The sequence below is a fragment of the Thermosporothrix sp. COM3 genome, from assembly GCF_059696735.1.
The window spans coordinates 4,786,372-4,844,042 of the sequence record NZ_AP019376.1 but is presented as its reverse complement, the minus strand read 5'-3'; the positions used below and the strand labels follow the sequence as shown (position 1 = coordinate 4,844,042).

The 57,671-nt window shown below is 52.7% G+C and carries 42 protein-coding genes, 1 tRNA gene and 2 rRNA genes (2 of these 45 only partly in view); 24 read left to right on the top strand and 21 right to left on the bottom strand.

Translation table 11 applies throughout. The features are described 5' to 3' along the window. From KTH_RS20505 to KTH_RS20495, 3 genes are all read left to right on the top strand, one after another. Positions 1–191, top strand: partial view of a zinc ribbon domain-containing protein gene (locus KTH_RS20505; RefSeq protein WP_111326036.1) — the end only. 463 nt of this gene lie to the left of the window's left edge; the window shows 191 of its 654 coding nt (coding positions 464–654); the start codon falls outside the window, past its left edge; the stop codon is at positions 189–191. Between the two features lie 40 nt (positions 192–231). Next, a complete protein-coding gene (locus KTH_RS20500; protein ID WP_111326037.1) occupies positions 232–1,536 on the top strand; it encodes a thymidine phosphorylase in 1,305 nt (434 codons plus the stop codon). A 256-nt stretch (positions 1,537–1,792) separates the two neighbouring features. Beyond that, entirely contained in the window at positions 1,793–3,169 is a 1,377-nt protein-coding gene (locus KTH_RS20495; protein WP_497620796.1) for a serine/threonine protein kinase, read from the top strand. A 56-nt stretch (positions 3,170–3,225) separates the two neighbouring features. On the opposite strand, the gene KTH_RS20490 is transcribed toward KTH_RS20495, so the two are convergent. From KTH_RS20490 to dnaB, 8 genes are all read right to left on the bottom strand, one after another. Next, positions 3,226–3,684 carry a GtrA family protein gene (locus tag KTH_RS20490; RefSeq protein WP_111326039.1) on the bottom strand — a complete coding sequence of 153 codons (459 nt, stop codon included), beginning with the start codon at positions 3,682–3,684 and terminating at the stop codon, positions 3,226–3,228. Between the two features lie 280 nt (positions 3,685–3,964). Next, a complete protein-coding gene (locus KTH_RS20485) occupies positions 3,965–4,795 on the bottom strand; it encodes an alpha/beta fold hydrolase (protein ID WP_497620794.1) in 831 nt (276 codons plus the stop codon). 74 nt (positions 4,796–4,869) lie between these two features. Next, positions 4,870–5,565: a class I SAM-dependent methyltransferase gene (locus tag KTH_RS20480; protein ID WP_497620793.1), complete on the bottom strand. Its 696-nt coding sequence runs from the start codon at positions 5,563–5,565 to the stop codon at positions 4,870–4,872. A gap of 2 nt (positions 5,566–5,567) precedes the next feature. After that, the gene (locus KTH_RS20475; RefSeq protein WP_497620791.1) at positions 5,568–6,449 is read right to left on the bottom strand and encodes an HAD family hydrolase; all 882 of its coding nucleotides are present in this window, start codon (positions 6,447–6,449) and stop codon (positions 5,568–5,570) included. 90 nt (positions 6,450–6,539) lie between these two features. Continuing rightward, positions 6,540–7,205: an ATP-dependent Clp endopeptidase proteolytic subunit ClpP gene (gene clpP, locus KTH_RS20470; protein WP_111326043.1), complete on the bottom strand. Its 666-nt coding sequence runs from the start codon at positions 7,203–7,205 to the stop codon at positions 6,540–6,542. A 288-nt stretch (positions 7,206–7,493) separates the two neighbouring features. After that, the gene (locus KTH_RS20465; RefSeq protein ID WP_211326387.1) at positions 7,494–9,056 is read right to left on the bottom strand and encodes an ATP-binding protein; all 1,563 of its coding nucleotides are present in this window, start codon (positions 9,054–9,056) and stop codon (positions 7,494–7,496) included. Next, positions 9,057–9,812: a DnaD domain-containing protein gene (locus KTH_RS20460; protein WP_111326044.1), complete on the bottom strand. Its 756-nt coding sequence runs from the start codon at positions 9,810–9,812 to the stop codon at positions 9,057–9,059. Positions 9,813–9,833: 21 nt separating this feature from the next. Continuing rightward, positions 9,834–11,594, bottom strand: coding sequence for a replicative DNA helicase (dnaB, locus tag KTH_RS20455; RefSeq protein WP_111326045.1), 1,761 nt, complete (start codon positions 11,592–11,594; stop codon positions 9,834–9,836). A 1,057-nt stretch (positions 11,595–12,651) separates the two neighbouring features. Between dnaB and KTH_RS20450 the strand changes: the two genes are divergently transcribed. Both KTH_RS20450 and KTH_RS20445 read left to right on the top strand, forming a co-directional pair. Then, positions 12,652–13,653, top strand: a complete 1,002-nt coding sequence (locus tag KTH_RS20450; RefSeq protein ID WP_111326046.1) for a peptidylprolyl isomerase — start codon at positions 12,652–12,654, stop codon at positions 13,651–13,653. A 447-nt stretch (positions 13,654–14,100) separates the two neighbouring features. After that, entirely contained in the window at positions 14,101–14,613 is a 513-nt protein-coding gene (locus KTH_RS20445) for a peptidylprolyl isomerase (protein WP_346268206.1), read from the top strand. A gap of 65 nt (positions 14,614–14,678) precedes the next feature. On the opposite strand, the gene lepB (KTH_RS20440) is transcribed toward KTH_RS20445, so the two are convergent. The 7 genes from lepB (KTH_RS20440) to KTH_RS20410 form a co-directional block, all read right to left on the bottom strand. After that, a complete protein-coding gene (gene lepB, locus KTH_RS20440; RefSeq protein WP_111326047.1) occupies positions 14,679–15,206 on the bottom strand; it encodes a signal peptidase I in 528 nt (175 codons plus the stop codon). A gap of 24 nt (positions 15,207–15,230) precedes the next feature. Further along, the gene (locus KTH_RS20435; protein WP_111326048.1) at positions 15,231–15,806 is read right to left on the bottom strand and encodes a hypothetical protein; all 576 of its coding nucleotides are present in this window, start codon (positions 15,804–15,806) and stop codon (positions 15,231–15,233) included. A 99-nt stretch (positions 15,807–15,905) separates the two neighbouring features. Then, complete coding sequence (lepB, locus tag KTH_RS20430) at positions 15,906–16,454, bottom strand: signal peptidase I (protein ID WP_111326049.1); 549 nt, start codon at positions 16,452–16,454, stop codon at positions 15,906–15,908. Positions 16,455–16,680: 226 nt separating this feature from the next. Further along, positions 16,681–18,330, bottom strand: a complete 1,650-nt coding sequence (locus tag KTH_RS20425; RefSeq protein ID WP_497620786.1) for an ArnT family glycosyltransferase — start codon at positions 18,328–18,330, stop codon at positions 16,681–16,683. A 133-nt stretch (positions 18,331–18,463) separates the two neighbouring features. Then, the gene (locus KTH_RS20420; RefSeq protein ID WP_497620784.1) at positions 18,464–20,590 is read right to left on the bottom strand and encodes a glycosyltransferase family 2 protein; all 2,127 of its coding nucleotides are present in this window, start codon (positions 20,588–20,590) and stop codon (positions 18,464–18,466) included. 15 nt (positions 20,591–20,605) lie between these two features. After that, positions 20,606–22,027 (bottom strand): lipopolysaccharide biosynthesis protein, encoded by a 1,422-nt coding sequence (locus KTH_RS20415; protein WP_497620782.1) that lies wholly within the window; start codon positions 22,025–22,027, stop codon positions 20,606–20,608. A 145-nt stretch (positions 22,028–22,172) separates the two neighbouring features. After that, a tRNA-Gln gene (locus KTH_RS20410) sits at positions 22,173–22,246 on the bottom strand. Positions 22,247–22,636: 390 nt separating this feature from the next. On the opposite strand from KTH_RS20410, the gene KTH_RS20405 reads away from it, so the two are divergent. The 3 genes from KTH_RS20405 to KTH_RS20395 all read left to right on the top strand — a co-directional run bounded on the left by KTH_RS20405 (position 22,637) and on the right by KTH_RS20395 (position 25,925). After that, positions 22,637–22,930: a hypothetical protein gene (locus KTH_RS20405; protein WP_111326053.1), complete on the top strand. Its 294-nt coding sequence runs from the start codon at positions 22,637–22,639 to the stop codon at positions 22,928–22,930. A 229-nt stretch (positions 22,931–23,159) separates the two neighbouring features. Further along, positions 23,160–24,086 carry a malate dehydrogenase gene (gene mdh / locus KTH_RS20400; RefSeq protein ID WP_497620779.1) on the top strand — a complete coding sequence of 309 codons (927 nt, stop codon included), beginning with the start codon at positions 23,160–23,162 and terminating at the stop codon, positions 24,084–24,086. A 228-nt stretch (positions 24,087–24,314) separates the two neighbouring features. Beyond that, a complete protein-coding gene (locus KTH_RS20395; protein ID WP_497620777.1) occupies positions 24,315–25,925 on the top strand; it encodes an FHA domain-containing protein in 1,611 nt (536 codons plus the stop codon). Between the two features lie 14 nt (positions 25,926–25,939). Here the strand turns inward: KTH_RS20395 and rsmI are convergent, their stop codons facing one another. Then, entirely contained in the window at positions 25,940–26,632 is a 693-nt protein-coding gene (gene rsmI, locus KTH_RS20390; RefSeq protein ID WP_497620776.1) for a 16S rRNA (cytidine(1402)-2'-O)-methyltransferase, read from the bottom strand. A 1-nt stretch (position 26,633) separates the two neighbouring features. Then, a complete protein-coding gene (locus tag KTH_RS20385; protein WP_497620774.1) occupies positions 26,634–28,208 on the bottom strand; it encodes an AMP-dependent synthetase/ligase in 1,575 nt (524 codons plus the stop codon). Positions 28,209–28,911: 703 nt separating this feature from the next. Here KTH_RS20385 and KTH_RS20380 point away from each other — a divergent pair. From KTH_RS20380 to KTH_RS20370, 3 genes are all read left to right on the top strand, one after another. Continuing rightward, positions 28,912–30,294: a helix-turn-helix domain-containing protein gene (locus tag KTH_RS20380; protein ID WP_111326058.1), complete on the top strand. Its 1,383-nt coding sequence runs from the start codon at positions 28,912–28,914 to the stop codon at positions 30,292–30,294. A gap of 427 nt (positions 30,295–30,721) precedes the next feature. After that, on the top strand, positions 30,722–31,618 hold the full coding sequence (locus KTH_RS20375; protein WP_497620772.1) for a hypothetical protein: 897 nt from the start codon (positions 30,722–30,724) through the stop codon (positions 31,616–31,618). Positions 31,619–31,689: 71 nt separating this feature from the next. Beyond that, a complete protein-coding gene (locus tag KTH_RS20370) occupies positions 31,690–32,754 on the top strand; it encodes a hypothetical protein (protein ID WP_497620770.1) in 1,065 nt (354 codons plus the stop codon). An 11-nt stretch (positions 32,755–32,765) separates the two neighbouring features. Here KTH_RS20370 and moaC read toward each other — a convergent pair whose 3' ends face one another. Together moaC and KTH_RS20360 are read right to left on the bottom strand one after the other, a co-directional pair. Beyond that, entirely contained in the window at positions 32,766–33,278 is a 513-nt protein-coding gene (gene moaC, locus KTH_RS20365; protein ID WP_137686123.1) for a cyclic pyranopterin monophosphate synthase MoaC, read from the bottom strand. 210 nt (positions 33,279–33,488) lie between these two features. Beyond that, positions 33,489–34,871: a helix-turn-helix domain-containing protein gene (locus KTH_RS20360; protein ID WP_497620768.1), complete on the bottom strand. Its 1,383-nt coding sequence runs from the start codon at positions 34,869–34,871 to the stop codon at positions 33,489–33,491. 671 nt (positions 34,872–35,542) lie between these two features. Here KTH_RS20360 and aroC point away from each other — a divergent pair. From aroC to KTH_RS20305, 11 genes are all read left to right on the top strand, one after another. Next, positions 35,543–36,694 carry a chorismate synthase gene (gene aroC / locus KTH_RS20355; RefSeq protein WP_111326740.1) on the top strand — a complete coding sequence of 384 codons (1,152 nt, stop codon included), beginning with the start codon at positions 35,543–35,545 and terminating at the stop codon, positions 36,692–36,694. Between the two features lie 355 nt (positions 36,695–37,049). Next, complete coding sequence (locus KTH_RS20350; protein WP_111326738.1) at positions 37,050–38,672, top strand: penicillin-binding transpeptidase domain-containing protein; 1,623 nt, start codon at positions 37,050–37,052, stop codon at positions 38,670–38,672. A 223-nt stretch (positions 38,673–38,895) separates the two neighbouring features. Next, positions 38,896–40,500 (top strand): peptidoglycan D,D-transpeptidase FtsI family protein, encoded by a 1,605-nt coding sequence (locus KTH_RS20345; RefSeq protein WP_497620765.1) that lies wholly within the window; start codon positions 38,896–38,898, stop codon positions 40,498–40,500. Positions 40,501–40,608: 108 nt separating this feature from the next. Next, positions 40,609–40,857 carry a hypothetical protein gene (locus KTH_RS20340; protein WP_111326734.1) on the top strand — a complete coding sequence of 83 codons (249 nt, stop codon included), beginning with the start codon at positions 40,609–40,611 and terminating at the stop codon, positions 40,855–40,857. Positions 40,858–40,862: 5 nt separating this feature from the next. After that, the gene (gene fdhD / locus KTH_RS20335) at positions 40,863–41,708 is read left to right on the top strand and encodes a formate dehydrogenase accessory sulfurtransferase FdhD (RefSeq protein ID WP_111326732.1); all 846 of its coding nucleotides are present in this window, start codon (positions 40,863–40,865) and stop codon (positions 41,706–41,708) included. A gap of 133 nt (positions 41,709–41,841) precedes the next feature. Further along, positions 41,842–43,284 carry a tRNA uridine-5-carboxymethylaminomethyl(34) synthesis GTPase MnmE gene (gene mnmE / locus KTH_RS20330; RefSeq protein ID WP_211326437.1) on the top strand — a complete coding sequence of 481 codons (1,443 nt, stop codon included), beginning with the start codon at positions 41,842–41,844 and terminating at the stop codon, positions 43,282–43,284. Positions 43,285–43,407: 123 nt separating this feature from the next. Beyond that, positions 43,408–44,637 (top strand): hypothetical protein, encoded by a 1,230-nt coding sequence (locus KTH_RS20325; RefSeq protein WP_497620763.1) that lies wholly within the window; start codon positions 43,408–43,410, stop codon positions 44,635–44,637. Between the two features lie 397 nt (positions 44,638–45,034). Next, positions 45,035–46,518, top strand: a 16S ribosomal RNA gene (locus tag KTH_RS20320). A gap of 319 nt (positions 46,519–46,837) precedes the next feature. Next, positions 46,838–49,815, top strand: a 23S ribosomal RNA gene (locus KTH_RS20315). The 16S and 23S rRNA genes sit together here, the layout of an rRNA operon. A 223-nt stretch (positions 49,816–50,038) precedes the next feature. Then, positions 50,039–50,878, top strand: coding sequence for an amidohydrolase family protein (locus tag KTH_RS20310; protein ID WP_497620761.1), 840 nt, complete (start codon positions 50,039–50,041; stop codon positions 50,876–50,878). A gap of 11 nt (positions 50,879–50,889) precedes the next feature. Continuing rightward, positions 50,890–51,756, top strand: coding sequence for an MBL fold metallo-hydrolase (locus KTH_RS20305; RefSeq protein WP_497620759.1), 867 nt, complete (start codon positions 50,890–50,892; stop codon positions 51,754–51,756). A gap of 4 nt (positions 51,757–51,760) precedes the next feature. On the opposite strand, the gene KTH_RS20300 is transcribed toward KTH_RS20305, so the two are convergent. Further along, complete coding sequence (locus KTH_RS20300) at positions 51,761–55,750, bottom strand: adenylate/guanylate cyclase domain-containing protein (protein ID WP_497620757.1); 3,990 nt, start codon at positions 55,748–55,750, stop codon at positions 51,761–51,763. A gap of 331 nt (positions 55,751–56,081) precedes the next feature. Here KTH_RS20300 and KTH_RS20295 point away from each other — a divergent pair, with 331 nt between their 5' ends. Together KTH_RS20295 and mce are read left to right on the top strand one after the other, a co-directional pair. Next, on the top strand, positions 56,082–56,639 hold the full coding sequence (locus KTH_RS20295) for a DUF402 domain-containing protein (RefSeq protein WP_497620755.1): 558 nt from the start codon (positions 56,082–56,084) through the stop codon (positions 56,637–56,639). 19 nt (positions 56,640–56,658) lie between these two features. Next, the gene (gene mce, locus KTH_RS20290) at positions 56,659–57,072 is read left to right on the top strand and encodes a methylmalonyl-CoA epimerase (RefSeq protein WP_497620753.1); all 414 of its coding nucleotides are present in this window, start codon (positions 56,659–56,661) and stop codon (positions 57,070–57,072) included. 54 nt (positions 57,073–57,126) lie between these two features. Here the strand turns inward: mce and KTH_RS20285 are convergent, their stop codons facing one another. Beyond that, positions 57,127–57,671 carry the final stretch of an acyl-CoA carboxylase subunit beta gene (locus tag KTH_RS20285; RefSeq protein ID WP_111319475.1) on the bottom strand. 1,039 nt of this gene lie beyond the right edge of the window, so 545 of the gene's 1,584 nt are visible here — the last part of the coding sequence; its start codon lies off the right edge, out of view; it ends in the stop codon at positions 57,127–57,129.

Below are 57,671 nucleotides of genomic sequence, written 5' to 3'. Positions count from 1 at the left end.
CAGATGCCTATGATATTCTGGTGATTCAGGGGGTCCATCCCCAGGAAGACAGAGCCTATACTTATACCAATGGGCAGATAGAATATAATCGTAATGTTCGCCTTGGGAGCGACCTTATCAGTCGCTATGAGATTGAGACTGGAACCGGGTTTGAAAGCGATGCGCTGCGCATTGTGTTGACCGAAAAATAGGGCCTCTCTATTGAAGTAGAACAATGAAGTAGAAAAGAAGATGCAAGCTGTAGATATTATCGCGAAGAAGCGGGATGGGCGGATTCTCTCTGCGGAAGAGATCCGCCACTTTATCGAACATTATACACGAGATCAGATCCCTGATTATCAGGTCGCGGCGTGGTTGATGGCCGTGTACCTTCAAGGCATGAACACAGACGAAGTTCATGCGCTGACCTCCGCTATGGTTGAGTCTGGTGAGCAGTTGCGTATACGCGATACACTTTCACCTGTAGTTGATAAACACAGCACCGGAGGAGTCGGGGATAAAGTGACGCTGGCGGTTGCCCCGTTGGTCGCGGCCTGTGGTGTTGCTGTGGGGAAGATGTCCGGGCGCGGATTGGGTCATACTGGTGGCACGCTCGATAAGTTGGAGTCGGTCCCTGGTTTTCGAGTAGAGCTTTCACAGCAAGAGTTCCTCGATACGCTGCAAAAACATCAGTTAGTTCTGGCTGGGCAGTCACAGGAGTTGGCTCCTGCTGATGGCAAGCTGTACGCCTTGCGTGACGTTACGGGCACTGTTGGGAGCCTGCCACTGATAGCATCCAGTATTATGAGCAAAAAGCTGGCTATTGGCTGCTCTCACCTGCTGCTAGATGTCAAGTTCGGGAGCGGCGCGTTGTTAAAACCGGTCGAACAAGCACGTGAGCTTGCACAGATTATGGTTGCGATCGGAAAACAGGCGGGTATGCATACGGTCGCGACGCTGACATCGATGGCGCAGCCGCTTGGGGCTGCGATCGGGAACGCACTGGAACTGGCTGAGGCTATCGCTATTTTACGCGGAGAAGGGCCTGCCGACGTCCGCGAACTCTGCTATTATGAGGCTTCGGAGTTACTGGTAATGACCGGAAAAGCCCCGAATATGGAGGAAGCGCACCAGCAGGTAATGCAGGTAATCCTGCGAGGCGAGGCTGTCGCGAAGCTTGCCGAGGTCATTGCGGCACAAGGGGGCGATGGCAGCATGATTGAGCGGCCCGAAAAGCTTCCCGCGGCCCCTGCTCGCCTGATAGTGAAAGCGCCCCGTAGTGGCTATATTGCGGCTATCGAGGCTGAACAGATGGGAAGAGCCAGCATGCACCTGGGAGCAGGCCGGGTCAGAAAAGGGGAACCGATTGACCACCGCACCGGCTTTGTGCTTCAGGCAAAGATCGGCGACTATGTGCATGCCGGGGATGCGTTGCTTGAAATTCATGCTCGCACCGTGGCCGAGGCTGAAGCGATCCAGCCCGCTGTACTGGCGTGTTACGCATGGAGCGAGGAGCCCACACAACCATTGCCGCTTATTTTTGAAACTGTCCATTGATGCTCCTTGCTGGCAATGGGGATATTCTCGAAATACAGTCATGTTTTCTGGGTGTGTACAAAAATGTATGCACCCTTTTCTCTTGCTCGCCTTTCTACCGATTATTGCTTGTTCAAAGTGGAACAATCGAGATATTATTGTTTGCTTTTGTGTAGATCTTTTTTATCTCTATTATACTGCTTACTTGTTGCTAAAATGGATGGTTCCTATTACTATAAATAGAGAACCTGTATTGTGGTAGGGAGGAAGAGAGGTAATGTTACAGGGAAAAAGTGTTATCCCACAGCAGGATGCTTTACTCGGGTGTACTTTGCATGATGGCGAATATCTGGTGCGACGGGTCCTTGAGTACGGCAATGAGTGTAAGACCTACATGGGAATACATACCACACTGCATATCCCCTTTGCGCTCAAGCAATCCCGGGCCGATAGTCCTTTGCCGGAGACCGTCATAGCGGAACTTGATGCCGCGTTACGGGAGCGCTCCCCGGCTCAGCAGTGTGAGCGTACCGCGCGCGAACTTTATTTTCCTTCCAGTGGTGGTGAGTTGACGGATCGCTTTCTCCGCGAGGCGTTATTGCTGACTCGCCTGCATCATGCGGCAATTCCTACCCTCTATGACTATTTTTTTGAAGACGGTTACTGGTATCTGGTGACGGATTATATCCCGGGCACGACACTTAGCGCTTATCTCCGCCATCACGCGCCCCTGCCGCCACTGGAAGCGTTGCACTATGCTATGCAGCTCTGCGATGTGCTGGATTATCTGCACAGACAGGAGCCACCTATTATTTTTCGGGATTTGCAGCCCTCCAATATTGTGTTGACGCCTGGCGGCACGCTCATGCTGGTGAATTTCGGCATGGCACGCTACTTCAAGAAGGGGCAGTACAGCGACACGCAAGATCTTCGGGTCCCCGGTTATGTGGCTCCTGAACAGTATCAGGGCGAGGGGCAATCTGACGGGCGCTCGGATCTGTTCAGTCTGGGCGTACTATTGCACGAAATGATCGGCGGTGAACGGCTCTCTCCGGCGTCGTTGTTGCTCGATGCACCGCGTCAGATTCATGCCGATATCTCGGTTGCGCTACAGGCGTTCATCAATCTGGCAACTCGTTCACAACCGATGTATCGCTTTCAGAATGCGCAGACGCTCTACCTTGCGCTGGATCGTATCTCAACGCTGGAAGAGCGCCGTGCCTATCAGCGCTATGTGCAGAAACTCCGGCAGATAGAGCAGAAGGATGCGGAACAGATGGCCTTCCCAATGGCCTCTATTCCGGCTACAGAACAGGGCTGGAAAGAGCCACAGGAAGAGGCTAGCGATGAGGAGCCAGTGCTTCCCGGGCTGGAAGAACGCTATCTCAGGAGGGAATCGCTGTATCTGGCACGGGTGGAACGGAGAGGGCAGCGGAGGGTATCGGCTCAGTTGCCCGCAAATGAGCCAGCACAGAAGCCGGAGACAAAGGAGCCAGAACCGGAGCGGCGTCTGAGCACCGATTCCCTGTTACTCAGAAGAATCGGACATACACAGCATAACATGCGAACTTTGCTCTTGCTCTGCTTTGTTCTGACCATTATGCTGACCTGCATTTTGTTGGTTGTGTTTCTCTCGCTTCAGGGGCAGCCGTGAGCCCGAAATGAAACTGGCTCGCCAACCTTGAGGGAAGCGAGCCAGAGCAATTACTGTTATGAGGCAACTTCTTCAACCTCAAGCTTTTGTTTCGTGGTGCGGAACACGAACTTGTCAGAGACCAGATACTTGTAAATGAAGTTGAGTACAAGGCTGATCGGGTTTGCAATATACTCGTTCAGATGGAGAAGAAGGTGCAGGCCTGAACTGATGATATAGGCCACCAGAAAAGCGGAGAGATTGGCGATCTGTGCTTTGAAGCCTTTGATGATCCAGCCTTTCAAGGTTGTCGGTTTCTGATCGCCGTAGGTAAATAGCTGGTTCAGGACGAAGTTGATAATCGTACCGACCTCAAAGGCTGCCGCGTTCGCTATGAGATATTTCCAGGTGGCATCGTTTCCGAGAAGGTACTGGAAAAGCGCCAGCGCCAGCATATTGACAGGGATACCAATGCCTCCAATAATGGCGAAACGGAGTGCCCGATTCCTATAGAGTTTTAGTATAAGCGTACCCAAAACGATACAAATCCTCTCTCTACTAAAAACACGTTTCTATTTTGATATATATTGTCATCCAGCATTGTATGTAAAAAGGGTAAGATAGCACCGTAATTTTCCGAGAAAAGGACCAGAAGAGGCCCGCAGAGCGCCTTCAGTGCCTATTCTGTCAGCGGGCATTCTGGAATCAAGTACCTGCTTCTTTGAACGTATAAGGCCGTGAATTGGTTGCGAATCGATACTTGATAGTACTTCTACAGTGCCAGAAAATACTTTATCCTCAGCGCCTGGGCGCTATTTATTGAGCAGGTAAAAAAGAGCGTAGCGCCTGCATGAATGCATCAAAGTTATCGCGCCGCAGGTTGTGACCTGCTCCGGGAATGTGGATATGCTGACACTGTGTTGCTCGCTGAACAATTTCGCTGGCTGTCGCAGGGGTGACAAATCCGCCTCGGCTGACCTCACCACTGAGGAGCAGGATCGGGCAGGAAATACGTGTCACCAGCTCGCGCCAGGGTGTTTCTCGCCAGGGAGCCTGAGCAGTATTGGTAAGTACGGTATAGATATCCAGATTGAAGGCTCGTTGTGCCTCAATCCAGGGTTCAATATCGCTGAGCGCCCAGTTGGGATGTTCCAGGCGTGCCTCTTCCAGCGCCTCTTCTTGTGGCACTGTCTTATAGATCTTTGTGGAAGATTTCCAGGCTTCCAGTTCAATACGGTCGCGTTCTGCGTCGGGCACAAAGTTCTCTTCCCAGGCCGGATCTTCCAGAACCACGCTGCCTACCAGCTCGGGACGCATGGACGCAGCCAGGGCCGCGACATGAGCCCCCATCGAATGGCCGACCAACGTGGGGTGTTCCAGATGCAGATAATCGATCAGTGCAAGCACATCGTTAGCAAGGGTTGTATCCTGAACATCACCGCTCCCGGAAGTCAGACCATGATAGCGAGCATCGGGCATCACCATATCATATTCTGATGCCAGGGCCTCAGCGACATGCTGCCAGCAGCGCCCATTATCGTGGTATCCGTGCAGGAAGAGAATCGAGGGCTTGCCGCTGTTCTCAAGCCGGTAGTAGTGAAGCGAGATGTCGTTCAGTTGCACCGTTTGTGAATTCCATTCACCCATACGGTTTTCACTCCTTTGTAAGGCAAAGAAATAATCGAATGCATGGATAGTATACCGGAAAAGGGAGCCACTGGTTAAGCTTTTTCGCCAATTGTAATATAGACCTCCCAACGTGGGCCCCGAACCATTTCGGAGCGGCGGCGGAGATTGGCCTTCTCTAGCGGGATGAGCCGCCCGAAACGAGCATCGGGAACAACAATCGTGGTTGGCCCATTCGGGGTACGTGTTCCCTGTTTGGGGTTGCGGCGCAGCGTTGCCGGACCATAGACCAGCATTTGAAACAGGAGCAGGAGCGGCTGAATATAGCCCACTGGTAGCAGGTTTGCCCCTTCTACAATGATGATGCGACCACCCGGACGCAGTACACGCGCGACCTCAGCTATCGTGTTTGGGTCATAGATATATTCCGAGGGGAAGGTGCTCACAACCGTATCAAAGGAAGCATCACTGAAGGGAAGCGTTTGTGCCGACCCCTGAAGGATCAGACTTGCCGAACCGACGTTACGTTTGCGCAGGGTATCACGGGCCGCTGCTACCATCTGTGGGGAGTGTTCGACAGCCTGACACTGATATCCCTCCGCAAGCATATCGGCCAGCAGATCGCCCAGGCCGCAGCCAAGCTCAAGCACGTCTTTCCCATGCAGGCGCGGCAGGACCTGACGCTGCCACTCGCGCCATTGGCCGGCAAAGGGAACGGTGCTGGCGAAGCGGTACAGATAGCGATTCTTATATAGGGTTTCAAACAACAGTTTACGTAATCTGGGTGTCATGGTCACTCCGTCTCTGGCAAAAGATGCAACAGCTCACTGACTCGCTCGATCATTGCATCTGGTTGCATAAATGGCTTGATCTCATTATATGACGAAAGAGAATACTTCTTCGCCTCATAGCGACCGACAAAATCGGCCAGCGCGTTCAGTTGCAACGGGCGATCTGGATACTGCTGCTGGAACGCTTGCAGCCTTTCAGGGGTTGGCTTCCAGATGGCTTGCAGCTTCAAGCGTTTGGCGCCGGCAACGTCGGCGTAGATGTTATCACCAATCATAATAGTTTCTGCGGGCGAAGCACCCATTTTCTCCAGGAGAGCGCGAAAGATTGCCGGGTGCGGCTTGCGCAGGCCGTAATCGCAGGAAACAATGACATGGTCAGGGTGGATAGCTTCCAGCAGACCAAGCTTGCTGAGATCTTCAAAAAAGAGCCGCCCACCTTCTTGCCGGTTGGTCACAATGCCAATTTGATAGCCGCGTTGTTTCAGTGTATGCAAGGTAGAGAGCGCATCGTCATCGAGTTTCCGGGATTCAGGAAGGCGCATCCGAAGGGCTTCAAAGAGCGCTATTGCCTGTTCATCGGTAGGAAGGGGATAGCCGATTTGCTGGCAGGCGGTACGCATGATGTCAGGTGTGCAGGGACTGATCTCGTTCTGGGCCTGTAGCGCCTGCATAATGGCGTTTCCGCGGGCTTCCCGTAGTTTTTGTCCGCTCTCAGGGTCGCTTGACGGGGTGGGAAAGAATTGGGCCAGCAGCGTGGACGCTCGCTGGTTGCCCGCTGCTTCAAGCGCTTTCCAGTTCCTGGTATTTTTGGTCCAGAGGGTATCACCCAGGTCGAAGAGCAGATAACGAACAGCGCGGCCTTCAGAGGAAGAGCTCTGGAGCATACAAGGTCCTGCTTTCTGATCAGTCACGAGGGGAAAAAGAATGCCGCCCCTTCGAGAAGAGACGGCATATTGTAGAGACACTTTCTGGCTTTACGCTTCTTTTTCCTCGGAACTCGGGTTGAGAATGTCATCAATAAGACCGTATTCGACAGACTGCTGTGCGGTCAGGTAGTAGTTACGGTCAGAATCCTGTTTGATGCGCTCGACGGTCTGGCCGGTATGCTTGGACAAGATTTCATACAGGCTGCTGCGCAGGCGCAGAATCTCGCGGGCAGTGATTTCGATATCGGCTGCCTGACCTTCCGCACCACCGAGAGGCTGGTGAATCAGCATGGTGGAGTTAGGGAGTGCATAGCGCTTACCCTTTGTACCGGCGGCCAGCAGAACAGCGCCCATACTCATCGCCATACCCATACAGAAGGTAGAGACGTCCGGGCGGAGCCACTGCATGGTGTCATAGATGGCAAGACCGGCATAGATGCTTCCACCAGGAGAGTTGATGTAGATCTGAATGTCTTTAGTTGCGTCCTCGCTCTGAAGGTAGAGCAACTGTGCGACGACGCTGTTGGCTACCTGATCATCGATTGGCGAACCAATAAAGATGATGCGTTCTTTTAACAGGCGCGAGTAGAGATCCCAGGCGCGTTCCCCTCGTGGAGTTGTCTCGATCACATGAGGAAGAATACCTCGCGGCTCAAGAAATCCACGGGACTCTTTGATCCATTTTGGATCGCGTGGATTGAATACACTACCCATGTTTGCTCCTTACTATCTATCACGGTGCACTTTCTCTCAATTGAGTGAGAATGCTGTCCGGTTATATAACAACCAAGTGTGCTGAGGAGACCCACGAAAGCGGGGACAGTTGTTAACGTTATGATAGCACTTGAGCGGAGTAAAGGCAAGAAAGCCTTCTTTTGTTACAGCGTATCGACGGAAATAGACATCTTGCCGGTATCTTTCGGCTTTGCAGATGATATACGCAGAAGCAGGGTATTTCCCCACTCCTGCGAAAAAGCAGCCTGGATAGTCAGAGGACAAGCGCTAATGCTTGCGATAGTTGCGCGGGCGAAAATCCTGCGCACCCTGCATCACAACCCGCTCGACAAGGCCAATGTCACCGAGGCGAGAGCGGAGCCGCTCATCAATTGTGTTGAGCCCCTGCGGGTTTGCTGTGATGACGGTTGGCAGGTTGGCATTGTAGCGATAGTTGAGCAACTGGAACAGCTTCTCGTTGGCCCACGGCGAGCTCTGTTGCGCACCCAGATCATCCAGCACCAGAAGGTGGGCCTCTTTCATTTTCGAGAAGCGCTGATCGTATACCTCGGTTGAGTTGGGCGCGAAGGTTGCGCGCAAGTGTGCAAGCAGATCAGGGACCACTGCAAATAGCACAACCGAGCCATCATTGAGCATTTTGTTGGCGACCGCTGCCGCCAGATGGGTTTTGCCACAGCCGTTCGGCCCGACCAGCAGTAGCCAGCCCTGCGGAGCATGCGCGAAGGTATAGGCAGCCTCAAACGCCTCATGCAGACAGGGATGTCCGCCGGGAATATTCGGGTTAAAGCTCTCGAAGGTTTTCTCCCGGAAGGCCCAGAGGTCTGAGAGCTCCAGAAGTTCCTGACGGCGCTTCTCTTCTCGCTCGGCAAGTTTGCAGGCGCAGGGGACAGCTTTCCCGAACGAGGGATGCCCGAAGGGAACATCGACCCGGAGAAACCCGGCACCCCGGCAGCGCGGACAAATCGTTTTCTGGCTGGTTGTGCCGGTAGTGACCGCCGGTGTCACCGCCTTACTGGGAATGAGCGCTTGCTGCGATCGAGGCTGAGGCGCCCGCGAAGTTGGTTTTGGTCGCGTAACTGGAGCTTTGTATTGCTGTCGCTCCTGCCCTTGCGCGTGATTGGTCACAAACTGGTTATTCAAAGGCTGTGTGACACGCTGGCTTTTATACGGTTGCTCTTGTGGCAGCGGTAGTCCGGTGTTACGCGGTGCACGGGATGCAGGGCGGGTATAGGGTTCCTGCTCGACAATGTCGCTCAGATCGCGCGTATTGCGCTGGGCATAGGTATTGTAGTTATTGATATAGGACTGTTTGCCTGGTAGCTCGACAATGGTCTTCTCTTCTGCCTGATACGGCAGATATCCCTGTCCAACCATTTCCCAGTCTCCATGCTGGATTGAGCCGATGGCGTCATCTTCTTCGGGCCATATGTTGCTATACTCATCTACCACATCAGCCTGCAAATGAGGAGTGCTCTCCTCGGGAATATAATCGGGTATCGGGCGGGTCTTCTGGATGGGTTGCGGATAAGAGCGTGTATTGCGATTTTTGGTATAGGAGGGCATCTGAGGAAGATAGTCTTCCTCGTCCTGATACAGCACATCGGCATCCTGCTGATAGGTGTAGTGCGTTTTGGGTGCTATTGGCGGCTGTGCCTTTGGCGGCATTTGCTGCTGTGAGTACTGCTGCGTTGTATGTTGTCCCCGCCGAACGCGCTGCTCTGAAAGGGAATCACGGACAGAGCCCTGCTGTCGGGAGTGCTGCTGGCGGGAGCGATCCATTTGTGTGAAACGCCCCCGTGTTCGTCCAAGAATACTATTCAGGCTTTCCATTTAATGCCTGCCTTCCGTTTCCCAGCGCCGCAAGATGGCGCGAATATAAGACCACTTTCGTTTATTTTGTTCGACAGCCACACGAAACGCCTGCTCAATCCAGCCCGGTGGATAGTGCGTGGCTGCATCTTTGAGTTCATCGGCAACCATAGGTGATAAGAGACCAATATTTTGTTCATATAAGCTGAATATATTCGGTCGTTCTACATGAACTTCAACGTCTGTAAGCGCTTGATTTGATGGAGAAACAAGACCTCTAGATGTAGCATACTCTTCTACTGAAAGAGCAGTTTCTTCTCTCTCGGTATGGACTCGCTGCTCCTGGTCGAGCATGCGAACCGGCACTATCTCACCCCCTTGAAGTTCTTCTACAACTTTCCGACTACGAGCCGTGTTAAAAAAATACCAGTAGATGACTGCCGCCTGATCGCTTCCCTCACTGATCAAGCGGAGATGAGCGCGTAACAGGGTTCCGCGGGCAACGGCAAGCTCTAATCCCTGCTGAAGTCGTTCTTCTGGCGGACGTGGATCGCCACGGCGCCGCAGGCTATGCAGCAGGACCTGATCATGCTGTAGTTCGCGGTCACTGATGCAACGCGGGTTTCCCCGTTTTTGAGCCAGAATCCAGAACAGGTGAAGGGTGACCTTCAGTTCCACCATATCCTCGATTTCTGGCAATACCTGCGTGAAAAAGACTTCAGGTATTGGGATATAGGGATTATTCTTTCCACTTGGAAACCCGACAAATCCAGTCATAAGCTCTACCACCTTTACTTCTTATCCTTCTTCTGTAGGTGGCTGTAGTTCAAGATCAGCAAATCTTGTTTGGCTGGCCTGGAAGAAGAGACTGACATCTCCCACCGGGCCATTTCTATGTTTGGCGACGATAATATCGGCGATATTCCTGCGTTCGGTCTCGGGATTATAGACCTCGTCGCGATAAATGAACATAACAATATCAGCGTCCTGCTCAATGCTGTTATGGACGATGATGTCATTTGCGGTGAAATTGTGCAATCCCTCAACCGTAAGATCATAGACCTTTGTCTGGCCGTTTGGTTCTATGGTAACGACTGTATCCCAGTCGATGCCTGATCCTGGCGCCATTTGAGGAATCGCAATGCGGTCATTGCGGGCAAGCTCATCGAGTCGCCGCCAGCCAGTGGGCGTCAGGAATTTGTGGTTCCCGGTTGCGCGTATGGAGCGTCCGGAGCGTGTCTGTAGACAGAAGACCGGCTTCTCTCCGGTACAGAATGCATTGGTGACTTCCCGTGTCTCTAGCAGCTCTGTTTCTGGATTAAAAGCGAGGACACAGAAGCCTTTTTGCCCGCTCAGTTGCTCAATCGGGCGGGTGATGCCTTCATCAGGGAGATAGACCTGTGTTTCGCCTGCGAGACAGCCCGATTCACGCAGGTCTGAAAGCTGAGGCACCTTGGACTGACGGGTCTCGACGGTACGCGAGAGCTGCGCCAGTGCCAGCACTGGAACATTGAGTTCGCGGGCCAGCCCTTTCAGGTTGCGGCTGATCTCAGAAACTTCCTGCACGCGGTTCTCGTTGCGCTTTCCACCGATATCGGACTGCATAAGCTGTAGATAGTCGACAACAACCAGATCAAGGCCATGCTCAGCCATCAGACGGCGGGCTTTACTGCGCATCTCCATTGTCGAGATGCCAGCGGTATCATCAATAAACACGTTGAGGGAGGCCAGCCTGTTCATGGCCTCAAAAATGCGGTCCCACTCCTCATCCTCAATCCAACCGGTACGCAGGCGCTGCTGATCGATGCCCGCAGCCATTGAAATAAAGCGCTGAACAAGCTGTTCTTTACTCATTTCCAGGCTGAAGATCGCGACGTTTTGTTGATAGCGTGAAGCCGCATTATAGGCCAGACTGAGCGCGAAACTGGTTTTCCCGACTGCTGGACGTGCCGCGAGAATAATCAGGTCCGAGCGCTGAAGGCCGCCGGTCAGCCTATCCAGATCGGTAAAGCCGGTGGGGACGCCGACAATGTTGCCCCGGCGCTCGTGCAGTTGCGTCAGCTTGTCCATATATTCGTCAAGCACTTCGCGGATCGTCGCGAAATTGTTCTGCGTATGCCCCTGGCTGATCTCGAAGATCAATTTCTCAGCCTTATCGAGAGCAATCTCCGCGTCGCTCTCCTCATAGGCGATTGCGGCGATCTGTCCTGCTGCGCTAATCAGGCGGCGTAAAATGGCGGTGCGTTGCACAATGCGAGCGTAATACTCAACATTGGCACTGGTTGGTACCTCATTGACGAGCGCTGTAATGTAGCCGGGGCCGCCAACGGCCTCTAGCTGGTTCTGGCGTTCCAGTTCGTCGCAGATGGTAATAAAGTCTGCCGGTTCCTGCTGCTCGTAAAGCCGCATGATCACGTTATAAATAACCCGGTGTGCATCGCGGTAGAAGTCTTCCGGACGCAGGAAATCGGCTATCTGGACGATGGCATCTGGATCGATAATGATACTTCCAAGAACGCCACATTCAGCCTCGATGTTCTGTGGCAACAGTTTTTCCACGTCTCCACTCCAGCATCTACTGTCAGATTATTGGTACCTTTCAGCGCGAACAGGCGCAAAGAGTCCTGACCGATTCGGTCCGAATCGGCAGAGGGCGCGTGTGAGCTGAAATGGTTTGAGCCTGCTTGCCCTCTGGCTACTGATGAGCGAGGGCGGCGATGGTTGAACTGGTTTTGCCCGGCTACGCAGTAAAGTTCAGATGAAGCGGCTTTTCTCTTTTCTTTATCATATCACATTTTTTCAAATATGTGACGTCTGTTCTATAATTCTTCTGGTTTATCTGGTTGTTTCTGTGAATGCAGACGAGCAAAAAACCTTATGTGCTAAAAAAGTGTACCGAATATTGCCGGTAAAATCAAATAGGTCCTGGCTCTTTGCTGTGTGGATAAGTGACGTGCTGTGAGGGAATTTTGAACAAAAACGGGAGAGAAAAAGAAGTTATCAACCAGTTATCCACCGTAATAGAAGGGTTATCCCCAATTATCCACAGAGTTATCAACAAAGTTATCCACCAAAAATTGGTCTGTTTCTGACAAAATTGGTCTTGTCTCTTGTTTCGAGAGGGGGAATCCTGGGCTATTAGAAATCATGTCTATGTGTCTGGATGACTTTGCTACCCCTGAAAGGGGCTCTCTGGATGTGAATATGCTACACTGTAGGCGATGCCTTTTCGAGAAGATCTGAATAAATGCGAGCTGGCCTGAGGAGCGCTTTCAGATGCTAGAGAAGGAACAGGCCAGGCGGAAGGACTTGACCCGATAAGGGAGGGAAGCTATTATAGCACAAAGAATTAGAGTTTCAGGATATAAGGCTAAATGCACCACATCCCGCTTTCCCCGGCCTGACATCGGGAGTGAGCGTTAAAATAGGCTGGCTCATGAACAGGGAGCAGGAGCGTGAGCCGAGAGCGCCCGGGAGTGTTGCATTCCTTCCTGTATTTCTTTTGCTATGGCCCTTTCTTTTATTTGCCGCTTTGCCTGGCGGTTTTTCCCTCAATCAAGAATGGCAAGCATTCTGAAAAGTCATGAATGAGAATAAGGAGCATCGCTAAGAACTCATGCCTAAGTCAACGAAACGAACATTGTCCAAGCGAGCAGCACGTATTCAACGAGCGCTGCACACTGAGCCGCCAGCGCCAAAGAAAGAAGATATCAAGGCGGCACAGAAGCGCACACCGAACCAGAAGCCTCCCGCTCGTGGGTTGGCACGGTATCCCTGGGCGACGACTATCAGCCTGCTGATTATCCTGGTCGCAGTGGGCACTTTCCTGGCCTATTTTAACCACTGGGGTCCCTTTGCGCAGCCCGCGCCGAAGAAAGATGAGACTGCGGCCAACGCGACCGCAACCGCGACGGCTGATGCCTCGATTCTGGCGAACGCGCAGGCAACTGCGACCGTGACTGTCAAGAATATGCCCGCTGAGCAACAGAAGGCAATGACCGATTCCGTTTGCGTGAAGGATGATATCGTCAAGCAGATTACGAATAGCTCACCTGCCCCTTCCGACGAAGAGTTTGCTAAAATCAAGCATAGTTATGACAAGGCGCCTGCTATGACCATTGATAAGAACAAGACGTATTGTGCAGGCATCAATACCAAGCGTGGCTTGATTGTTGTTGAATTGCGTCCCGACTGGGCTCCTGAGACGGTGAACAACTTTGTCTTCCTGGCCCAGAACAAGTTCTATGATGGTATCAAGTTCCATCGCGTGCTGACGACCGGCACCATGCATATCGCTCAGACTGGCGATCCTAAGGGCGATGGCACTGGTGATCCCGGATATAAGATCCCGGCAGAGACGGTGAAGAGTGAGTATACCGCCGGAACGCTGGCAATGGCAAAGAAGAGCGGCGAGAAAGAGAACAGCGGTAGCCAGTTTTTCATCAATACCAGCGACAACAGTAAGGCCTTGCAGAAGGAATACAACCTCTTCGGGCGCATTGTGAAGGGTATGGACGTTGCCCTTGCCATTCAGGGACCGAATCCTGATGACGAGAATGCTCCGCAGCCTGCGCCAGACCTGATTAACCATGTCGTGGTAGTTCCTGCAAGTAAGTAAGCGGTGTTCATCGACTGGCCCCATCTGGTGATGAGCAGATCCAGGATTTTGAACCTGAGGGGGTCGGTGGTACAATAGAACAAATTTGTGCATGAATGCATTGCTTCTTTCCGGTCTCCTGGTCGGGAGCGTACGGAAGAAGTGAATGCATTCATTCTTTACTTGAAAGCACCAGAAGGCTCCTGGCTCAAGCTATGGGGATGCATGCGCATCTACATCCTCGGGAGGGGAGAACGTGAACATCGCTTGACAGGAGACCTCGCCTGCTGCGATACTCGTTTTCACGAACAGGTACCGGCGGGCAGGCGGGAACCGACGAGGGAAACTCGTCAAACCTTCTGGACAGCGTGCCTCTACGGGTTGTCGCACAGCGGCGGCTTGCAAGCATGCTGGCTGAATGAAGAATCCCACGGCTTGAGCCGTGAGGAGTGTCAAAGGAGGTTCATAGTGGCAAAGCGATACAGCGCTCCACCAGCGATGCAGATTGACCCGAGCAAGAAATACACGGCGATTTTCCATACTGCCAAAGGGGACATCACGGTTGAGTTGTTTGCTGATAAAGCGCCAGTGACCGTCAATAACTTTGTCTTCCTGGCCCGCGAGGGTTTCTATAACGGAACAACGTTCCATCGTGTTATTGGTGGTTTTATGGCTCAGGGCGGCGATCCGACCGGTACCGGTGCAGGTGGCCCGGGATATCAATTTAACGACGAGAAGAGCGCTCTGGAGCTCAAGCATGATAGCGCCGGTATTCTGTCGATGGCAAATGCCGGAGAGAATACCAATGGTAGCCAGTTCTTTATCACCTATGCTCCACAGCCGCACCTGAACGGCAAGCATGCTGTCTTCGGTAAAGTGACCACGGGAATGGATGTGCTGAAGTCTATTCGCGAGCGTGACCCGCGCTTCGACCGCCAGCCCGGTGATGCGATCAACTCGATTGAGATCACTGAGTCATAATAGACCGACGCCAAATAGAGAAAAGCTCTATCGTCTCTTCAAAACGATAGAGCTTCTTTTTTCGTCTAGCGGTAGGTATCCGAGTACGAATTGACAATCTGCCATTGGGAGAAGGGCCAGTAGACTACGACGGCCTTGCCGACGATATAGCCGCTCGGGAGAAAATCCCAGCGACGCGAATCATTGCTGAGCGAACGGTTATCCCCCATGACAAAATACTGATTTGCTGGAACCTTCCAGGTTTTAGCGATTGGGTTCGTTGCATCTTTCACATACGGCTCTTTCAGTTCCTTGCCGTTCACCCAGATTTGCTGGCTATTCACCTTAATGGTATCGCCAGGGAGGCCGATAACGCGAGCGATCAGCTCAATATCAGGGTTGCGCGGGTAGCGAAAGACAACAACGTCACCGCGTTCAGGCCCCCGAAAGACATACGCAACCTTGTTCACCAGAACCGAGGTGTTGGTTGACAGTGCCGGTTCCATCGCGGGCGTGTTGATCTGGTAACTTTGTAAAATAAAGCGAAATCCTACGAAGATCAGCAGACCAAGCGCCACGATTTCGAGAATTTCACGAATGTGTAGTCGCTTCACCCTTTATCAGATCCTCTCTGTGGTTTAGTCCTCCTCCGCCTCCTCTTCCTCTGCGGCGGCATACTGGGCTCTATACTTGTAGGCGGCGCGGGTTGATCCCCATTGCCCGAAAATGCCCCCAATAATAAATACGACAAAGACTCCGATAAGGAGGAGCAGAATACCGCCGAGCGGTGCGGGAATAGGAGATTCGGTTGTTGGAGACGACACCGTTGACTGATTTCCAGGGTAGCCAGGAATCCAGTTCAGCGCTGTGCTGACAATATAGACGAGCAGTGTTGAGATGCTGCCTGTCCAGAAGCCAAGCCGTCCATTGAGAAAGCGTTTGCCGATAAACCACCCGCCAATAAAGCAGAGCGCCAGATTGAGGATCACTTGCAGACAACTCAGTCCCAGACCGATATAGGTCAGCGCGTTGGCGGTCGGGACATTCTTCTGCTGCTCCAGAATCGGCGAACTGGCAAACGCACACGCAATATTAATGATAAGACCGATGACGCCGATGCCCAGGCCGTAGATGATGGCGGTGCGTTTGGGATTCGCTGCCTGTGTCTGTCCCTCGGCTCGCTGTCGTGCTGTCTTTCCTTCTACATCTTTCATTTCAAGCCCATTCTTTCGTTCTTTCAAATTCACTCCACCCCATATGCTGCGCCAGTTAGCACTTGTTCCCGATGCGGCTCATCAGAGAGCAAGAAGAGGCTACTGCTTTGTCGTGATGGGCGCAAAGGTGTTTGAGTACGTATCAATGAATTTCCACTGATCCGTGGGCCAGTAGACAAGTACCGCTTTCCCAACAATGTACTCTTTTGGCACGAAGTCCCAGTAGCGGGAGTCCTTACTGACAGGTCGGTTATCTCCGAGGACAAAATAGTTGTCAGCGGGAACCTTCCATGATTTCGCATATGGGTTGATTGCTTCCTTGATATAGGGTTCGTTGAGCTGTACATCATTCACCCAGACATGTTCGCTATCAATGCGAATGGTATCGCCCGGAACCCCGATGATACGCTTGATGTAATCGACATTGGGTTCTTTAGGATAGTGGAACACAATAACGTCACCCCGCTCTGGCCCTCGGAACAGATAGGCCATCTTATTGACCAGAACGTTCTGGTTTGATTGGAGACTGGGGCTCATACTATCACCATCGACATGATAGCTCTGAACCACCAGACGAACCACCAGGAAGATCAACAATGCGAGTGCAAGGATCTCAACAATTTCGCGCAGTAGGTGTGAACGTTTCAACTTTTCAACCCTCTTTATGCATAATTACAAACTGGCTTCAGTACAGGTTTTGTCTTTTTGGTGTGGAGTTCTATGACTGCGACGTGTTTCGCCTGTTCTCCGGTATCGCGTGTGCTTCTTTCACACGCAGCGGAATGTATCTTTATAACTCATCGCATAACCCATCGCTCCACATTATAGCGGAAACCGAGGTCAACTGTCATTCCATCAACTGGTTTTCTCGCCTTCATTCCTGATGCGGATAGTAAAGAACATAGCCTGCAACGAGCTCACGACGGAACGTATGCTTCTGATGTGCGTATATCTCTTGCTCAAAACGCTGCGCCTGTGGTGAATGCTGCGGGAAGAGATACGCCGGATTTGAGGCCGCCTTGACGCGCTCAAGATAGGGCGTATAGCGATCCTGTCCCGGGCGTAGCGACTCGTCAAGGACCGCACAGATAACCTGCTCCTGACTCTGGAAAATAAGCTTGTTGCACGTCCAGTATTCGGTATAGAGCCGTGTAATATGGTGACGAAGCAGGTATTGAACCAGCTCGGTTTGCTGTTGCTGAATCTGTTGCGCACGTGGAATATCCGCGAAGGTCCGATAGGTACCTGCACAGAAGAATGCCGTGCAAAGCGCCAGCAACGCACCGGCGAGCAGGGCAATCGCTTTCCGTTGCCACGTGCTCACCCGAGGAAACGTTCTCATCCCCTGCCAGAGTGGCCAGAGAAGCGCAGGCGTGGCCAGACTCATGCTATAGAGATAGCGAGATGTCGGCGCCGGATCGACCGCGGCCGAGGCGCTGTTCAGGTAGAGCACGAAAATCGCTGCCGCCCCCAGAAGCAGGATCAGACGATTGCAGAGCAGCGCAGCTCGCTCCTTGTCCGCTGTGTGCTTGAAAGCCCGGATACATGCTCGTATGGTGAAGACACATGTTCCGCCTAGCAGACAGAGAAAACCAAGCGACCAGAGGCCATGAGTGACGACGCAGAAGGCGGACGATGTGGTACCAAAGAACGGGAAATCATGAGCGGTGCAGGATGACGTGAGGCCGGTCGCAGCAGGAAGCGCGATCAACAGGGCACCGATGGGCTTGCGAATTGCCGGAAGGTGTTGAGCTTCCATTTTCGCCGCAATACTGCGATTGATGTCCAGCAGCACATTGAGCGAGTTGCGGTCAATTGGCGCTGTCACGTTGTAGTAGAGCAGGGGCGCAGCCCCAACCAGAAAGCCGAGCAGCAAACTGAGCCATGACCAGTGACGGAGATCCTGCTGCCGAAAAAGCAAGATAGTGAGCAGCGAGAGCCCCACATATGGCAAAATAATCTGATCGATCCAGAGCGCCAGCCCTATTGTGACGCCGAGGGCCGTATAGAGTATATGCCGGGTCCTCGGGTGAAAGGTACGCGTGGTCAGGAGACTGGTAAAAAGGACAATCAGCGCTCCAAGCAGGAGAATATCAGGGTAGCGCCCGTAGGCTCGAAGCTGATACAGGAAAATATCCGGTGTTCCCAGGGCAAGGAGCGAAACCGTCAGGAACGCCAGCCCCTTGCTGAAAAGCCGGGTCGTCAGCATATACATCGCGATCAGGAAGAGCAGGAAGAGCAGAATTAGCACAAGCCGAGCGTGAAGAGTAGAAGGTCCGAGCACGAGAAAGAGAGGAGCGGCAATATAGGCTTCCAGCGCTCCCATATAGGGCTGTCCGTAGAAGAATACGGGATGCTCTCCTTGAAAGGCGATATGCTGCGCCATCAGCATGATAACGCTCTCGTCGCTATCGGTTGTAGGCCAGTGTGCATAGATCAGAAGAAGCCGCAGCAACCCCGCTACGCCTATCAACACAAGGAAGTAGCATTGAGATTTGTCAATATGAATTTTTTTGCGCAACATGCCATGTTGTACGTTATTCTCTGGTATTTGTTTCAGCTCATAGCCACACGGGCTAATGATCTTCTCTTTCTCCCCATTATACTGAAGATCACGGCTCTCGCTCCATGTGTGCCATGAGAAAGGTAAGATCAGGCTATTGAGCGGGAAAGAGATAGCGCTGATAGAGCTGTTGAATCAGTGCACTATAGGTCTGCCAGGAATACGTTTCATCGCAAATGCCGACGCGCTCCTGTGCCGCATTTCTGGCTGCCGACAACAGCGCCTCGATTAGAGATGCCCGGCTTTCAGGCAGATAAAAGATACAGTGCTGTGGAGGGAGGGTTCCCTGAAAGCGCGGCAGGGCTGGAACAATCACCTGTCGTCGATGGAGCAGAGCCAGCCAGGTCAGCGCCAGTTCTCCAGCGGCTGCGATAGGTTGGTGAGGCTGCACGAGCGCATCGGCTGCCGAGAGGTACTGTCCGAGTTGCGCGTTTGTTAGCGGTTTCTCGTCAAAGAACAGATGCACGTCGGACGCATTCGCTGCAAGCTGAAGCAACTGGCGCGGCTGATTTGTATCCGTTGGAAGGCCTGCAATGATGACCTGCGGTCGCAACAGTTCAAGCGGCGTCGAGGCACTATTTCGCGCCGCGATAAAGGCTGTCAGCAAATAGAGCAGTTCAAGTTCCGTGTGATAGTGAGCAAAGCAGAGGTAGACAAAGCCGCTATGTTCTGGCAGGCCGAGTTCTGCGTGTGCTACGGCCCGAGATGGTAAGAGCTGTGGGCCAGTTGTGCCCGGATAGGGACAGCAGAGGGTGCGTTGACCGAGCGTGGGATCTTGATACAGGCGGGCTGCATCTCCGGCAAAGGTAATAATCTGATGGCTATGCCGCAGCGTAAAGCCTTCAAGAGCCTTTCGGGGCATCGCCGTGCGATGAGAGGCGCTTTGCCACCAGCCTCCGCCATCGGTGGTAAGAAGCCGAATACCAAATCGCAAGGCAAGATGCAGCCGCAGACGGAGGGCAAGCCGCTGTCTGTAGGTCAGTTGAAAGGCACCTGGTCGGTAGATATGGAGCAGAGCACGGCTCGCTTCCCCTTTTTGTGGCGCACGGTTATGCCAGAGCCACCAGAGCGGAATGCGATGACCGCAATGGATGATTGGGCGTGGAGAAAAGGTTTCCCAGAGCTCAGGTGGCGGTCCCTCTTCCAGAGAGGATTGGACAAAGAGTGCTGATGGACTCTCTAGCAATGCTGCGGGCTGCCAGAGGAGACTGAACACCTGCCGGTAGCGGCCACTGAGATAGGCCTGTGTCATGGCATGGTGCAGCCGTTCGCCAGTTGAGGGCTGAGAGAGCGTTTGCAGCGGGTGGAGGAAGATGGCGTAGAACAGCCAGTTCAGGAAGGAAAGGAGTCCCTCCCACAGAAGCAACTGAAAAGAGAGCAGCCTTCCCTGGAGGTATGCCGGGATCACGTACTCTTCCAGGATTTCGGCGCATCCACGCCAGTAGGCGCGACCGATAAAGAATGAGGGCTGGATGCGCTCTGCCGGAACTCGGTGATAGACGATTGCTTCGGGCTCATACCAGTGCTCATAGCCCGCTTGCTGTAGACTGATACAGATGCGCTCAATATCCAGGTTGATCGGGAAGCGATTGCGTTTGTTCAGACAAGGCATAAAATAGAGGTCCAGCGCGTGAAGCACCGAAGCGCGGATAGAGAAGCAGCAGTTACTGGGGACAGTCTCCTCTGTCAGACGAGTGCGCTTCTCGGCGGGAGCAAAATAGCCGAGATCAGGCAAGATCCGATCATGAACCCAGTATGGGCGGCGGCCTTCCCAATGCAGTTCCACGCGTCCGCTCACAGCCGCTGCTGTCGTGGTATCGTAGGTATGCAGTAGCGCCTTGAGAAACCCGTTGTTGACAATAACATCATCGTCCAGAAAGACGAGGATCTCCCCACTGGCTTTTGTAATCGCCAGGTTGCGGGCATGGGCCAGCCCATTGCGAGGCTCGGAGAGGTAGAAGACGCGCCAGGATGTGCGAGCCTCTGCATCTTTGCGTTGTAGCTCATGTACCAGGCGCTGCACCTCTTTTGCCGTCATATCGGTTGAGCTATTATCGACGATCAGCACTTCAAAGTGTGAGAAGGGGAGTGTTTGCTGATACAGGTTCCGCAGGACGCTCAGGAGCAAGGATTGACGATTATAGGTACAGAGAATGACGCTGATGCGAGGAAAGACAGATGCTTGTTGTTGTTCCTGTCGTTTGGGGTGTTGAAGCGTCATGAGTGCTCCTTTCTCTTATACATGCAGTCCCGGAGGGAGCTCATCAACATTTGAGCATTTCAAGGCATGATGACAGAGCCAGATAGCGCCGCCCGCCGCGAAAATTTGCACACAGCTACAGGCCAGCGCGGCGCCGAGCGTGCCACTGACCTGAATCAGGAGACCGGCCAGCACGAGCTTGAGCAGCGCTGCACACCAGTTCAGGCGCAAGAGATAGTTTCGCTGAGGCAGAGAGGCGAGGTAGGTGTAGCTGACGGTGGCAACGCAGCCGACGGCGCTCGCCAGAAGCTGAATATAGAAAGGCAGGACAAACGGGTACACCTGGGGCCCAAAAAGGAACTCAACGATGATGGGTACGAGAAGAGCAGCAAGAAAAAAGAGCGGAATGGCTACAAGTGCCAGATAACAGGAATGGCGTAGAAACATATCCTGTGGCCGTGCAGCGCGTCTGAGGGAACGCGTCAGGAAAGGATAGAGGACAAGCGAAAAGAGGTGTGGGACGGCCCGCATGATCCAGGTACTGAGCGAGACGCTGAGTGCATAGATCCCGATGGCCGAGTGTGGCTGCCAGAAGAGGAGAAAGAAATATTCGCCATTTTGCCAGATGATACTATCCGGTACAAACTCTTTCAGGGAGCTATAGCAGTGCTTGAGTAGCCGTTCGCGCAGAAAGATCCCCGGGCGCATCGGATGGTCCAGCGGGAGTAACTGGGTCACACAGTAGATCGCAACCGCGAGCGTAAGCGCTCCCGCGATCACATTGATGAGGAACAGGAAAAGAAGCTTCTGCTCCTGAAGTTGCTCGATCCAGAGCAAGAGAAAGAGCGTCAGCAGCGCATTGAAGAGCTGAAGCAGCGTCAGCAGATCGCGGCGGCGCTGGCTGGAAAGCGCGATGCCTGCAATGCTGTTAAAGAGCATGGGAAGCGTTGCCAGGTTTGCCAGGAACAGCAGGTGCCACGGAAGATGAAGGAGTAGCGCCAGGGGATAGACACCAAGCACGATCAGCATGATAAAGCGCAATGCGGCGCGTGATTGCCGGGACCAGAGCAGGTAAAAAATACCGGCAGCAATGCGCGGAGTTTCGCGGCTTTGCAACTCGGCCAGCGCCCGGCTTGTCAGGGCCGAGGAGCCAATACTTACCAGGGGAAGTATCAGCGTGGCAAGCCACTGTAATACAATGTAGGTGCCGAAGTCCTCAAAGCCCAGATACTGAATGATACGAAAAGAGATATAGCCACTGATCAGTGTTGAGCCGAAAGAGAGCAAGACAGGCCAGGAAGCAAAATATAGTCGAAAGGGCTTGCTCGCCTCAACACGTTTTCGTGCAAGCGGTAATAACATATGTTCCTCTACCCAAACCACGCCGCCAACCGTTTGTTCTACCTTTACTGGAAAGTGGTAGCACAGGCAAAAAGAAGCCAGGTGTTTCTTAGTCATTGTAGCAAAAAGAGTTGTATTTCTGCTCAAAACGATGAGTGGTGTACCAAAATATACTATAACGTTTCATGCTACAGAAACATGTATATTTATGGCTGTGAGGAGAGCAATAAAAAAAGAGGAAGAGTAACACTCTTCCTCTTTGTGGCTGGGGTGCAGGGATTCGAACCCCGATTAACTGATCCAGAGTCAGCCGTCCTACCGTTGAACGACACCCCAATTTTCCCTTCGCAACGTTTCTTCCTCGTTGCGAGAAGTATAATACCTTTTTCTCTGCCGTTTGTCAACCCCTTTTCCCCATCTTTTTTTGCGCTCACAGAAAAGAGGCGGAAATAGCTCTCTGTTGCCCGGGGAGAAAGCGAACAGGGAGTTGAACTGTCTTCTTGTTGCAAAACGTAATATGTGTATAGCTAGAGTATCATGGTGGTGGCGAGGTTGCCGATAGACAGATGTAGCCCTCTACTTCAGGCAGGGTGTACCGTTTATTGGTATAGAACGTGAGAAGTAATAGAGATAGAGAAGCGGAATGAAAAGAGAAACAATATGTTGAGGTAAGTTGAAGTGACAGAATGTACAAACCTGCACAATTGTTTTCAGAATGAGAGATTAATGGAAGTTGTGCTTGACGGTACACCTCTCCCTGCTAATGTGGCACGCCATGTTGCACATTGTCCGCTCTGTCAGAGTACGCTGGCACAGTATGAGGAACTGCACTTTAAGCTTTTGAGTCGGTTGTATCGTTCACAGTGTCCCTCAAGCCTGCAACTTGGCTTCTTCTGTGCTGGCCTGCTCTCTGGCGCGGAGAGTGAGGCGATTGCTTCCCATGTGGCGCAATGTCCGCTCTGTTCATTGGAGGTATTACAGACGCAGGAATTTTTGCACGATGTGGAGCAAATCCGTTAACAGGAACGCAAGAGAGGATGTCAAGACTACAGGTGAGCTTGCGCGCGGGGAATGGCGTTTCTTGTTGAGGGAAGAAAGAAGGAAGAGAGGTATAGACAATTGCCATGTCTCCCTTTCAGGGCATACAATACGTATAGCAAATAAGAATGCATGTACGATGCTATTCGCCTCTGGTTCTTTTCCAGAAGTGAATGGCTATCTATTTTTCAACGTCGAAAGGAATACGTCAATGCGAAGTAAAGTGTCTGTTATCGGAGCCGGTTTTGTGGGGAGTACCCTGGCTCAACGCTTGGCGGAACGTGACTACGCCGATGTAGTTATGTTTGACATTGTTCCCGATATGCCTCAAGGAAAAGCGCTTGATATTCTGGAGGCGGGCCCTGTTCTTGGCTATGACTCGCTGGTTATCGGTACAAATGATTATGCCGATACCGCGAATTCCGATATCGTTGTGATCACTTCGGGTTTTCCGCGTAAGCCTGGCATGAGCCGCGATGATCTGGTGAAGAAGAATCAGGAAATCGTTGCGCAGGTGACAGAGCAGGTGGTGAAGCACTCGCCCAATTGTATCATTATTGTAGTGACGAACCCGCTCGATGCGATGGCGCAGGTTGCCCTGAAGGTCAGCGGTTTCCCGCGTGAGCGTGTAATTGGCATGGCCGGTGTGCTGGATACCGCCCGCTTCCGCACGTTCATTGCGCAGGAAGTTGGCGCTTCTGTCCGCGATGTTCAGGCGTATGTGCTTGGAGGGCACGGGGATACAATGGTGCCGCTGGCCCGCATGTGTACCGTTGCCGGTATCCCTATTTCGCAATTGATTCCGGCAGACAGGATCGAGCAGATTGTGCAGCGAACCCGTGACGGCGGCGCTGAGATCGTCAAGCTGCTCAAGACCGGGAGCGCATACTTTGCGCCGTCGGCTTCTGTGTTACAGATGGTCGATTCGATCCTGCTGGATAAGAAGATGATTATGCCCTGTGCGGTCTCTTTGCAGGGAGAGTACGGCTTCAATGACATCTTCGTTGGTGTGCCTGCACAGCTAGGCGCAAAAGGAATAGAGAAGGTCATTGAGATCGAATTGACGCCGGAAGAGCGGAATGCATTGGAGAAGTCCGCTGACGCCGTCAAAGAATTGATTCAGGTTATGGGACTGTAACGCAACTGTCCCGACAAGGCTCATGGCCTCTGTGCTGTGGGCCTTTTTCTTTCTTTTGCTGCCTCTTATCCCGCTGCAATAAAATGCTGCTGATTGAACAAAAGCGAAACCTCTTTCCTGCAATTTGCTGATTTGAAATCTTGTATTCTTTTCTGCTTTCTGTTATGCTTCTTTCAGCGGAACTATACAGCTACCATTGGTTATCCCTGCTGGAAAGAGGTGAGCAGCATGGGGACATTGCTTCTACAGGTGTTTCCGCCGTTAACGGTTGAGATGATTCTGCTTCTGGCCGTGCTTCTGTTGATTGTGCTGATCCCGATACTCGCTTTCTTGCTCTACATAGTGCAGAAAAGAGACAGGGAGACGCCGGTTCCGGCTTTTTCCGGGGGCGAGCAGCTTGCCTCTGGTTCGGTGCCAGTCGCTGCTGAGCCGCTTCAATTGCATTCCTCCGCACCACTTCCCGTTGAAGGCCCGCATTGTCCGAGGTGTGGCGCCTGGGTGCGACCGGACGATGTTTTCTGTATGATGTGTGGCTATCGTCTGCGTGAAGAGTCACCTCAGGAGGCTGAAACGGAGCGCGTGATCCCGGTGCCACCTCCTGAGCCGGAGCCACTTCCTGCGCGGCTGCTGGTGAAGCTGGAGGGGCAGGTACTTCAGGAACATGTGTTGCTCCATCGGTTAACCTCTATTGGGCGTTCCTCGAAAAACATGATTGCCCTGACCGGGGACAAGGTCGCCTCCCGTCATCATGCCATGCTGGCCCGTGAGGGAGAGCGCTATCTGCTGACTGATGAAGGAAGTTTAAACGGTACATTTATCAATGGAAAAAAGCTGATCCCGCATCGGTCCTATACCCTTCAGGATGGCATGCTTATTCGGATTGGCAGCCATGAGCTTCAATTTGAACAGCCAAAGCGCATTGAGGATTTGCCAACGGTTATTCAACAGGTGCCCGAAGAGATTTTCGCCGGGACACGCAAGACGACACCTCGGGAAGTAAGTGCCAGCCCTGCTGAGCTCTTCTTCACTGCGGTGTACCCCCGGGAACTAAGCGCGGCGACCTGGGAGACGCTGCTGATCTATAGCTATCTTGAAGCTTTCCGCGAGTATGTGTTTCAGGAGATCGAGCGTTTTCAGATTGAGCGGCGGCGCTTTCCACTGGCAACGGCAGGCTTGCCGGCGCTGCTTCAGACAAGCAATATTACCCTGGTGCCAGAAGGAGAAGGGATCCACTTCAGTCCGAAGCGCCTGACATTTAAGGGGATTGAGGGGGTCCACTGTTCATCGTTTAGCTTCGCTGTAAAGCAGCAGTGGGTTGGCAGCAGAGTTCCATGTACACTCTCAATCTATATTGGGCCGTTACTGGTTGCCCGCCTGAAGATGACATCCTTCTGTCTTGAGGCGACACAGCAGCGTACGTCTCATGTACCACTGGAGCGTGTGACAACCCGGATTGCCCGGAAGGTGTACCCGGCATATAGTTTCAATGATACCATGATTGCCCGGGCCTGTCTGGAAACGGCTCAGGCGCTTCATTTTGCTTTCCCTCTGGAAGTGGAGGCAGTACGCCGTAGACGTGCAATCACACCCGAGCTAGAGCACAAGATTGCCGAAGCGGACCTGTTTCAACTCTTCTGGTCGTCCTATGCGGCACAATCGGATTTCCTCACAAAGGAATGGGAGCTTGCCCTGCGTAAGCAGAGTGAGCTGCGACAGGATTTTCTCTGTCCTGTGTACTGGGATGTGCCGCCTCCCTCACCGGTGCCTCGCCTGGCCTCGCTCTCTTTCTCCTACCTGCCAGTCTATACTTTTTTGCACCCTGAAACCGGGATCGAGTAGCCCGCTCGGGCTACTCATTGTTCCTCAGTATTACGGTCCTTTTTGTCTTTGCCTGCGATTACTACAACGTACTCGCCTTTCAGTTTACTCTGCTCGATCGACGCAAGGAGCGTTGAGAGGGTGCCACGCTCGACCTTCTCGAACATCTTAGTCAGGTCATTTGCGACGGCGGCGGGACGATCACCATAGACTTCCAGCGCATCACGTAAGAAGTCGGCGAGCCGATATGGACTTTCATAGAAGATCAGTGTGTGGGGCGAATCCTTATCAATTTCCAGAAACTTGCGGCGTCCGACCGTTTTGCGAGGAGGGAAGCCGCGAAAGGTAAAGCTGTGTACAGGCAGACCTGAGAGGACAAGCGCCATAATACAGCCGGTCGGGCCGGGAATCATGGTGACATCCAGCCCGGCATTCACGGCCCGCCGAACCAGAGTGAAGCCGGGATCAGAGATACCCGGCGTCCCTGCATCAGAAACCACCGCGACAGACTTTCCCTCTTTGAGCAGTTCTTCGATCCGCTGGCCTGCGCGTTCCTCATTATGCTCATGAAAAGAGAGCTGTGGTTTCTGAATATCAAAATGTTTGAGCAGCAGGCCAGTTTTTCTGGTATCCTCGCTCGCGATAATATCGACGGAGCGCAACGTTTCCAGAGCCCGCAGCGAGATATCGTTCAGATTTCCAATAGGAGTAGCAACCAGATACAGCATATCAGGCGTATTTTTGTTCCTTCCGCAAAGATTCGAGTTGTGCTTGCAGATCCTGACGCTTTACTTTTAAGGTATGGGTACGCGGGAAATCCGCTTCGGGCCAGATCGTAAAGCCCTTGATCTGCTGATGGGACGCAAGCTTTTTATTGACCTGCTGAATGACGGCTTTCGCTTTGGCCTGGTCGGGCGGATCCATCAGAATGACTGCATGAACCTCGGGATTCTTGCCCTCGGCTTCCAGACCGACAACGACCGCATCTTTCAATTCGGTGTACTCATGCAGCATATTTTCGATGTCTTCGGGATAGACATTCAGTCCGTTTGCAAGGACGATCAGGTTTTTCTTGCGCCCCTTGATATACAGGTCGCCCTTGTCGTCGAAATAGCCCAGATCGCCGGTGCAATACCAGCCGTCCTGAAAAGCGAGTTCGGTTGCTTCAGGGTTTTGCCAGTAGCCACTGGTGACATTGTCCCCGCGCACCTGAATCTCGCCATCATCGGCGATGCGCACTTCAACGCCGGGAAGCGGGGGGCCGACCGACTCAAGATTGTGGCTGTTCATTGGATTGACGCTGACAACGGGTGAACACTCGGTTGTGCCGTAGCCCTGCAAGACGCGGAAGCCCATATTCTCCCACCGCCTCCCGAGGGCCGGAGGAAGATACGCGCCACCACTGACAAAGAAGCGGAAGTGGCCGCCAAAGCGCTTGTGCACCATGCCGAAGAGATAGCGACGCAGCGCAAAAGGAAGCAGGGCAGCGACACGGTGAAGCAGCTCGAACGCTTTTTCTTTCTTCTGCTTGCGTACCTCGCGTTCAATACCATTCATAAATAGTTGAAGTGCCTGAGGAACCAGAACCATTAATGTAGCATGTTCCGTACCGAAGAGTCGTAGAATTGTATCGGGCGAGAGGGACCGAGCATAGACGATACTCGCTCCTTTCGACAGAATAGCCAGGTCGATTGTCAGTTCAAACATGTGTGAAAGCGGGAGAATCGAGAGAGCGCGATCATCGGCCTGGATATGGACTACTTGAAGCGCAGCAAGCGCATTGGAGACAATGTTTTTGTGACTGAGCATGACACCCTTTGGCTGACCTGTGGTGCCCGATGTAAAGACGAGTTCGGCCAGATCATCCGGCTGCATTTCAGGCAGAGCATCGCGGTCAAAGGGAGCAGCGGGAAGGGCGTCAATGTCAATGAGAGGGACGGTGGGATCTATCAGGCTCTGGTATTGTTTCCGGGTGGTGACAACGAATCTGGGCTCGGTCGCTCGGGCAACGCGCTGGAAAAAATCCTCTCTGCTGTTGACATCCAGTGGGACGACGGTCATGCCGACCAGGAGAGAACTGAAATACGCGATTAACCAATCAATGCGGCTGGCCGACCAGATCATAATGCGTTCGCCGGGTTGAACCTGCTCTTGCTGTAAATAGCCAGCGAATTGCTGGACTTTTTCTTTGAGCATGTGGAAAGAGAGTCGGCGAATGGCATTGGCTTCAACTGGCTCGATAAGGGCTGGTCGTTGAGCGAAAGTGTCAACGGTGTGATAAAAAAGTTTAGGAATAGTGTCCATCTCGTAGCCTTTCTCGATACGGATAAAAGACTGTACTTCCTTGTGATATACTGCGTCGTATTGTGAGTGAGGACGGCCCTTTTCGACTCACAAATAAGAGAGAAAGAATTGCAGTCATTCAGCTTATCGTACAAAGAACTGATCTGGATTGTGCGTGAACGATGCCTTTCATTGCTGCGTCCGTATAGAGTGTAACATACAATGAGTGATACAGGTAGTAGGATGTTTTCGTCAGGCCGGGAGCGAGGGGACCGTTCTATTACAGAATGAACTATTGTGGTATGAGTTGAGATAGAAACCTTGCGAATGGTGTATTGAAACTTGATCGCAAAGATACAACCAGGAAGCAACAATATGAATGCAAAAAGGGCTGGTTTTTTACTCAAAAAAATTTTATTAGAATCTGATTTACCTATGAGCAAGATTTTATAATAAAACTATGAGAGAAGTACAATATGGGTTGACTAGAATCATGTGAGTATGATAGACTACGTGATATAAAAACGTTATCTAGCGAGTTCCTATCTTGTGAGATTATCCCGCTGTAAATCGCAAGGGTAATTTACAGGTGGGATACAACATTTTTACAGGAAAAACGATTACCTCACCAGTGGGAATTGCTTAGATAGTGGTAACGGCGAATGCTCTCGCAATTGGTTTAGCGTGCCTTTTCATATTATCTGTGTGCTGAAAGGAAACATTCATGCCGTCCCTTGAAACTGCTAATGTCGGGAAGGCTGTTGCAGCCCGTGTGGGGAACAATATCCGTGAGGTTCGCACAAAGCTTGGTATGACGCAAGCGCAACTGGCTGCTCCTGAGTTCTCAATCTCGTATATCTCTGCCATTGAGCGCGGTAAGATTCGTCCTTCCCTCAAAGCCCTCTCAATTCTTGCTCGTCGTCTGGACGTTCCTCTGACATTCCTGCTCGAAGGCTCGCCAGCCGGTGCTGCTGAGGCCCGCGCTGTCGGTTATTCTCCTGCCGATTCCGGCCCGGATCAGCGCGTTGATGTCGATCTACTTCAGGCTAATGTGCTTGTTCAGCAAGGAGCGTATGAGCAGGCGAAAGAGCTGCTGGAGCCAATTCAGCCCGAGCGGATCACCACCGATCAGGCCTATCGTCTCTATCTGCTCAAAGGTCAGGTCCATCTGGGTTCCAATGAGTATCAGGAAGCCGTCGTTGATTTGCGGCAGGCTGTCAGCCAGGGAGAAGCGTTGAACGATACCGAGTATACAGAACGTGCGCGCAACCTGCTCGGCAAAGCCTATTTCCTGCTCTATAACTATACTCTCGCGATGGAGAATCATTCTCGTTGTAGTTCAGCAATCGAAAATGGTCAGATTACCGATCCAGTGTTTGCACTTGAGGTATACAGCAATCTGGCAAGCGACTATTTCCGACTTGGTGAACTGGAACGCGCGATTCAGTTCTATCATCAGGCACTTGAGGTTCTGGACGAGATCAGCCGGGATACCCGCAGCTTTGCACAGAAGTATATGGAGATCAGCCAGCACTATAAGTCTGTCGGCAAGCTTGCGATGGCCCGAGAATATGCGATGCACAGCCTCGCTATCTATGAAATGCGCGACGAGCAGCGAATGGTCGGCTTGACCCATCAGCGGCTGGGTAAAGCGCTTGAGAAACAGAACGATCTGGAAGGTGCTGAGACAGAGTACCGCAAGGCGATTGCGATCGAGCGCGAACTGGGCGACGAGATCGCGGCTTCCCTTTGTCATACATCACTCGCTGAACTGCTGCTGAAGCGCGGTCAGACTGAAGAGGCCGAGAAAGAGGCATCTGAGGCGTTGCAGTTTGCACGTTCCAGCAATGATGCCCAGACGCAAGGTCAGGCGTTGATTGCGCTCGCTCAGATCTATCATCAGCGGGGCGACTTTGACGCAGCCGATCAGTTCTTCACGCAGGCTCTCGATCTCCTGGATGCCTCCCATGCGCATGAGATCGCGGCGAGCGCTTACTTCCGCTATGCAAACCTGCTTGAAGAGCGTGGCGAGGTGCAGCGCAGCCTGTCCGCAATTAAGAAGGCGTATGAACATCAACGCCTGGGTAAGCGCGGCGACATTGAATAGGTAGACTTACAGGTAACGGTTCAGCAAGCCTTTGTTCGTAGCGGGGATAAAAGTATGTTCCTTTGTGACATGCTCATATAGTTGAGCGGCCAGGAACGCGCGAGCGCCGCTATCAGGCGCTTTCTGGACACATGGGCGTTTCTCGCTGTCTGGAAACTGGCAGATGAGGGCACCACGTGGATGAAGGATGAGTCCCTTGCTTTGAATCGGGCGAAGTATCAGAGATGTTCATCCCCGCAGGCCTTTGCGGGGATCTTTTTTTCTCCCGCTGGCTTGCTGTGCTTTATTGCGCTTACCCTCTATTCCTTGTACAATGCATAGAGTGAATGTCTGCCAGCCGTAGCATAAAGCTCTCTCTTACAGGAATTGAGCGAAAAATTCATCGAGCGGCAAAAATGTACTGAGGCATTACGGAGGGCCTACCCCCATGCCATTTACTGCACACGACCTGCGGTATCATCCAGAACAGAGTTTTCCTGTCTTATACGCTTATCTCCAGCGGAATGCCCAGCGCTTTCTTGGGGCGTTACAATATGATGCAATTGAAGTTGATACCGTCGTTGGTCATGTTATTGAGCAATTAGTGCGTCTTGGGCTGTTTGGCGGTGGTGATACAACCGCGGAAACAGTGTTTGACCGTATGACAGATGCACAGTTTTACGCCTTCTTAAGTCGAATGGTTCATAATAAGGCGATTGATCGACAGCGCAAACGTCGACTCAGGGTACAACCGACCGCAGAACTGGAATATTTTCAGGGGGATGAGGGGGATGAGAGCCCTTTAGATGAGGCTGTAGAGCCCGTCTGGGGGGCGGCTCCCTTTTCGACTCCGGAAGAGATTACAGTCCATCTGGCCTCACAGCTCGAACTGCGTGATCTGCTGAAGCATTGTATTGTCGTATTGCGTGCTGCCCCGTTGCAATTGAATGCGGTGGTTCAGGAGTTGCGCGATATAGGCGCGGATGAGCTGTTAGAGGATATTTTTGTTGAACTGAATATGGAGCCTCCGGCGGCGACGCAGAATCCTCATCTGAGTCAGCATAAGGATCATGCCCATAGGAAACTGCGTCATTGTCTCCAACAAAAGAGTACCAATTTGACGGTTATTGTTGCTTTACGTTTGATTGAGTGTATGGCATCCCAGAAAAAGGAATGTCAGATCCCGACAGAACAACTGGTCGGTGATGATCTCTCTTTTGACGATGTCAAGATTGGATTACGAGAGCTCGCTGCCGAGGGTCTGCTTGATTGGCAAGAAGAAGAGACAGTTCACCTGACTGCCTCTCAGGCAAAGCGTTTGACTCGCTTCTATCGCGAGGAGTAGCCCCGGCAAATAGAGATGACTGCAACAGATGAACTGCTTCCCAGTTGATCTGCCTATAAAAGGAGACCCGTATGAGCAATATCAATCAGTTCGGCGGTATGCCTGCTCCCCGCCCGAGTGAGGTCAAGCTTGCTCAATGGTTGCAAAATATTCTGTATACTCCGCCGCGCGCGCCGACTGAAGGGCCGAAACCACGAAAAGCATGGAGCGATTCCCGGCTTGAATCTCAACTAGAAATGGTAATGGGTAGCGATTATCACCTGCGTTTTTATCAGCAGTTGCCCGATTTTATAGAAGCGCTCCTCAAGAACGAGCCCGGGGTTACGCTGCGTTATGCCTCATTACTGTATCATCTTGCCGGATGTGAAGAGTGTCATCAAGGATATCTGGAACTCTATGATGCTTTGAGCTTTGCGCTTGCGCCACAGGAGACCCAGATCATTCTTACCCGGGAGCCGGGGACCAATACACCTCCTCGTATGGTCGGGCATCTCTGTCGGGTGTTGATCAGTCAGGCTGAGGCGGTACTGAAGCAGGCCCGTCGTGAGCATCGAGACGAGGTAGAGGCGGCGCGGTCGCTCTTGCAACTGGCGCTACGCTTCAGTTCTCGGATTCAACAGAGTGCGATTCGGCGGCAGGCGACGCAGGATCTGGTGCGTGTTGCGACCCTGTTTTCCGGACCAACGGCGCCTGCGTCAGAGGATGCTGATACCGGAGTATATAAATACACTCCAATGCTGGCAACGCCCGGCGGCGTGCGTGGACGCAAGACCGTTCGCCATACCGAGCTATTGGGGCGGCCTCGCGATCAGGTTCCCTCGCTGATCTCCTTGCAGTCCCGTGGCCTGGAAGGCTCGATTGAACAACAGGGAGAGATGCTCGAATTGCGGCTTCAGGGATTGGGTCCAGAACTGTGCGGCAAGCATCTGCTTGTAACCATTCCTCTGGGATCGCTCCTTGAACCCGTGAGCTGGCAGGGGGGCAACCCGCTGGCAATCCGCAGTGAAGAACCTGTCGATGCACAGGGAAACCTGACAATGACGCTTGGCACAACGAGTTTGCGTCTGAGCGATCCTGAGGAACACAATTTGCTAGAGACGCTCTTCTTGCTTTTAGAAGTGCGTCAGGCCGAGTGAGACGCGAAGGGTCAGGGAGCGGACGGTGAGAATGTGACTGTGCCGCTCTTCCCTCCGCTCTTCTGTGCGATATAGGCCTGTTCCAGCGTGATAGTCGTGTCGACTCCTTTACACATATCATAGATGGTCAGCGCAGCGACAGTTACGGCTGTGAGCGCCTCAACATCTACCCCGGTTTTATAGGTCGTGCGCGTTCGTCCCTCAATCGAGATCCAGCCCTTTGTGCTATCGAGGACAAAGTGAAGTTGAATATGCGTCATAGGGAGCGGATGGCAGAGCGGGATCAGGTCAGGCGTCTTTTTTGCGGCCATAATCCCGGCGATCTTTGCGACTTCCAGCACACTCCCCTTGGCAATTTGATTCTCCGCAATCAGCTTGACGGTTTCAGGACGCATGCGGACACGGGCATGCGCAATCGCCTCACGCAGCGTCTCCTGGCGGTCGGTCACATCGACCATATGAATATTACCCTGTTCATCGAGATGGGTAAGCTGTTGTGCTTCGTGTTTTTCAGATGAAGACATACGACATAAATCCTCCTATGGCAAGGAGTATACCATCAGAAGGTGAGGCATGACGAGGAGGAACTACCAGGGCATTTCTGAGACGAAAGGATCGTGCCTGTTGCAGCGTGTTGCTCCCTCTTGCATGCACTGGCATTACCAGAAATGCCCCTACCTTTTGTATCAGGAAAGGACTGATTGTGCTGGATGGCGGTTGGTCACAGGGCGAACTTATTTTGCAAGCTTTTGTCGGCTCTGGAACGCCCTTCGGAAATAGGTAAATGCTTCGTGCGCCTTCCCATGCTCCTCAAGAAGCTGTGCGTATTGTACAGCTTCGTCGGCGAGCTCTTCATGGTGGCCCAGTTTCTCAAGCATTTCCAGGCCGGTGACGAAGTGGCGATCTCCCTGCTCGGCCTCTCCCCGAGCGTAGTAGATGCGTCCGAGCACAATATGCATCTCTGCGCTGATGAGTGTATCACCAAAAGGTGCGGCGAGTTCTTCGGCTTTCGTGGCGTAGGTGGTGGCTTCATCGAGCTGCTGATGGGCATAGTACCAGGAGGCGTTTGTTGTGTAGAGGCTTGCCAGTGCAAGCGGGTCAGTTTCCTGTAGTTTGCTGGCCTGCTGGAGTGCTGTATCCAGGAAGGTGCGGGCCTCACTGGCATCCTGTTTCAGGGTGACTGCTCCCAGGTAGTGATAGAGTTCACTACGCTGCGTCTTGAGACGGGTAGCGTCCGCAAGATAGCGACATTTATACGCATACTGGATTGCAAGCTCCAATTCATCGATATTGCAGTAATGTCGAACCTGTTCCAGATATGCAGCTTGAATGGTTTCCGGGGTTGAGTAGATGTCGCAGGTTTCCAGCGCTTTATAGAAGTGGGTAATAGCCTGTTCCAGATGCTCCTGTTGATTATGCAGATTGTGCTGAGCCTGCTGGGTATAATATTGCCCAATCTGCATATATAATTGTGCGGCAAAAAAAGGATCATGCTGCTCCGACGTCTCAAGCGTATGGAGGCAACGCTGATAGGAGAGGAGTGCCTGTGTATGGTTACGCATTCCCAGATAGGTTTGTGCCAGAAGATGCAGGATGCGGAGCGTAAGGAACTGATTATTCAGCTCTTTGGCGATCTGTAGGGCTTCAATGAGGGCGTATTCGCTTTCCTGATAGTGTGCTGCCCTGAGTTGGGCCCAACCGTAGAGGTACTGGTACTGTAGAATCTGGTGTCGCTTCAGTCGTTTCTGGGGGATCTTGCCGAGCTGTTCCAGGGCCTGCTCGATGGAGTGTTCGCGGATGAGGACTTGAATTTCGAGAAATGCCAGATCAATTTCATCATCATCACGCTCTGCAATGCCCAGGGGGCCGTTCAGTCGATCATCGACCTGATTGCGTGCGGGCAGGAGCTGCGTGGATGACAATCCTAGCCGTTGTGCCAGAATCTCCAGCGCACGGAGCGATGGATGAATTTGTCCACGCTCTATAGCAGAAATGTAACTGACAGAGAAGTCAGGCGCGGCCAGTTGACTTTGCGTTAAATGCTGAGCAATCCTTGCTGCTCGTAGCTTTTCCCCCACTGATTTTCCAATTTTGCTAGACGATGGCTCAGGGGACATTATCGCCTCCTACATAGTACTTGAAAATGCATGTCAATAAATACACAAAATAAACGGTCAAATGTATTGTAAAATACACATATGTTTTCTGTCAATATGTTAGTGCAATAAATGTTATAAAGATACTTGTAAAATCTTGCTTGTGTTACAAGTAAAGTGGTTTCTTCGCTCTCTCTGTAGAGTATAGGGTGTGTAGATGTACTACTGGCCGTGTAAGCAACGCTTTGCACGAAAAAGGAAGTCTGATTCTTTGCAGCAAAGTTGCTGTTTTTCAAGCTTTTAAAGAGCGAATAGAGCGACGGGAAGGAGAAAAGACCGACCTCCTTTCGTATGGGCTCTATTATAGCTGGAAGGCGCCAGATATTCTGGCATTCCCTATCGAGCAGGTTTTCCAGCGCATTCTTAGCTATGTAGAAAACGCGCCTCCATACCCTTTTTCGTCTATCAATATGGGAAGATAAACTGTTTATCTATGAAAACTCTATATAGCCTGCCTGCTCGTTAGAATAGCATTCTTCCCTCAGACGCATTGTATTCTACAACAAAGTGACCAATCAAGATAGGCTTGATAAGAATCCTGGTACGGTGCATTGAGGAGAATAAACAGGATATAATAAGGTGATTTCATCGAATGCTCTTATCAGGAATATTTGACAAGGAGAAAAAAGCCAATGTTTCGATTCTTGACTGCTGGTGAGTCTCATGGTCCCGGCCTGACCATTATTGTGGAGGGGCTGCCCGCAGGGTTGACTGTTGAAAAGGTGCTGATTGATGCTGATTTGCGGCGGCGGCAGGGCGGCTATGGACGTGGTGGCCGTATGAAGATTGAAAAGGATGAGGTGCGCTTTCTCTCCGGGGTGCGACATGGAAAGACGCTCGGCTCTCCTATTACCATGCAGATCGAGAACCGTGACTGGGTCAACTGGGAAGAGCGAATGAACCCGGCTCCGGTTGATGTAGAGATGGAGCCCGTGACCCGTGTTCGTCCCGGCCATGCTGACTTCACGGGCGCGATCAAATATGGTCACAGCGATGTTCGGAATGTGATTGAGCGTTCTAGCTCACGCGAAACGGCTGCCCGCGTCGCTGTGGGAGGACTCTGCCGCCAGTTCTTGCAGCAGTTTGGTATCACGATCCATAGTCATGTGCTCTCGGTGGTTGAAGTGGGCTATGAGGAGCCGCGCCCGATGACGCCCGACGCATACCCCGAGGAGATGTGGGAGGCAGTAGAGAACTCGCCAATGCGTTGTGCTGATGCCGCCCTGACTGAGAAAATGATTGCGCGTATTCTGGAAGCAAAGCGACACGGTGATACTTGTGGCGGCGTGTTTGAGGTCGTGGCGTTCGGTGTGCCCATCGGCCTGGGCAGCTTCAGTCAATGGGACCGTCGCTTGAGTACTCGCCTGGCAATGGCGATGATGAGCATTCCATCTGCGAAAGGGGTTGAGATTGGTGCTGGCTTTGGTGCCACACGAACGACTGGCTCTCATGTCCATGACGTCTTGCGACACCGGGAAGATGGAAGCTGGTATCATCTGACGAACAACGCAGGTGGTATTGAGGGCGGTATCTCGAATGGCGAGCCAATTGTGGTGCGTGTTGGTGTTAAGCCTATTCCCACTCTGGCGCATCCGTTGCCATCAGTTGATATTGCGAGCGGTGAAAATATTGATCAGAGCCGCTATGAGCGAAGCGATGTCTGTGTTGTCCCCGCAGCCGGAGTTGTCGGTGAAGCGATGATGGCGGTGGTACTGACCGAAGCGCTACTTGAGAAGTATGGCGGCGATAGTATGGACGAAATGCTCAGGCATGCGCGCGCCTGAGAGCGGGAGGGGACGCCGCATGGCGTCCCGACCGGCCCCTGCTCTTATCCCCTCCCTGTGCTACTTCCTTGCTCTTTCTGAGCAATAATGGTATACATTCAAGCTGAGAAGGTACCTGTTGTATATGGTAACCTGTATAAGTATGTCTCAATTTGACTTATTACGCAGAAGATAGGCGGGTACGTTTGCTTTTTCAGTGGCATTACCGCATCTTTATTCGTTCTATAAAGCAGAGTAAACCCACACCTTCTACCCTGAATGAGCGTAGAAAAGAAATAGATAAAGAGAAAACGCCGCACTATGCCGGCGTCACCCAGGGTAAAAACCACATAAGTAAGGACGCGAGGGATCACCTATGACCACAAAATCTGGCATTCGCCGTTTGATGTTTGTCTTTGTCGCCCTATTTCTGGCGATGAGCGCGGGGTTGGTCTACTGGCAGGTGTACGCCGCCGAAAAGGTGACTGCGAATCCGCGTAATCAGCGCCGCTGTCTGACCACAAATGTACCGTTGCGAGGCCGCATTCTGGATCGTAACGGGGTGGTGCTGGCCGAATCGAAGCCAGATCCAAAGGTATGCGGCGGATATGTTCGCCATTACTATGAGCCGTCACTTGCTGGCCTGATCGGTTATTATCCAGGACCGAACTATCTCACGACCGGCCTTGAGAAGACCTTCGATGATTATCTGATGGGACGAGTCGGGATGAGCGCTCTGGATAATCACATGAATAAGCTGTTGCATCGTCAGCCCATGGGAAATGACATCTACCTGACGATTGATGTCCGCATACAGCGTATTGTTGATAAGCATTTTGATGATCCCTTGCTCGTCAACGATCCAGATAATGTGGCCGCCACCAATCGTGGGGCTGTCATTGTCAACGATCCAAGCACTGGTGAGGTCCTGGCTATGGTCAGTCGCCCGAGCTACGATCCCAATAAGCTGGTGCAAACGCTTTCTCACGGAGATGAATCCTACTATCAACAGCTCACCAAAGACCCCGATCAGCCGTTGATCTATCGTCCACTCTATGGTCAGTATACTCCCGGTTCAACCTATAAGACGATGACACTCCTGGCGGCGATCGACTCGGGAACGACTGAACTGGAACGGGTCTATCCGCCAAAATATACGGTTGGTCCGGTTGTGATTGGCGATCACCAGTTTACCCCTGCCATGAGTAATATTCAGGGCTATACCCATAACTTTAATGTCTCCACGCATTATGGCTATGCCCACTCGGATAATATTCTCTTCGCGAAGCTAGGCGAGGATATGGGTGTTGATAAGTGGCTTGAGTATAACAAGAAGTTTAAGGTCGGCACCTCGTATGATATTGATGGCCTCAAGGTTGCAACCAGCCGGGTTACAAAGGCAGATGGCACGCTCGATACCAATACAATGGTTGATGGAGCCTTCGGCCAGGGTGTTGACTTCGTGACGCCATTCCAGATCGAGCTGATCAATAATATTGCTGCGAACAATGGGCAGTTGATGCGCCCGGCTCTGCTTTCAAAGATCAAGACACATGATGGCGCGGTCTTGAAAGAGTTCTCTCCGCAGACCTGGGATGGGCCCCAGGTGAGTAAACAGGCAGCGATGGATACGCGCAGAGCGATGTTCGGTGTGGTCAATTGCGGCTCCGGTCTGGAAAATGGAGTTGCGCTGCCTACTTCCCCGTGGGGTATCGGGGCCAAAACCGGTACGGCTGAGCTTGGTGGCGATAAGCTGGCCCATAGCTGGTTGATGACGCAGGCTCCCTTCTCTTTGAATAACCCCGAGAAGAAGCCCGCACTTACCATTGTGGCCATTCGTGAGAATGGTGGCGAAGCCGGTAAGTCGCTTGGCCCGATGATAACGAACATCTACAATGAGATCTTTTCAAACAATCTGGTCAAGGTAGAGCAGCCGCCTGCTACCCCGCCAACCTACTGCTGTGATGCAAAGCTGTTGCAACAGGGACCAGGCTGCTAACAGCACGAAACACATACAGGGATCTTCCAGGAAGTGGGAGGTCCCTGTTCTTTTCCTCCTGTTCTATTGCCGTATTGCGCTGTTACAATGGAATGTATCTGGCTGAAATCTGGTACGCTGAAAAGGAAAGAGCTCTTTTCATTGGGAGTACAACCAGACGAACCTGTTCTGCGAATATAGAAGAGAGAGAAGAAAGCTATTTTGTGATGAGGGGAGGCACTGAATGAATATCCGAAAGAATGCGTTGCGCCTGGCATCTCTTTTTCTTGCCTTCTTTGTGGCCCTTTCTGCCGGGCTGGTGTACTGGCAGGTGGTGGTAGCGCAGCAGGTGCTCTCGAATCCGCGCAACAATCGTCCCTGCCTCCCGGATAATGCGCCGCAGCGTGGCCGTATTTTTGATCGGAATGGGGTGTTACTGGCTGAAACCAAACCGTCAAAGAAGGGGTGTGGTGGGTTGCGGGTCTATTACGAGCCCTCGCTTGCCGGACTGATCGGGTACTATGTCAGCCCACTCTTTTCTGTGACGGGAATTGAGAATCAGTACAATAAGTATTTAACCGGCCAGGTAGGAATGACGACGCTTGATAATACTGTCAATAAGCTGTTGCATCGGCCTCCTGTCGGAAGCGATATCTATTTGACGATCGATGTACGCATACAAAGGCTGGTCAATAAGCTCTTTGATCAGCCGGTTTCAATTGATAACAAGAACACGTTTAAGACGGATCGCGGCGCTGTCGTTGTAATGAATCCACAAACCGGGGAAGTGCTGGCGATGGTAAGCCGCCCGAGCTACGATCCGAACAGGCTGGTTGATACGCTGGCAAGCGGTGATTTTTCCTACTATGAGGAACTGACGCAGCGAAAGGATCATCCTTTGTCCTGGCGCCCGACACAGTTTCTCTATAGCCCTGGTTCCACCTATAAGACTATGACTCTGCTTGCCGGGCTCGATTCCGGGAAAGTAACACTGCATGATCAGTTTGATGAGAAGCACGCTATTGGGCCGGTTGTGATCGATGGGGTGCGATTTGGTCCCTCTGGTAACAATATTGAAGACTACACGGAACAGTTCCCGGTCAATACCGAGTATGGATATGCGCATTCTGATAACATCATTTTCGCGCAGCTTGGAGTGAAGACCGGTCTGGATACCTGGCTCGAATACAACAAGCGCTTCTATGTTGGCGATACGATTCCCTTTGATCTGCCTGTCGCGTCCAGTTCAGTGATGAAGCAGGATCAGAAGACGTTGAAATTGAGCGAGCTGGCGGCGAATGCATTTGGGCAGGGATACGACCAGATGTCGCCGTTGCAGATAGCGCTGATTCAAAATGCGGTTGCCAATAATGGAACGTTGATGCGTCCATATGTAATCTCGAAGATTGTAGACCCGAGCGGTGCAGCAGTCACATCAAATTCACCGACCTCATTGGGGCAGAAGGTGAGCGAGCAGACGGCAACTCTGGTGCGTCAGGCGCAGGTAGGCGTCATACAGTGCGGCTCTGGCCTACTGATCCCGCCAATGCATTCGTCAAAGTGGGGAATCATTGGCAAGACTGGCACGGCTCAGGTTTCCGATGATGGTAGTGTGCCGGCTCACTCCTGGATGATGACCTCAGCACCATATTCGCTCAAGCAGCCCTCGCAATTGCCCGCGCTGACCATTGTGGCAATGAAAGAGAACGGTGGAGAGGGCGGTTCGACTGTCGGCCCGATGATTGCATCCATGTATGATCAGATTTTTTCTCAGAAGCTGATGCAGGCTCAGGAGCCAGAACCGGTAGATGCCAACTATTGTACACGTACTGGCCTGCTTCAGGGATAGCTGAAGCAGGCCCTGGCTGTATGCTATATTGCCCTGTAGGTCACGTTTTTTTCAAGGAAAGCAGTTCTTGTATGCTGGCTTGTGATTACGAAAGGGCGCGTATACAATATGGTCTATTGGGAACACCGTTATCTTCTCGGCAGTATGGTTTTTACCATTGCGGGAGACGTTGTACGCGATTTTGATGATGAGTATGACGCCTGGTGCTGGTTGGAGAAGACTGGTTGGGGGCTGGTTGCGATTGAACCACCCGATCCCATTCGCCCGGGAGCATGCAAGTATTACTTTAAGCGGCAGAAGCTCCCGCTCAATCGGCAGACAGCCGAGCACCAGATACCTTCAGAAAAATGGAGATAAGAGCAATGAATGGTTTGTGGCGCTCACCGCAAGACCCGTTGCGAGTGGCTAGAGGGACCGTGACCCACTGGCAGGAAGCAACGATGCAGGAACGTGAAGATATGCTGGCAGTTGAGGAGCCATTCGAGGTGCGTGTCAACGGTGAGAGTCTGGCTGTGATTATGCGCACTCCGGGTCATGATGCCGAGCTGGCCGCTGGCTTTCTCTTTACAGAAGGTGTGCTTCATGCTCCATCTGCGATTGCAGAGATCCAGGCCGCTGTTGATGCTGATGGGCTTCCTCAGCCCAACGTGGTTGATGTGCGGTTGCAACCCGGTATCACTCCTGCACGGCCCGGTGGTGAGCGCCGCTTTGCTGTTTCTTCCAGTTGTGGCCTCTGTGGCAAGAACAGCATTGCCGATCTGGTTCAAGATGTACCTCCCCTTGCAAGCGATCGGGTGCGCATCTCCACGACCGTCCTCTATCGTCTGCCTGATCTCTTGCGTGAGCAGCAGGCAGTATTCAGTCATACCGGTTCACTGCATGCAGCGGGGCTTTTCTCGCTGGATGGCGATCCGCTCTTGCTGCGTGAGGATGTGGGTAGACATAACGCAGTAGATAAGCTGATAGGCTATGGCCTGTTGCATCAGCAGTTTCCTTTTGAGCGCTCAATCTTACTTGTGAGCGGGCGCACATCGTTCGAGATCCTACAGAAAGCGCTGAAGGCTCGCATTCCCTGTGTGGCAGCAATCTCTGCTCCATCGAGTCTGGCGGTTGAGCTGGCGCAACAGGCCAATATAACCCTGATCGGCTTTCTGCGTGGTCGCTCCATGAATGTTTATGCCCATCCTGAACGTCTTCTGGAGAGATGATCTTCTTGTTACTTCTCCTATCGAGAATGGGAAAATAGGGCGGTGGAGAGATTGAATTGAGGGGATAAGATGGCCTGAGCAGGTCTATTTTAAGGCATGGACAGACAGAAGACGCGCTCTTGTTCTTCCTTAGTTGGTACTGTATAATCCGGTCATGAGAAACGATACTATTGCTGCTATAGCTACCCCGCCAGGGGTGGGCGGTATTGGTGTGATCAGGGTAAGCGGGCCAGAGGCGTTCACCGTTGTCTCCTCATTGGTGCGGCGCCCTGGAAAACCCGATGAACTCCCTCCTGTGCCTCCATCCCATCGGCTCACATATAGACTGGTAATTGATCCAGAGACCCGAGAAGTGCTGGACGAAGTGCTTGTCGCCTTCATGCGGGCTCCCCATACCTATACCTGTGAAGATGTTGTTGAAATTCAAGGGCATGGTGGCCCATTGGTGCTGCGTCGGATTCTGCGCGCCGTGCTGGCGTGTGGCGCACGAATGGCCGAGCCCGGTGAGTTCACAATGCGGGCGTTCTTGAATGGTCGCCTTGATCTATCTCAGGCTGAAGCTGTCATGGATCTGATCGACGCACAAACCGAGGCAGGGCAACGACTCGCGCTGCAACAGTTGCGCGGAAGGCTCTCCGATCAGGTTCAGGAGATAAGACATACCATTCTGGGTGTGATTGCACAGATCGAAGCCAGTATTGATTTTCCCGAAGAGGATGTGCCAACACCCGAGGCCGAGGAACTCTCGCCCCCGATTGTGACAGCTCTTGAGCAGATTCAACGGCTACTGGCTGGTGCGGAACAGGGAAAATTGTTTCGCCAGGGCTTACGGACAGCCATTATCGGGCGGCCAAATGTAGGAAAATCGAGCCTGTTGAATGCCCTGCTTCGTACTGAACGGGCGATTGTGACTCCTATTGCCGGTACCACACGTGATACTGTTGAAGAGGTGGCGAACCTGCGTGGTATTCCGCTGCATTTGATTGATACAGCCGGGATTACGCCGACCGATGATCCCGTTGAACAGATAGGGGTGCAGAGAAGCCGGGCCGCCGCTGAGAGTGCTGATGCTGTATTGCTTGTCTTTGATGGTTCGGAGCCCCTTGCCGAGCAGGATCGCCGTGTCTCAGCCGAACTGGAGATGATGGGGTTTGGCGCTGATGAGCAGACACACAAGCGCCCTGTGGTGATCGTGGTGAATAAAGCGGATCGCGATCAACGAATCGAGCTTGATGAGTTGAAACAGTTGTGGCCGCTTGCGCCCATTGTGCATACATCAACGCTCAACAATGAGGGCCTTGATGCTCTGGAAGAGACGCTTGCAGAACTGGTGCTGGCAGGGCGAGCCGTGAACAGTGATAGCGTGCTGGTGACGAATACGCGCCATCAGGATGCGCTGCGCCGGGCCAATGAGCATTTACAGGCATCGAAGGCATCACTTGAACAGTATTTGCCACTGGACTTTGTGTCGATTGATTTACGGGCGGCGTATGAGGCGCTTGGAGAAATCACCGGCGAAACGGCTTCAGATGACCTGCTGGATCGTATCTTCAGGGATTTTTGTATTGGCAAGTAATGAGAGATGGGGCGGTCAGGACGCCCGGGATGCTTTTCAAAAGAGTCTGGATTGTTGATAAGCTGATATGCCCCGCTCTCTTGTTGAGTCAATTTCTCGAAAAACTATCCGAAATGAGCTGATATGATGCGAAATATATTCAAGAAACCGATTACCATCGTGTTTCTGGTGTTGGTTGTATGCAGCATCGCGCTGGCGTTTATGGCTTATCGCTTTACCGCTGAACCGGCTCACCCTCCGGTTCAAGTGACGCCGACACCAACACCAACCGCAATCCTTCCTTTCCCTTCTGCAACGCCGAAAACGAACCTTCTTCCACCAGTGGAAAACAATCCTGCCAAAGTGCTCGGTATAGAGGGAAGTCGTGGGGTCAATTTCCAGGTTCCGTGGGTGCGCGTCCCGTACGCCACCTGTGGAACGCAGGTAAACAAAGGAACCTATCTACAGAAGCTTGTGGAGGATTATCATAAGCAGAAAGTACGTGTCCTGTTGACCGTTTGCCAGACCAGCAATGATGACAAGAAACTATACGACACCAGGCTGCTTGGGGACGCAGCTCGTAGTCTCCCCGATGCTGTTCAGTGTGGCAATGAACAGATGAAGAATGATCCAAGTGTTGCATTTCTGCATCTTGAGCCCGCTAAATTCGCCCGTTTCTATGATCTCTGTGAGCGCACCATGCACTCATTTCGGAAAGGGATCCCAACGCTATTAGGCTCGCTTGATCCACAGGTAGCGCGATTCGATGTTCAGAATCTTTATGGCCAGGTCGCCTATCTGGATGAAGTGCAGGCAGAGATGCAGAAGCTTCATCCTAAGAGCAACTGGCAGTGGCGACAGCAGGCTGTTGGGCTGATCGATAGCTGGCATAATGGATGGAGTAACGGGCAATATAATCCCGATGAGAACAATCTGCGGGATCAGTTCGCCTTTTGGGCGCAACAATTTGGCGTCGATATAAATAGCGGCAAGCTCGGACAGCATCTCTGGGTGGTGGAAGGAACCGCCTGCTTCAAAGGATGTGGGGTGAACGAGAATGATCCGTCTGAGATCGCGAAAGCGCATATCTTCGGCCTGATTGTTGATGTGCAGACCGCGATGCAGTATAAGGTTCCGTTCTTCTACTTTAGCGGGAGAGACTTCTTTGATCAGGGCATTATCTGGCCAATCGGGGTGGCTGACCCACAGGGCAAGGCCAAGCCATTGCGCCAGGATCTGGCGCCGGGATCGATGACTTTGGAACTTACTTGCGGAGGGAAGAAAACACCGGTACGCGATCAGATACAGCTCCTCTCGCAGCTCTATAAGGGATGTTCGCTCCCCGGGAATTATGTGAATATACTGGTAAGCTAAGTACTCTCCGACGGCATTACAAGCCTGCCCATGCAGAAATGGGTGGGCTTCGTTTTTTGGAAATTTATAAAATTTTATAATTTTTGAAAAAAATAGCAAAAAAACTATTGACAACTTCATAGCCCTATGGCATAATACGGGAGCCGTCGGGAGAGAGGGCAAAAGGAACCCCGGGAAAGCCGGAGGAGCCGCCCGAGCAAACGACGAAAGTATAGCGAGTACCTTGACAATTGAAGAGTGGAAAACAGAACCGCATGGACGGAGGCTCCTTCCTCCAAGAAGGAGCGCAATGTCAGTTCCTGTTGATTCTGTGATCTGTTCCATTGAGCAGATCAAACACCAACAACCAAGCATGATCGCATATCCTGTGAGGATATGTCGAGATAGAAATAACGCTTGAATGGCGAGTTTGATCCTGGCTCAGGACGAACGCTGGCGGCGTGCCTAACACATGCAAGTCGAACGCCCTTCCCTCGTGGAAGGGAGTGGCGGACGGGTGAGTAACACGTGGGTACCTACCCTGAAGTGAGGAATACCGGCGAGAAATCGCCGACAATACCGCATACGCTCCTTCGGGAGCAAAGCTCGCAAGGGCGCTTTGGGATGGGCCTGCGGCCGATTAGCTAGCTGGTGAGGTAAGAGCTTACCAGGGCGACGATCGGTAGCTGGTCTGAGAGGACGATCAGCCACACTGGGATTGAGAACGGCCCAGACTCCTACGGGGGGCAGCAGTGAGGAATTTTCGGCAATGGGGGCAACCCTGACCGAGCAACGCCGCGTGCAGGAAGACGGCCTTCGGGTTGTAAACTGCTTTTCTGTGGGACGAGCAAGGACGGTACCACAGGAAGAAGCCCCGGCTAACTACGTGCCAGCAGCCGCGGTAATACGTAGGGGGCGAGCGTTGTCCGGAGTTACTGGGCGTAAAGCGCATGCAGGCGGTCGGGTAAGTTTGCACTGACAGTCATCGGCTTAACTGATGAAGGCGTGCGAAAACTGTCCGACTTGAGGGCTCTAGAGGGGTGCGGAATTCCGAGTGGAGCGGTGAAATGCGTAGAGATTCGGAGGAACACCGAAGGCGAAGGCAGCGCCCTGGAGAGTGCCTGACGCTCAGATGCGAAAGCTAGGGGAGCGAACGGGATTAGATACCCCGGTAGTCCTAGCCGTAAACGATGACCACTAGATGTCCGGAGTATCGACCCTTCGGGTATCGGAGCTAACGCGTTAAGTGGTCCGCCTGGGGAGTACGGTCGCAAGATTAAAACTCAAAGGAATTGACGGGGACCCGCACAAGCAGCGGAGCGTGTGGTTTAATTCGATGCAACGCGAAGAACCTTACCAGGTCTTGACATCACACTGACAACCCTAGAGATAGGGTCTTCCTTCGGGACAGTGTGACAGGTGCTGCATGGCTGTCGTCAGCTCGTGTCGTGAGATGTTGGGTTAAGTCCCGCAACGAGCGCAACCCTCGTCGCTAGTTGAATGCTCTAGCGAGACCGCCGTTACAAAGCGGAGGAAGGTGGGGATGACGTCAAGTCAGCACGGCCCTTACGACCTGGGCGACACACACGCTACAATGGCCGGGACAAAGGGCAGCCAACCCGCGAGGGGGAGCCAATCCCATCAAACCCGGTCTCAGTTCAGATTGCAGGCTGCAACCCGCCTGCATGAAGTCGGAGTTGCTAGTAACCGTAGGTCAGCACACTACGGTGAATACGTTCCCGGGTCTTGTACACACCGCCCGTCACACCACGAAAGTCGGCAACACCTGAAGCCGCTGGGCTAACCTCATTGAGGGGGCAGGCGTCGAGGGTGGGGTCGGTGATTGGGGTGAAGTCGTAACAAGGTAGCCGTACCGGAAGGTGCGGCTGGATCACCTCCTTTCTAGGGAGTACAGGATGAGGGAGACAGGAAACTGTCCCCGCAGACTCATCCGATCCCAGGTCGAGCAGGAACCAAACAGACAGCACCGGCCAGCGGCTGGTTTCCACTCTTCAGCGGTGAAGGTCCTCGCACCAAAGGCATCCTTTCAGCAACGGAAGTGATGCAGAGGATCATATCCCGTCGTACCTGAACAACTGAAGAAGAAAGCAAGCAAAAGAAGAGAATCCTTCAATTTTGCTGAAAAGGTCATCGGTCTGCATCCAGGAGGACGCAGTCCGAAGGACCACGAACACCTCATCATCAAGAGAGCACAGATTACACACAAGCGCAGAAGAGTACGAGGTGGATGCCCAGGTGCCAAACGCCGATGAAGGACGCGGAGACCGGCGAAACGTTCAGGGGGAGCTGCATCCAAGCGATGAGCCCTGAGAATCCGAATGGGGCAACCCATCCAGAGTGATGTCTGGATACCCCTTGCTGAACCCATAGGCAAGGTGGAGGGCAGTGGGTGAACTGAAACATCTCAGTAACCCGACGAAAAGAAATCAACCGAGATTCCCGTAGTAGTGGCGAGCGAACCGGGAAGAGCCCAAACCATTCGTTCTTCGGAACGGGTGGGGTTGTAGGACCTGCACTCCCTTGCACAATCGCTACTCGAACAGGCTGGAACGCCTGACCAGAGCGGGTGAGAGTCCCGTAGAGAACGGCGGCTGTACAAGCGCAGGGATCCTGAGTACCACGAGGCACGTGAAACCTTGTGGGAAGCTGGGGGGACCACTCTCCAAGGCTAAACACGTTTGGCAACCGATAGTGAACCAGTACCGTGAGGGAAAGGTGAAAAGCACCCCGAGAGGGGGATGAAAGAGACCCTGAAACCACGTACTCACAAGCTGTCAGAGGTCACTGTCCTCAAGGAGGACCAAGGACTGATGGCGTGCCTTTTGTAGAATGATCCGGCGAGTGGTTCGTTGTCGCAGGTTAACCTTCGGTAAAGAAGGGGAGCCAGAGGGAAACCGAGTCTGAAGAGGGCGCAGCGTGTGGCAAGGAACCGACCCGAAACCGTGTGAGCTACCCATGAGCAGAGTGAAGCGAATGTGAAAGTTCGTCGAGGCTCGCACCCACCAGTGTTGCAAAACTGGGGGAGGACTTGTGGGTAGGGGTGAAATGCCAATCGAACACGGAGATAGCTGGTTCTCCCCGAAATGCATTGAGGTGCAGCCACAGGCAAGAACCCTCGTGGAGGTAGAGCACTGAATGGGCTAGGGGCCAAGTGCTGGTTACCAAACCCAATCAAACTCCGAATGCCACGAGTGCGTCCCTGTGAGTGAGACGGCGGGGGCTAAGCTTCGTCGTCAAAAGGGAAACAGCCCGGACCACCAGCTAAGGTCTCTAAAAGATGCTCAGTGTGAAAGGGAGTCAGTGCGCAATAACAGCCAGGATGTTGGCTTAGAAGCAGCCATCATTGAAAGAGTGCGTAATAGCTCACTGGTCGAGTGAACTGGCACCGACAACGTACCGAGGCTCAAGCATCTTACCGAAGCTGTGGATTGGTCTCATATGAGATCAATGGTAGGGGAGCGTTCTTGACCAGAGAAGCCAGACCGTGAGGACTGGTGGAGGGAAAAGAAGTGAGAATGCCGGAATGAGTAGCGTTATATCTGTGAGAACCAGATACACCGAATGCCTGAGGGTTCCTGGGCAACGTCAATCGTCCCAGGGTTAGTCGGGACCTAAGCCGAGGGCGTTAAGCCGTAGGCGATGGAGAGCAGGTAGGACAGTCCTGCACCAGAGCAGATCGTTTGAGTGAAGGGGGGACGCGGTCAGGAAGGTGAGCCCGTCGAATGGACAGGACGGGTGCCCTGTCTGAAGCGCGTGGACGAGGAAAATCCCGGCCACAGTGAGCGTGACAGCAGGGCCGAGCGCCCGAAGAGGGTGCGGAAGTCATCGGCCCCCATGCCGCCAAGAAAAGCCTCTAGCGAGATCATGCTCTGCCCGTACCGCAAACCGACACAGGTAGGCAGGGAGACGTCTCTCCAGGTGATCGAGGGAGCCTCTGCTAAGGAACTCGGCAAAATGACCCCGTACCTTTGGAAGAAGGGGGGCCTGAGTAGCTTTCGTGCTGAGAAGCACGGGGGTGAGCAGGCTGCAAGAAATGGGCCCAACCGACTGTTTACCAAAAACACAGGTCTCTGCGAACGCGAAAGCGGAAGTATAGGGGCTGACTCCTGCCCAGTGCCGGAAGGTTACGAGGAGTGGTGAGCGTAGCCATGAATCTAAGCCCCGGTGAACGGCGGCCGTAACTATAACGGTCCTAAGGTAGCGAAATTCCTTGTCGGGTAAGTTCCGACCCGCACGAAAGGAGCAACGAGTTGGGCACTGTCTCGGCAGAGGACTCGGCGAAATTGAAGTACCCGTGAAGATGCGGGTTTCCCACGACAGGACAAAAAGACCCCGTGGAGCTTTACTACACCTTGGCCTGGAAACGAGGCAGGACGTGCGTAGGATAGGTGGGAGCCGGAGAACCCTTCCTTGTGGGGGAGGGGGAGGCAACAGTGAAATACCACTCTCGTTGTGTTTTGTTTCTCACGCGTGAGCCATAAGCTGGCATGCGGACAGGGTCAGGCGGGTAGTTTGACTGGGGCGGTCGCCTCCCAAAGGGTAACGGAGGCGTCCAAAGGTTCCCTCAGGGTGGATGGACATCACCCGAAGAGAGTGCAAAGGCAGAAGGGAGCTTGACTGCGAGGCAGACAGGCCGAGCAGGGACGAAAGTCGGGCTTAGTGATCCCACATTCCCGAGTGGAAGGAGTGTGGCTTAACGGATAAAAGCTACCCCGGGGATAACAGGCTGATCCTGCCCAAGAGTTCACATCGACGGCAGGGTTTGGCACCTCGATGTCGGCTCGTCGCATCCTGGGGCTGGAGTAGGTCCCAAGGGTTGGGCTGTTCGCCCATGAAAGCGGCACGCGAGCTGGGTTCAGAACGTCGCGAGACAGTTCGGTCTCTATCCGTCGTGGGCGCAGGAAGATTGAGGGGAGTCATCTTCAGTACGAGAGGACCGAGATGGCTTGACCGCTGGTGCGTCAGTTGGCCTGCCCGGGCCAGAGCTGAGTAGCTACGTCAAGAAAGGATAAGCGCTGAAAGCATCTAAGCGCGAAGCCGACCCCAAGAAGAGTCTTCCCGCTCTCTCTGAGAGGGGGGAGCCAAGACCCCAGAAAGAAGATCTGGTAGATAGACCGTGCGTGGACGTCTGGTAACAGGCGAAGCGGAACGGGACTAATGGTCGAACGGCTTGTTGAATCGTTGCCTCGCAGGTGAGGGGAAGTGGTACAGAGGAAGGTGCCCGAGCGGGTGCAGCATCGATGACAGTTCGGCAAAATTGAATGATCGCTCTTGAGAGACTGCTTTCTACTCTTCAGTTGTGAACAATAGCATTATGTGATACAAAAAGACTCGCGATTATGTGATAATGTATACGCGAGTCTTTTTGTATTTCGTACAGTCTATTGTGCAGGAGCCTGTAATGCTCATTGATTTTCATACGCATATTTTCCCCCCGCACATCTGTGCCGAGCGCTCACGATATTGCGAACGTGACCCCTGGTTCAACGAACTCTATGCCAATCCGAAGGCCCGAATGGCAACAGCAGAAGACTTGATTGCGGAAATGGATGCTTCCGGCGTCGATGTCTCTATTACTTTCTCCTTTGGATGGACTGATCCCGGCTTGATTGAAGAATGTAACAGTTATGTCCTTGATGCCATGCGACGTTATCCCGGGCGGCTTCTGGGTATGGCAGTTCTGCAACCCACGGCAGGAGCGCGGGCGCTCAGGGAGCTGGAGCGTTGTGCGCAAGCTGGCATGATCGGTCTTGGAGAACTGATGCCGCATGGACAGGGCTATCGGCTCAGCGATATCGCGTTACTTACCCCCTTGATGGATATTGTGCGACATTTTCAGATGATTGTTCTCTCTCATTGTAGCGAACCAGTAGGGCATCTCTATCCTGGCAAAGGTAACGTCTCTGTAGAGGATATTATTACTTTTCTCACCGCGTTTCCAGATATTCCTTTTGTCGCGGCGCACTGGGGTGGGGGATTACCATTTTATACTTTAATGCCAGAAATCCAGAGGGTAGCGGCCAATGTATGGTATGATACGGCTGCAACTATCTATCTGTATCGTTCAGACATCTTTCCGGCAGCCGTACACATGGTGGGCGCAGATCGCATTCTGTTTGCCAGTGATTACGGTCTGTTGCACCAGAAACGAGTAATCAAACATATTGCCCAATCTGGTCTGGACGAGGACGACATTGCTGCGATTCTGGGCGGCAATGCCCGTACACTTTTACGGCTATAGGGATTTGAAATATGCGTGTTATTTCATTGGCAAGCGGCAGTAGTGGAAACGCTCTTCTGGTTGAGGCTGGACCCCGAGGAAGAACAAAGCTTCTGGTAGATGTTGGCATTTCAATGCGCACACTGATAGGACGGCTCCTCAAGATTGGCGTCGCTCCCGAACAGCTATGCGGCATTCTCGTTACCCATGAGCATAGCGATCATGTCGCCGGGTTGCCATCGTTTATCCGGCGCTATAGTGTTCCAGTGTATGTTGATCCGCGTACATATGAGCACATTGATAAGCGAGCTACATACAGCGCCCGGGATATTAATCCGGAAGAGGCAACGGTTATTCCAGAAATCATTGCGCTTAAAGTGGGCACAACTCGAATGATAGGAGATATCGAAGTTACATCATTCCCGGTATCACACGATGCAGTTGCACCCTGTGGTTTTCTGCTGCATGCCGGTGGCTGTCGCGTTTGCGTCATCACAGATAGTGGCGAAGTTACATCAGATATGCTCTCAATGATGGGTCAGGCTGATTTGCTGGTTCTGGAAGCAAACCACGATCGTGAGCGCCTGCTTCGGGGTCCCTATCCGCGCAGGCTGAAAGCGCGCATCCTCAGCTCGACCGGGCATCTCTCGAATATGCAGGCTGCGGAGGCTGTGCTGAAGACCTGGCGTAGTGATGGCCTGCGCTGGCTCTGGCTTGCGCATCTGAGCAAAACAAATAACACCCCTGCGCTGGCCCTGGAAAGCATACGAGACAGTATCCAGGAGGCAGGGGCGAATCCGACAAACCTGCATATTTCGGTCTCTCCGCCGGGTATGGGCGGTGTCTGGGACTCAACACAACTCTGGTCGGCTCGCTCCCTCTGGGAGATGTCCTTTTAGCTCCTTAAAAGGTCAGGATGTCCTGTAACATGGCCTGGCGGGTGCGCTCGACGCCGGGCTGTGCTTTGAGTGACTCAAAGAAACCGATGGCCTGTTCAAAGTGGTAGCGCGAACGTGCCAGATAGGCACTACGGCGGTTTGTTTTTTCCTCCTTTGCGGCAAGCCGCTTGTACAGGACTCCCAGGGCATAGAGTGTATTGGCCTGTTCCCATGGCAGATCAAGGACTTCGCATCGATGCAGGGCCTCGCGCAGATCATTTTCGGCCAGCTTCCAGCGTTTCTGCTCCATATACATTCGGCCGCGGGCACGTATCGCTATCGCCATGCTCTTTCGTGAGCCGGATGACTCTGCAACCTGAAGCGCGCGTTCACAGATTCTTTCCTGTTCAGCGAATGGTGCTTGCGTGGTGACCAGTAGATCAGCCAGGGTGGAAAGCACTTCGGGTGAAGGGAGTGGCTCGCTGTTCTGAAGCTTGGCCCGATAGTCCTCGGTTGCCTTCTGCCAATCCCCTTGCGCAAGGTGGATTGCATGCAGCCGGACAAGGTGTTGCTGTATATCTTCGCCCAGTTGCTGCGCCTCCTGATCGATCAGGCGTCTACACTGACGATAATACTGTTCCCCTTCCTCAAGCTGGCCACGGCGAAAAGCAATGGTTGCCAGGGTTTCCAGTGCCCAGAACCGCCGCTTCTCATCTTTATGCTGATATTGCTCTAGCAATTGTAGAATTTCTTCCGCCACCTGCTGCGCTTCATCCCAGCGATTCCATTGGCGCCAGACCCGCATGCGCCCGCTCATGCTGGCCAGAAGTGAAGATGGGCTCTCCATTGTTTGAGCGTTGTTCCATGCGCGACCGAACCACATCAGCGCCGTCGGATAGTCATCAAGCTGTTCATTGATAAAGCCAAGCGAGTAATAGAGATCATAGAGTTCCTCACGATCGGTTAGCTTGCTCTCAAGTTTCTGACGGCGCATTTGAAGCTCATAGGCTTCCTTATACTTATGGTACTGAATGTTGATGAAGCTGAGGGAGTCCAGCGTTAACGAGAGTGCCTGAGGATCATTGAGCCGTTCAGCCATTTGCAATGCTTCGTGACCGCTGGTGAGTGCCTGTTCAGCCAGACTTGCCTTCTGGGCATATGAGGCGCTTTCAAGCTGGCGAATATACCAGAAGGCCAGATAGGTATGAAATGCCACTCGTTCCGGGCTGAGCTTCGTATCCTGTCCCAGGAGTTCAATACCAGCATCGATGTATGCCTTGACTTCTGAAGGGGTAGGCGGCTTCCGGAACGTGTTGCTCCACCGCGTTCCCAGTTCGGCCAGATCCTCATAGATTTCCAGCAGTAGCGTATTGTTTTTCTCTTCCTGGCTGAGCGCAAGCTGTTCGGCTTTCCGATAGTCCTGCCATGCCTGATCGGTGTCTCCACGCTGCGAATAGGCATCACCAAGCTTGATATGCAGCTTGATCTGGAGATGGGTGTCTTTGATCTGCTCTTCTGTAAGCAGATCAAAGGCGTCGTGATAGGCTTGAAGCGCTCGAAGAGTATAGTAGCTGTGCAGCGCTTGATCGCCTGCAATGATTAGATACTTGATTGCCCGACGCCGAAGCTCAGGACGCGAGATACGCGTTTCCGTTCCCTGTTGTTGCTCAAGCGAGAGATTCAGCGACCAGTTCGCAAGTGCCTGCTGATAATGATAGGCCAGTAACTCAGCGTAGAGCGCAGGGGTGTCTTTGACCTGTGCTTCCAGCCAGAGGGCCAGTAAAGCATGTTCCCGAGAGCGTCGAGCACGAGGAATATTATTATAGACCACATCGCGGATCAATACGTGCTTGAAAGTAAAGAAGCGGTCATCCTTGATCGGGTTCCTGCTTGGACGCTCTGTTTCAAGGATAAAATCGCGCTCAGTCAGTGAGTCAAGCGCTTCGAGTATAGCGTTGATACTGATCTCAGGAGCAAGTTCACGCAATGCCGCAAGCCAGAATGTACGCCCGATAACAGCCGCATGCTGAAGAACAAGCTTCTCAATCGGGTTCAACAGGTCCACACGCGCTACCAGCACCCCCTGAATGGTATCCGGGATATGCGGGAGTGGTAGGACATAGTGTGTTGAGATCAGGGCATCCTCGGGCTGCTCTCCGAGTGTTGGAAGCTCGCCAAGCAGTGGATCATGGATATTCCCGATATGCCAGCTTTCGGTGTTTTGCTGTCCATTTTGCTCATGAATAAGAATGTGCTGATCGATCAGCATGCGAATGATCTCCTCGACGAAGAAGGGATTCCCCTCAGCTCGAGAAAGAATGGATGTACGCAGAACTTCGGGCAGTTCCCGATTATTTAAATGCGCGTCTATCAGCTCGTTGGTCTCGTCCTTTGAGAGCGACTCAAGCTCGATCGTGGTGAAATTGCGCCGTCCACCACCCCAATCGGGGCGCCGCTCGAATAGATCCGGACGCGCTGGACAGAGAAAGAGAATGGGAACATCGGTAATGCGATCTGTCAGATATTCAAGCAATTCAAGCAGAGCTTCATCGGCCCATTGCAGGTCATCAACCACAATAATCAGGGGTTGCAGCTCCGCCAGGGCTTCAAGAAATGTGCGCCATGCCCGAGAAAGAGTGCTCTGTACCCCGCTTTGTTTCGTGCTATGAACGCTCGAAAGCTCACTCTTGCTCTTCTCTCTGCTCGATACTGTTTGGAGGTGTTCTCGGCCCCGGCCAAGACTACGAAAGATTGTATCAACAATCTCCTCGGTTGGCTCCTTACGGTAGGTGCGTGTGAAGATATCCTGCACAAAGTCGCAAAAACGAGCCTTCAGCGATTGAATATCCTCGTTCTCTTTGGCTTTAAGCAGGCCGCGCATGATTTCGATAAGGGGCCGATAGGTAATTTCTTCTCCGTAGGGAGGGCAGCGCCCTTCAAGGACCAGTGGAGAAATCGGTAAGCCCTGAGAAGAGGCGGTCTTCACTTTTTCCTGTTCGCGGGCAATAAACTCGCGGACCAGCCGGGATTTGCCAATGCCGGGCGACCCAAGAATCGTGATGAGATGCGGATGTCGCTCGGCCAGGACGCGGGCATAGTTTGCATGGAGCAGGGTCAGTTCCAGGGCCCGCCCGACCATCCGCACCTGCTTGCCCGGGATGCCGCGTGGATGTTGGGTGATCTCAAGCGCGGCTTGATCTATGACTCCTTCAACGGCATAGGCATTGATCGGTTCGGGTTTCCCTTTCAGATGCAGTGGCGCGATAGGACGAAATCGAAAGACGTCGCGTGTTGTGAGATAGGTTCTTTCTCCTACCAGAATCGTATCTGGAGCGGCGGCAGTCTGTAGCCGGGATGCAACGTTGACCGCATCACCCGTTACCAGAAAATCCTGTCTCTGATGAGTGGTAGTGCTCGGAATAGCCACCTCTCCGGTATTGATGCCGATACGAATTTGCAGGCTTCTGGCGTTTGGATCAAGGGCTAGCCGTTGTTCATTGAAGTGTTGGAGTGCATCCTGAATGTCAAGCGCGGTCCGAATGGCACGGTCTGGATCGTCTTCATGCGCGATAGGAGCGCCGAAAATGACCATCACGGCATCTCCAATATATTTTTCAATCGTGCCCTCATGTTTGCGCACCTGTTCGGCGATCAGGTTGAAGTATCCGGTTAAAATGGCGCGTAGCTCTTCAGGGTCAAGCCGATCACCTAGCCGGGTTGAATCGATAATATCGGCAAACATGATTGTCACCACACGCCGCTCTTCTGGTGGTAGGAGAAGGGCCTGTGGTTCCGTTCTGGTGGTGCTTGTGATGATGGGCATTGGCGCTGTGGTAGCGCCTGTCGCTGCCGGCGCCGCGGCAATTGGCTGGAGTCTGGTGCCACATTCCATACAGAATTTCGCATAGGGAAGATTGGCGGTACCGCAATTCGGACAGATTAAGAGTCGATTGCCGCACTCAAGACAAAATTTCGCCTGCGCCGGGTTCAAGGTCTGACAATTGGGACAACGCATCTATAAGAACCTGTCTTTTACTGGTGGATTGCTGACTATACGTTTGCATTATTGTACAACACCGAACGGATGCCTGTTAATATTGCTCTGCTTCTCTGTGCTTCTTGCCTCTCTCGCTCGAAAAATGAGCGGAGTGGCCGTTCATAGAAATGAAGCCGATTCTTCGTCACTGCTGTGTTTGAAATAAAGGATGATGATGAGTATGTTGATGAGAAGTAGTTCACTTTTTTTGTTGGGCTCGAACGGCAGGAGAAAAGGTGGGAGAAATTACCTTTTGTGCTTGACGATTTTCTCCTGATTACGTACTATGGGGCAACGGAAGGAGAAAATCATGCGACAAGACTTTTTGGTAGAGTGTCGTAGTTATGAAAAGGTGATACGTGGTTCATGGCGAGGAAGCAGAGTGGATGCTGATGCTCTGCTTGGCGATGAACAGTTGAATGAGCATGCGCAGGATCTGGTACGTGTATGGGTTCCCGCTGGTACGCCGATGAACTGGGCAACCGGGACCCGTCCCTTACGCTATCATAGTCTGCAATTCTTCTGGCCCGAACGCTGGTATATGCTGAGTGCTTTCTATGATGGACTTGCATTAATCCATACATATGCGACTATTATCCAGCCTGCCACCATTGGTCTTGAGCGCCTTTCTTATACCGATCTGGATTTGAGTATGCTGGTGAAGCCTGATTTCTCCTATGAGGTACTGACTCAGGCGGAGTTTGAGCAGGCCGCCGAGATGCTACACTATGACGAGGAAACACGCATCGGTGCTCTGATGGCCCTTGATGTGTTGACGCAAGCAGTACATCGGCGCTCTAGCGTGTTTACACTGGTTCCACATCTGTTACAGGATATTCCCTCGCAACCCTTGCGTTGTGGGCATTAGTGATAGGTAGGTGCCGTACATGGCAAAGCCAAAGCGGATCGATCATGTTGCGATTATTGTGCGGGACATTGAGCAGGCGCTATGCTTTTATCGTGATACACTGGGCATCGAACCGAGCGAGGTCAAAGAAGTACCGAGTGAGCAGGTTCGGATCGCTTTTCTGCCTCTAGGGGGACCTGCTGGCAGCGAAATTGAGCTGATAGAGCCGACTGCCGAGAATGCCAGCCTGAACAGGTTCCTTGAGAAGAGAGGCGAAGGACTGCATCATATCTGTCTGGAAGTTGAGAATATCGAGGCAGCCCTTACCGAAATGAAGGATCAAGGCGTGCCAGTCCTGGATGAACAGCCCCGTATCGCGGCCGAGGGGCGGGCTATCTTTATTCATCCAAAGGGCGCGAACGGCGTCTTGCTGGAATTACTGGAAAAAGCGTAACGAAAAGGGGAGTATTACTCCCCTTTCCTCTGTTCTTTGCGCTTTGAGTTTGGACTAGAGCGGAATATTACCGTGTTTCTTTGGCGGGTTGGTATCCCGTTTATTCTTGAGCATTTCCAGCGCATTGATGAGCTTAATACGGGTGTTGTGTGGCTCAATAACCTCATCTACGTAGCCCCGGGCGGCTGCTATATATGGGTTTGAATACTTTGCCATGTATTCTTCAACCAGCTCTTTGCGGCGCTGATCTGGATCGGCTGCCTTTTCGATTTCATCCTTGAAGAGAACATTGACCGCAGGTTCAGCCCCCATCACGGCGATTTCGGCGGTCGGCCAGGCGTAATTGATATCTCCACGTACATGCTTACTGCTCATCACGTCATACGCGCCGCCATAGGCTTTGCGCGTAATCACGGTGATTTTGGGAACGGTTGCCTCACAGTAGGCATACAACAGCTTTGCCCCATGCCGGATAATGCCGCCATGCTCCTGAGCGATCCCAGGCAGGAATCCCGGGACATCGACAAAGGTCACAATCGGGATATTAAAGCAGTCACAGAAGCGGACAAAGCGTGCCGCCTTATCGGATGCATTGATAT

Coding starts and splice junctions, on each gene's coding strand:
- KTH_RS20500 (WP_111326037.1), top strand. CDS start 232: ATGCAAGCTGTAGATATTATCGCGAAGAAGCGGGATGGGCGGATTCTC.
- KTH_RS20495 (WP_497620796.1), top strand. CDS start 1,793: ATGTTACAGGGAAAAAGTGTTATCCCACAGCAGGATGCTTTACTCGGG.
- KTH_RS20485 (WP_497620794.1), bottom strand. CDS start 4,795: ATGGGTGAATGGAATTCACAAACGGTGCAACTGAACGACATCTCGCTT.
- KTH_RS20480 (WP_497620793.1), bottom strand. CDS start 5,565: ATGACACCCAGATTACGTAAACTGTTGTTTGAAACCCTATATAAGAAT.
- KTH_RS20475 (WP_497620791.1), bottom strand. CDS start 6,449: ATGCTCCAGAGCTCTTCCTCTGAAGGCCGCGCTGTTCGTTATCTGCTC.
- clpP (WP_111326043.1), bottom strand. CDS start 7,205: ATGGGTAGTGTATTCAATCCACGCGATCCAAAATGGATCAAAGAGTCC.
- KTH_RS20465 (WP_211326387.1), bottom strand. CDS start 9,056: ATGGAAAGCCTGAATAGTATTCTTGGACGAACACGGGGGCGTTTCACA.
- KTH_RS20460 (WP_111326044.1), bottom strand. CDS start 9,812: ATGACTGGATTTGTCGGGTTTCCAAGTGGAAAGAATAATCCCTATATC.
- KTH_RS20450 (WP_111326046.1), top strand. CDS start 12,652: ATGCCTAAGTCAACGAAACGAACATTGTCCAAGCGAGCAGCACGTATT.
- KTH_RS20435 (WP_111326048.1), bottom strand. CDS start 15,806: ATGAAAGATGTAGAAGGAAAGACAGCACGACAGCGAGCCGAGGGACAG.
- KTH_RS20425 (WP_497620786.1), bottom strand. CDS start 18,330: ATGTTGCGCAAAAAAATTCATATTGACAAATCTCAATGCTACTTCCTT.
- KTH_RS20420 (WP_497620784.1), bottom strand. CDS start 20,590: ATGACGCTTCAACACCCCAAACGACAGGAACAACAACAAGCATCTGTC.
- KTH_RS20415 (WP_497620782.1), bottom strand. CDS start 22,027: ATGACTAAGAAACACCTGGCTTCTTTTTGCCTGTGCTACCACTTTCCA.
- KTH_RS20405 (WP_111326053.1), top strand. CDS start 22,637: ATGGAAGTTGTGCTTGACGGTACACCTCTCCCTGCTAATGTGGCACGC.
- mdh (WP_497620779.1), top strand. CDS start 23,160: ATGCGAAGTAAAGTGTCTGTTATCGGAGCCGGTTTTGTGGGGAGTACC.
- KTH_RS20395 (WP_497620777.1), top strand. CDS start 24,315: ATGGGGACATTGCTTCTACAGGTGTTTCCGCCGTTAACGGTTGAGATG.
- rsmI (WP_497620776.1), bottom strand. CDS start 26,632: ATGCTGTATCTGGTTGCTACTCCTATTGGAAATCTGAACGATATCTCG.
- KTH_RS20385 (WP_497620774.1), bottom strand. CDS start 28,208: ATGGACACTATTCCTAAACTTTTTTATCACACCGTTGACACTTTCGCT.
- KTH_RS20380 (WP_111326058.1), top strand. CDS start 28,912: ATGCCGTCCCTTGAAACTGCTAATGTCGGGAAGGCTGTTGCAGCCCGT.
- KTH_RS20375 (WP_497620772.1), top strand. CDS start 30,722: ATGCCATTTACTGCACACGACCTGCGGTATCATCCAGAACAGAGTTTT.
- KTH_RS20370 (WP_497620770.1), top strand. CDS start 31,690: ATGAGCAATATCAATCAGTTCGGCGGTATGCCTGCTCCCCGCCCGAGT.
- moaC (WP_137686123.1), bottom strand. CDS start 33,278: ATGTCTTCATCTGAAAAACACGAAGCACAACAGCTTACCCATCTCGAT.
- KTH_RS20360 (WP_497620768.1), bottom strand. CDS start 34,871: ATGTCCCCTGAGCCATCGTCTAGCAAAATTGGAAAATCAGTGGGGGAA.
- aroC (WP_111326740.1), top strand. CDS start 35,543: ATGTTTCGATTCTTGACTGCTGGTGAGTCTCATGGTCCCGGCCTGACC.
- KTH_RS20350 (WP_111326738.1), top strand. CDS start 37,050: ATGACCACAAAATCTGGCATTCGCCGTTTGATGTTTGTCTTTGTCGCC.
- KTH_RS20345 (WP_497620765.1), top strand. CDS start 38,896: ATGAATATCCGAAAGAATGCGTTGCGCCTGGCATCTCTTTTTCTTGCC.
- KTH_RS20340 (WP_111326734.1), top strand. CDS start 40,609: ATGGTCTATTGGGAACACCGTTATCTTCTCGGCAGTATGGTTTTTACC.
- fdhD (WP_111326732.1), top strand. CDS start 40,863: ATGAATGGTTTGTGGCGCTCACCGCAAGACCCGTTGCGAGTGGCTAGA.
- KTH_RS20325 (WP_497620763.1), top strand. CDS start 43,408: ATGATGCGAAATATATTCAAGAAACCGATTACCATCGTGTTTCTGGTG.
- KTH_RS20310 (WP_497620761.1), top strand. CDS start 50,039: ATGCTCATTGATTTTCATACGCATATTTTCCCCCCGCACATCTGTGCC.
- KTH_RS20305 (WP_497620759.1), top strand. CDS start 50,890: ATGCGTGTTATTTCATTGGCAAGCGGCAGTAGTGGAAACGCTCTTCTG.
- KTH_RS20300 (WP_497620757.1), bottom strand. CDS start 55,750: ATGCGTTGTCCCAATTGTCAGACCTTGAACCCGGCGCAGGCGAAATTT.
- KTH_RS20295 (WP_497620755.1), top strand. CDS start 56,082: ATGCGACAAGACTTTTTGGTAGAGTGTCGTAGTTATGAAAAGGTGATA.
- mce (WP_497620753.1), top strand. CDS start 56,659: ATGGCAAAGCCAAAGCGGATCGATCATGTTGCGATTATTGTGCGGGAC.